General features: G+C 41.3%; 58 protein-coding genes (2 of these 58 cut by a window edge). 6 read left to right on the top strand and 52 right to left on the bottom strand.

The window, feature by feature from the left end:
- The 34 genes from fliM to flgB form a co-directional block, all read right to left on the bottom strand.
- Positions 1 to 776 carry the 5' portion of a flagellar motor switch protein FliM gene (gene fliM, locus IGJ45_RS00545; RefSeq protein ID WP_311828353.1) on the bottom strand. It extends 235 nt beyond the left edge of the window, so the window shows 776 of its 1,011 coding nt (coding positions 1-776); its start codon is at positions 774 to 776; its stop codon lies beyond the left edge, outside the window.
- Positions 777 to 794: 18 nt separating this feature from the next.
- Positions 795 to 1,187, bottom strand: coding sequence for a chemotaxis protein CheW (locus IGJ45_RS00540; RefSeq protein ID WP_081131826.1), 393 nt, complete (start codon positions 1,185 to 1,187; stop codon positions 795 to 797).
- Positions 1,188 to 1,207: 20 nt separating this feature from the next.
- Positions 1,208 to 1,570: a response regulator gene (locus tag IGJ45_RS00535; protein ID WP_060813667.1), complete on the bottom strand. Its 363-nt coding sequence runs from the start codon at positions 1,568 to 1,570 to the stop codon at positions 1,208 to 1,210.
- Positions 1,571 to 1,584: 14 nt separating this feature from the next.
- Positions 1,585 to 2,166: a chemotaxis protein CheC gene (locus IGJ45_RS00530; RefSeq protein WP_103300684.1), complete on the bottom strand. Its 582-nt coding sequence runs from the start codon at positions 2,164 to 2,166 to the stop codon at positions 1,585 to 1,587.
- Positions 2,163 to 4,181, bottom strand: a complete 2,019-nt coding sequence (locus IGJ45_RS00525) for a chemotaxis protein CheA (RefSeq protein WP_438768648.1) — start codon at positions 4,179 to 4,181, stop codon at positions 2,163 to 2,165. Before IGJ45_RS00525 ends, IGJ45_RS00530 begins: the two co-directional genes overlap by 4 nt.
- Positions 4,182 to 4,202: 21 nt before the next feature.
- On the bottom strand, positions 4,203 to 4,976 hold the full coding sequence (locus IGJ45_RS00520; protein ID WP_252712063.1) for a CheR family methyltransferase: 774 nt from the start codon (positions 4,974 to 4,976) through the stop codon (positions 4,203 to 4,205).
- Positions 4,977 to 4,980: 4 nt separating this feature from the next.
- Positions 4,981 to 5,985 (bottom strand): chemotaxis-specific protein-glutamate methyltransferase CheB, encoded by a 1,005-nt coding sequence (cheB, locus tag IGJ45_RS00515; protein ID WP_060813671.1) that lies wholly within the window; start codon positions 5,983 to 5,985, stop codon positions 4,981 to 4,983.
- 15 nt (positions 5,986 to 6,000) lie between these two features.
- Complete coding sequence (locus IGJ45_RS00510; RefSeq protein ID WP_081131831.1) at positions 6,001 to 6,534, bottom strand: chemotaxis protein CheD; 534 nt, start codon at positions 6,532 to 6,534, stop codon at positions 6,001 to 6,003.
- A complete protein-coding gene (locus IGJ45_RS00505) occupies positions 6,504 to 6,956 on the bottom strand; it encodes a chemotaxis protein CheW (protein WP_060813673.1) in 453 nt (150 codons plus the stop codon). The genes IGJ45_RS00510 and IGJ45_RS00505 overlap by 31 nt, the downstream gene beginning before the upstream one ends.
- Positions 6,957 to 6,974: 18 nt before the next feature.
- Positions 6,975 to 8,267 (bottom strand): methyl-accepting chemotaxis protein, encoded by a 1,293-nt coding sequence (locus tag IGJ45_RS00500; protein WP_081131832.1) that lies wholly within the window; start codon positions 8,265 to 8,267, stop codon positions 6,975 to 6,977.
- 153 nt (positions 8,268 to 8,420) lie between these two features.
- Positions 8,421 to 9,131: a cell division ATP-binding protein FtsE gene (locus IGJ45_RS00495; protein ID WP_081131833.1), complete on the bottom strand. Its 711-nt coding sequence runs from the start codon at positions 9,129 to 9,131 to the stop codon at positions 8,421 to 8,423.
- Positions 9,132 to 9,142: 11 nt separating this feature from the next.
- A complete protein-coding gene (locus IGJ45_RS00490) occupies positions 9,143 to 9,925 on the bottom strand; it encodes a flagellar hook-basal body protein (protein ID WP_081131834.1) in 783 nt (260 codons plus the stop codon).
- 10 nt (positions 9,926 to 9,935) lie between these two features.
- Entirely contained in the window at positions 9,936 to 10,637 is a 702-nt protein-coding gene (locus IGJ45_RS00485) for a flagellar hook-basal body protein (protein WP_113848983.1), read from the bottom strand.
- Positions 10,634 to 11,344: a sigma-70 family RNA polymerase sigma factor gene (locus IGJ45_RS00480; RefSeq protein ID WP_081131836.1), complete on the bottom strand. Its 711-nt coding sequence runs from the start codon at positions 11,342 to 11,344 to the stop codon at positions 10,634 to 10,636. The genes IGJ45_RS00485 and IGJ45_RS00480 overlap by 4 nt, the downstream gene beginning before the upstream one ends.
- A gap of 32 nt (positions 11,345 to 11,376) precedes the next feature.
- Positions 11,377 to 13,452, bottom strand: coding sequence for a flagellar biosynthesis protein FlhA (flhA, locus tag IGJ45_RS00475; protein WP_103300692.1), 2,076 nt, complete (start codon positions 13,450 to 13,452; stop codon positions 11,377 to 11,379).
- Positions 13,453 to 13,467: 15 nt separating this feature from the next.
- Positions 13,468 to 14,535, bottom strand: coding sequence for a flagellar biosynthesis protein FlhB (gene flhB, locus IGJ45_RS00470; RefSeq protein WP_060813680.1), 1,068 nt, complete (start codon positions 14,533 to 14,535; stop codon positions 13,468 to 13,470).
- Between the two features lie 13 nt (positions 14,536 to 14,548).
- On the bottom strand, positions 14,549 to 15,301 hold the full coding sequence (gene fliR / locus IGJ45_RS00465) for a flagellar biosynthetic protein FliR (protein WP_257602798.1): 753 nt from the start codon (positions 15,299 to 15,301) through the stop codon (positions 14,549 to 14,551).
- A gap of 11 nt (positions 15,302 to 15,312) precedes the next feature.
- Complete coding sequence (gene fliQ, locus IGJ45_RS00460; RefSeq protein ID WP_060813682.1) at positions 15,313 to 15,576, bottom strand: flagellar biosynthesis protein FliQ; 264 nt, start codon at positions 15,574 to 15,576, stop codon at positions 15,313 to 15,315.
- 25 nt (positions 15,577 to 15,601) lie between these two features.
- Complete coding sequence (gene fliP / locus IGJ45_RS00455) at positions 15,602 to 16,363, bottom strand: flagellar type III secretion system pore protein FliP (RefSeq protein ID WP_409531391.1); 762 nt, start codon at positions 16,361 to 16,363, stop codon at positions 15,602 to 15,604.
- The gene (locus IGJ45_RS00450) at positions 16,360 to 16,725 is read right to left on the bottom strand and encodes a flagellar biosynthetic protein FliO (RefSeq protein WP_156233856.1); all 366 of its coding nucleotides are present in this window, start codon (positions 16,723 to 16,725) and stop codon (positions 16,360 to 16,362) included. Before IGJ45_RS00450 ends, fliP begins: the two co-directional genes overlap by 4 nt.
- A gap of 14 nt (positions 16,726 to 16,739) precedes the next feature.
- On the bottom strand, positions 16,740 to 17,252 hold the full coding sequence (locus IGJ45_RS00445) for a flagellar basal body-associated FliL family protein (RefSeq protein WP_060813685.1): 513 nt from the start codon (positions 17,250 to 17,252) through the stop codon (positions 16,740 to 16,742).
- Between the two features lie 12 nt (positions 17,253 to 17,264).
- Positions 17,265 to 17,462, bottom strand: coding sequence for a flagellar FlbD family protein (locus IGJ45_RS00440; RefSeq protein ID WP_060813686.1), 198 nt, complete (start codon positions 17,460 to 17,462; stop codon positions 17,265 to 17,267).
- A 32-nt stretch (positions 17,463 to 17,494) separates the two neighbouring features.
- Entirely contained in the window at positions 17,495 to 18,391 is an 897-nt protein-coding gene (locus tag IGJ45_RS00435; RefSeq protein ID WP_060813687.1) for a flagellar hook-basal body complex protein, read from the bottom strand.
- A gap of 75 nt (positions 18,392 to 18,466) precedes the next feature.
- Positions 18,467 to 18,835, bottom strand: coding sequence for a flagellar protein (locus tag IGJ45_RS00430; RefSeq protein WP_071870112.1), 369 nt, complete (start codon positions 18,833 to 18,835; stop codon positions 18,467 to 18,469).
- Positions 18,832 to 19,311, bottom strand: coding sequence for a flagellar hook capping FlgD N-terminal domain-containing protein (locus IGJ45_RS00425; protein ID WP_060813688.1), 480 nt, complete (start codon positions 19,309 to 19,311; stop codon positions 18,832 to 18,834). Before IGJ45_RS00425 ends, IGJ45_RS00430 begins: the two co-directional genes overlap by 4 nt.
- Before the next feature lie 18 nt (positions 19,312 to 19,329).
- The gene (locus IGJ45_RS00420) at positions 19,330 to 20,655 is read right to left on the bottom strand and encodes a flagellar hook-length control protein FliK (RefSeq protein WP_409531392.1); all 1,326 of its coding nucleotides are present in this window, start codon (positions 20,653 to 20,655) and stop codon (positions 19,330 to 19,332) included.
- A 43-nt stretch (positions 20,656 to 20,698) separates the two neighbouring features.
- Positions 20,699 to 21,121 carry a flagellar export protein FliJ gene (gene fliJ, locus IGJ45_RS00415; RefSeq protein WP_060813690.1) on the bottom strand — a complete coding sequence of 141 codons (423 nt, stop codon included), beginning with the start codon at positions 21,119 to 21,121 and terminating at the stop codon, positions 20,699 to 20,701.
- Between the two features lie 18 nt (positions 21,122 to 21,139).
- On the bottom strand, positions 21,140 to 22,495 hold the full coding sequence (fliI, locus tag IGJ45_RS00410) for a flagellar protein export ATPase FliI (RefSeq protein ID WP_081131841.1): 1,356 nt from the start codon (positions 22,493 to 22,495) through the stop codon (positions 21,140 to 21,142).
- Positions 22,496 to 22,497: 2 nt separating this feature from the next.
- A complete protein-coding gene (locus tag IGJ45_RS00405; protein ID WP_171917813.1) occupies positions 22,498 to 23,289 on the bottom strand; it encodes a FliH/SctL family protein in 792 nt (263 codons plus the stop codon).
- On the bottom strand, positions 23,273 to 24,277 hold the full coding sequence (fliG, locus tag IGJ45_RS00400) for a flagellar motor switch protein FliG (RefSeq protein ID WP_060813693.1): 1,005 nt from the start codon (positions 24,275 to 24,277) through the stop codon (positions 23,273 to 23,275). The genes IGJ45_RS00405 and fliG overlap by 17 nt, the downstream gene beginning before the upstream one ends.
- A 14-nt stretch (positions 24,278 to 24,291) precedes the next feature.
- Positions 24,292 to 25,893 (bottom strand): flagellar basal-body MS-ring/collar protein FliF, encoded by a 1,602-nt coding sequence (gene fliF / locus IGJ45_RS00395; RefSeq protein WP_234981411.1) that lies wholly within the window; start codon positions 25,891 to 25,893, stop codon positions 24,292 to 24,294.
- Between the two features lie 24 nt (positions 25,894 to 25,917).
- Positions 25,918 to 26,241 carry a flagellar hook-basal body complex protein FliE gene (fliE, locus tag IGJ45_RS00390; RefSeq protein ID WP_060813694.1) on the bottom strand — a complete coding sequence of 108 codons (324 nt, stop codon included), beginning with the start codon at positions 26,239 to 26,241 and terminating at the stop codon, positions 25,918 to 25,920.
- A gap of 6 nt (positions 26,242 to 26,247) precedes the next feature.
- Positions 26,248 to 26,664 (bottom strand): flagellar basal body rod protein FlgC, encoded by a 417-nt coding sequence (gene flgC, locus IGJ45_RS00385; RefSeq protein WP_081131844.1) that lies wholly within the window; start codon positions 26,662 to 26,664, stop codon positions 26,248 to 26,250.
- Between the two features lie 18 nt (positions 26,665 to 26,682).
- Complete coding sequence (gene flgB / locus IGJ45_RS00380; protein ID WP_060813696.1) at positions 26,683 to 27,042, bottom strand: flagellar basal body rod protein FlgB; 360 nt, start codon at positions 27,040 to 27,042, stop codon at positions 26,683 to 26,685.
- Between the two features lie 608 nt (positions 27,043 to 27,650).
- Between flgB and motA the strand changes: the two genes are divergently transcribed.
- Positions 27,651 to 28,415, top strand: coding sequence for a flagellar motor stator protein MotA (gene motA / locus IGJ45_RS00375; RefSeq protein WP_060813697.1), 765 nt, complete (start codon positions 27,651 to 27,653; stop codon positions 28,413 to 28,415).
- 13 nt (positions 28,416 to 28,428) lie between these two features.
- Positions 28,429 to 29,199 (top strand): OmpA/MotB family protein, encoded by a 771-nt coding sequence (locus IGJ45_RS00370; protein ID WP_113848985.1) that lies wholly within the window; start codon positions 28,429 to 28,431, stop codon positions 29,197 to 29,199.
- A gap of 183 nt (positions 29,200 to 29,382) precedes the next feature.
- Here the strand turns inward: IGJ45_RS00370 and IGJ45_RS00365 are convergent, their stop codons facing one another.
- Both IGJ45_RS00365 and ppdK read right to left on the bottom strand, forming a co-directional pair.
- On the bottom strand, positions 29,383 to 31,425 hold the full coding sequence (locus IGJ45_RS00365) for a methyl-accepting chemotaxis protein (protein WP_409531393.1): 2,043 nt from the start codon (positions 31,423 to 31,425) through the stop codon (positions 29,383 to 29,385).
- A gap of 354 nt (positions 31,426 to 31,779) precedes the next feature.
- Positions 31,780 to 34,392, bottom strand: a complete 2,613-nt coding sequence (gene ppdK / locus IGJ45_RS00360; protein WP_409531394.1) for a pyruvate, phosphate dikinase — start codon at positions 34,390 to 34,392, stop codon at positions 31,780 to 31,782.
- Positions 34,393 to 34,572: 180 nt separating this feature from the next.
- Here ppdK and IGJ45_RS00355 point away from each other — a divergent pair, with 180 nt between their 5' ends.
- The 3 genes from IGJ45_RS00355 to IGJ45_RS00345 are packed head-to-tail and all read left to right on the top strand — an operon-like array spanning position 34,573 to position 37,897.
- Positions 34,573 to 35,208, top strand: a complete 636-nt coding sequence (locus IGJ45_RS00355) for a helix-turn-helix transcriptional regulator (RefSeq protein WP_409531395.1) — start codon at positions 34,573 to 34,575, stop codon at positions 35,206 to 35,208.
- 12 nt (positions 35,209 to 35,220) lie between these two features.
- Positions 35,221 to 36,039, top strand: coding sequence for a pyruvate, water dikinase regulatory protein (locus tag IGJ45_RS00350; RefSeq protein WP_003129026.1), 819 nt, complete (start codon positions 35,221 to 35,223; stop codon positions 36,037 to 36,039).
- Positions 36,023 to 37,897 (top strand): fructose-1,6-bisphosphatase, encoded by a 1,875-nt coding sequence (locus IGJ45_RS00345; RefSeq protein WP_103300703.1) that lies wholly within the window; start codon positions 36,023 to 36,025, stop codon positions 37,895 to 37,897. The genes IGJ45_RS00350 and IGJ45_RS00345 overlap by 17 nt, the downstream gene beginning before the upstream one ends.
- Positions 37,898 to 37,955: 58 nt before the next feature.
- Here IGJ45_RS00345 and IGJ45_RS00340 read toward each other — a convergent pair whose 3' ends face one another.
- The 12 genes from IGJ45_RS00340 to IGJ45_RS00285 form a co-directional block, all read right to left on the bottom strand.
- Positions 37,956 to 38,369 (bottom strand): phosphate-starvation-inducible PsiE family protein, encoded by a 414-nt coding sequence (locus IGJ45_RS00340; protein ID WP_081131849.1) that lies wholly within the window; start codon positions 38,367 to 38,369, stop codon positions 37,956 to 37,958.
- 172 nt (positions 38,370 to 38,541) lie between these two features.
- The gene (locus IGJ45_RS00335; RefSeq protein ID WP_005473007.1) at positions 38,542 to 39,159 is read right to left on the bottom strand and encodes a hypothetical protein; all 618 of its coding nucleotides are present in this window, start codon (positions 39,157 to 39,159) and stop codon (positions 38,542 to 38,544) included.
- Positions 39,160 to 39,386: 227 nt separating this feature from the next.
- Complete coding sequence (locus IGJ45_RS00330; RefSeq protein ID WP_003129022.1) at positions 39,387 to 39,887, bottom strand: general stress protein; 501 nt, start codon at positions 39,885 to 39,887, stop codon at positions 39,387 to 39,389.
- A 158-nt stretch (positions 39,888 to 40,045) separates the two neighbouring features.
- A complete protein-coding gene (locus IGJ45_RS00325) occupies positions 40,046 to 41,200 on the bottom strand; it encodes a glycoside hydrolase family 88/105 protein (protein WP_113848988.1) in 1,155 nt (384 codons plus the stop codon).
- A complete protein-coding gene (locus tag IGJ45_RS00320; RefSeq protein ID WP_113848989.1) occupies positions 41,188 to 41,601 on the bottom strand; it encodes an RDD family protein in 414 nt (137 codons plus the stop codon). Before IGJ45_RS00320 ends, IGJ45_RS00325 begins: the two co-directional genes overlap by 13 nt.
- 4 nt (positions 41,602 to 41,605) lie before the next feature.
- The gene (locus IGJ45_RS00315) at positions 41,606 to 42,463 is read right to left on the bottom strand and encodes a carbohydrate ABC transporter permease (protein WP_172461408.1); all 858 of its coding nucleotides are present in this window, start codon (positions 42,461 to 42,463) and stop codon (positions 41,606 to 41,608) included.
- Positions 42,464 to 42,475: 12 nt separating this feature from the next.
- A complete protein-coding gene (locus IGJ45_RS00310) occupies positions 42,476 to 43,366 on the bottom strand; it encodes a carbohydrate ABC transporter permease (RefSeq protein WP_005473010.1) in 891 nt (296 codons plus the stop codon).
- Positions 43,367 to 43,507: 141 nt separating this feature from the next.
- A complete protein-coding gene (locus IGJ45_RS00305) occupies positions 43,508 to 44,839 on the bottom strand; it encodes an ABC transporter substrate-binding protein (protein ID WP_113848990.1) in 1,332 nt (443 codons plus the stop codon).
- A 210-nt stretch (positions 44,840 to 45,049) separates the two neighbouring features.
- Positions 45,050 to 45,931, bottom strand: coding sequence for an AraC family transcriptional regulator (locus IGJ45_RS00300; protein ID WP_103300704.1), 882 nt, complete (start codon positions 45,929 to 45,931; stop codon positions 45,050 to 45,052).
- Between the two features lie 254 nt (positions 45,932 to 46,185).
- On the bottom strand, positions 46,186 to 48,258 hold the full coding sequence (locus IGJ45_RS00295; protein WP_113848991.1) for an SH3 domain-containing protein: 2,073 nt from the start codon (positions 48,256 to 48,258) through the stop codon (positions 46,186 to 46,188).
- 290 nt (positions 48,259 to 48,548) lie between these two features.
- Positions 48,549 to 49,757 (bottom strand): NAD(P)/FAD-dependent oxidoreductase, encoded by a 1,209-nt coding sequence (locus tag IGJ45_RS00290; protein WP_113848992.1) that lies wholly within the window; start codon positions 49,755 to 49,757, stop codon positions 48,549 to 48,551.
- A gap of 31 nt (positions 49,758 to 49,788) precedes the next feature.
- Positions 49,789 to 50,691 (bottom strand): prenyltransferase, encoded by a 903-nt coding sequence (locus IGJ45_RS00285; RefSeq protein WP_003129007.1) that lies wholly within the window; start codon positions 50,689 to 50,691, stop codon positions 49,789 to 49,791.
- Positions 50,692 to 50,785: 94 nt separating this feature from the next.
- Between IGJ45_RS00285 and IGJ45_RS00280 the strand changes: the two genes are divergently transcribed.
- Positions 50,786 to 51,766: a polyprenyl synthetase family protein gene (locus tag IGJ45_RS00280; RefSeq protein WP_003129005.1), complete on the top strand. Its 981-nt coding sequence runs from the start codon at positions 50,786 to 50,788 to the stop codon at positions 51,764 to 51,766.
- Between the two features lie 168 nt (positions 51,767 to 51,934).
- Here IGJ45_RS00280 and cydC read toward each other — a convergent pair whose 3' ends face one another.
- The 4 genes in view from cydC to IGJ45_RS00260 are tightly spaced (each overlapping or abutting the next) and all read right to left on the bottom strand, a layout consistent with a single transcriptional unit that may run on beyond the window.
- Complete coding sequence (gene cydC, locus IGJ45_RS00275; RefSeq protein WP_113848993.1) at positions 51,935 to 53,680, bottom strand: thiol reductant ABC exporter subunit CydC; 1,746 nt, start codon at positions 53,678 to 53,680, stop codon at positions 51,935 to 51,937.
- A complete protein-coding gene (cydD, locus tag IGJ45_RS00270; protein ID WP_123836329.1) occupies positions 53,673 to 55,394 on the bottom strand; it encodes a thiol reductant ABC exporter subunit CydD in 1,722 nt (573 codons plus the stop codon). Before cydD ends, cydC begins: the two co-directional genes overlap by 8 nt.
- Complete coding sequence (gene cydB, locus IGJ45_RS00265) at positions 55,394 to 56,410, bottom strand: cytochrome d ubiquinol oxidase subunit II (RefSeq protein ID WP_003129001.1); 1,017 nt, start codon at positions 56,408 to 56,410, stop codon at positions 55,394 to 55,396. Before cydB ends, cydD begins: the two co-directional genes overlap by 1 nt.
- Positions 56,407 to 57,671 carry the 3' portion of a cytochrome ubiquinol oxidase subunit I gene (locus IGJ45_RS00260; RefSeq protein WP_003129000.1) on the bottom strand. Its footprint extends 154 nt past the window's final position, so the window shows 1,265 of its 1,419 coding nt (coding positions 155-1,419); its start codon lies off the right edge, out of view — the gene reads right to left on this strand; its stop codon occupies positions 56,407 to 56,409. The genes cydB and IGJ45_RS00260 overlap by 4 nt, the downstream gene beginning before the upstream one ends.

Below are 57,671 nucleotides of genomic sequence, written 5' to 3'. Positions count from 1 at the left end.
TTTTGCAGCTCGCGGCTATCCTCAGAACTGGCTGGTTGATTGCTGTCGAACCAATTACGAAAACTTAGTTTATCAATGATTCCTTCAAAGAAGACATAAGGAATACATAAGTTGATAAAACTCTTGGTTTCGAAAATTTTCAATGTGAAGGTCACCAACACAACAGGTTCATTGGGTGACATATTTTGCAGCAACTGCGGATTAGTATCCAACCCATCCAAGACTGAATCTAACTTGACGATATCTTGCCAGACACTTTCATAGACCCGTACGAATAGTTTGACTACTTCTTCCAGAATGGCTGTTTCAATATCCGTGAAATTCGTCTTGTCTTCTAAATCAATCTCTGATTGTTTGCTTTGATACGCATCCAATCCTCCACATAATAGTTCCACCATCAACATGCACAGTTGAGGGTTCATCTCGATGAATTGAATCCCATTTAGCGGTTGAGAACGAAAGAGTCCTAACAACGTAAACTTAGGGATCGAATGGATAAATTCATCGTAACTTACTTGTTCGATAGCAGCCAACTGCAAAGTTACGTTGGTACGCAATTGGGTAGACAGCATACTGCTGCTCATTTTAGAAAAGTCTTCAAAGATCATGTGCAGGGTATTGACGTACTCTTTGGATAACTTTGTTGGTCTGCGAAAGTCGTAGGCTTTTACTTTTGTCTGCTTGTCTTCTTCATTCATTACCTCTTTATCGATCTCTCCTGTGCTCATCGCATTCAGTAAGAGATCTATTTCTTGCTGCGTCAATACCTGATCCACACTAATCCCCCATTTTTCTTAAAAAATCAACTGATCAATTTTGATCACACTTGCTACTTTATCTGACAATGATACGACACCAATGGCATGACTGCTGCCTTCTTGATCACTCAATTGCAGATCTGACTCTTGTAATTCCAGCACTTCGATGACTTCTTCGACTAAAACGCCCTTGCGATCATCGCCTTGCTTCATGATCAAAACATTCCGATCCTCTGCAGAACTTGATACTGCGATCAATTTCGAGAGCCGAATCACTGTCAAAACGGTCCCTCGCAAGTTGATCAAGCCTTCGACCCATTCAGGCGCTAATGGGACTTTAGTGATTTCTGGTGCATCGATAACTTCCTCAACCGATTCAGCAGAAATCAGATAATGTTGCTGCGCCATTTTAAAAAGAATCATTTGCATCTCAACACATCCTCTGAAGTCTAAGCAAAAGCTTTATCAATAGACGCGATCACTCGATCGGTATCAAATGGTTTCACGATGAAATCCATTGCTCCTGCTCGAATAGCATCCATAACCATACCTTGTTGACCCATGGCACTACACATGATCACTTTCGCTGATGGATCAGACGAACGAATCATTTTCAACGCTTCTAAGCCATCTACTTCTGGCATTGTAATATCCATTGTTACTAGATCGGGTGCAGTGGCTTGGTATTTCTCATAAGCTTCTTTCCCATTTTGTGCTTCTCCGACTACTTCATAGCCGTTTTTTTCAAGAATATCTTTTAATTTCATGCGCATAAACACCGCATCATCGACGATTAATACTTTTTTTGACATAATTGTTACTCCCTTCAAATACCTAATGTACCAAATATTTCTTCTAGAACACCCTCTTCTGGAATAAAGAACAGCGAGGCGTCTAGTGTTTCTTGTTCATAAGAAAACTCATTGCGAATGACCAAAACGTGATCATCAAACTGATTTAATGCTAGATAAAGGCTACTAATTGCAGCACCAAAGAAATCATAACGAGCCATCGGTAGCGACGCCGCTAATTCAGCAGACAATAGTTGGCTGATCGCATTTAGAAACGAATTAAAAATGATATTCGTCAGCTCACTAATGATCGACTGCTTCATTTCTTCAGTGGCATCTTCCATGACCAGATGGACCAGTCGATCGGCAGCAACATCTGAAAGTACAAAGAGAAACACGCCGCTGAATGTACCGCTGATTGAACTGATCACTGCATGGACCTCTTTGTCTTCTTCCATGATCTGTGTATAGAGAGTTTGATAATCCAAGACCGCTACTTCCGGTACACTCATTGAGATAGGTTGCGCGATCAGCTTAGAAATACTTGTGGCAGCATTTCCGCCTCCAATATTGATCAGTTCTTTTAATCCGTCTAATTGCAAGTCGGTGTATTTCATTGCCGCTCATCCTTTTTTTCTCCACAAATCGCATTGACATCTAAAATCAGTGCAATCGAGCCGTTTCCTAAAATCGTCGCCCCCTGATAGCGATCCAGCTGCTGGAGAAGCGGATCGATCTTTTTGATCACGATTTCTTGCTGACCAACTAACTCGTCTGCCAACAAGCCATAATATTGCTGTTCGCTGTTGACAATGATGGCGAATTTTTTTCCGACTGTGTTTCCCTCGATTCCTAAAAGCTGATCGGTCCGAATAATCGGAATCAAATCTTCCTGGAAACGATAAACTTCTTGAGAAACGGTCTGGATCACTTCTTCTTTAATGATCACTACACGTTCAACTAAATCAAGCGGAATCGCAAAGGTTTCGGTTCCTACACGCACCATTAGTGCTTGAATGATCGATAAGGTCAATGGTAGTTTGATCGTAAAGCGCGTCCCCTTATTGGGCCGACTCCATAATTCAATCGTGCCGCCTAAATTAGCGATCTTCGATTGTACCGCATCCATCCCTACACCTCGACCCGAGATATTCGTAACTTTTTCTGCTGTCGAAAATCCCGGATGGAAAATCAGTTGCTGGATCTCTTCATCAGATAAGCCTTCTGTGGCTAAGCCTTTTCTTTCCGCACTTGCTTTGATCACTTGTGGGTCTAATCCCTTGCCATCATCTTCTAGCGTGATGATGACTCGATTGCCTTCCTGGTATGCAGCTAACCGAATCGTTCCTTTACGGGATTTTCCTAATGCTTCCCGTTCTTCTGGACTTTCGATCCCATGATCGACAGAATTACGCAGGAGATGGACCAATGGCTCACTCAGTTCAGAAACAACCGTCTTATCCAACTCTGTTTCTTCTCCAATGATTACCAGATCCATTTCTTTTCCTAGTTCAGTCGATAAATCCCGCACCATTCGGGGAAAGCGGCTGAAAACGACATTGACCTGCTGCATACGAATCCGCAATACCAAGTCCTGCAATTCAGATGTCAGATGGGAGACTTGTTCCAGCGGATCTTTGATTGCTTCGATGTTTTCGCGATGGCTGACATCTTCCAGCTGGTTGCGATAGACGACTAATTCCGAAACTAGATCCAAAAAAGAATCGAGTCGCGATAGATCCACCCGGATCGATTGATTAGAAACAGACGCATGATGTGTCATTGTTTCTTTGGTTTTGGTTGTTGGTTCTTTCGTGGTGTCTGTTTTTAGAGTCTCATTTGTTTCTTGAGACGGATTTGCTTGAAAAGGCTCAACTCGAAACTCTTCGATCTCACTATTACTAGCAATATTCTTTTGGACTTCCGCCAACTCATTCTGAGTGAGATACACTAGCCTAAAATCAGAATCAAAATCACCTTCTTCCAATTGTTCCGCACTCGGTTCCGTATGCAGGATATCACCAGATTGTTCCAGTTTTTCCATGATCAAAAAGGCTCTAGGCCCCTTGAGCATGGAATCTTTTTCTAAGCGGACCGCAATGCTGAAGGCGTGGTAATCCCCGGCTACCGCTTGTTCGATCACAAAAAGATCCGAAGAATCTAATTGCTCAAATGCCAGCGATAACTGCGCAAGCGGTGTATCGGAGGTTGTTGTTTCCGAATGTTGTTGATCGGATTGATTTTGACTTTGCTGTTCTACTTGATCTAATTCCAGCAGCAAATCTGTGATTTGATTCGGCTGCAGTTCTTTTTCTTCCCGCAAGTCTTCCACCAATTCGGATAACCGATCCAAGCATTTAAAAATCAGCGAGATGGAATCACTCGTCACTGACAACGTTGCTGTTTTGAATAGCTCAAAAATATTTTCCATCTTGTGGGTCAACTGTGTCATCACATCGTACCCCATCGTCGCTGCCATCCCTTTCAGTGTATGAGCTGAGCGGAAAATATCATTTAAAAGTGCTGTGTCTTGCGGATTGCTTTCTAATGCCAATACATGGTCGTTCAGCTGTTGCAGATGGTCATCTGTCTCTTCGAAGAAAAGCGTACGGTATACGCTATTATCATCCAAATGAATCCCTCCTTTGCGAAATTATATTTTTTGATAAATAAAGGAATCGATTTTTTTCAACCCGAATTTTTCCGAAAAATTAATCGTTTCTGTTGCTCCAGTAAATAAAATCCCACCTGGTACTAAGGCATCACTAAACTTCTGATACACTTCGTCTCTGGCATCACTTTTGAAATAAATCGTTACATTGCGGCAGACGATCACGTGACAATTCTTTTCATAGGGATCTTTCAATAGATCATGTTTCTTGAAATGAACTTTCCGCTTGAGTTCTGGTTTGATCTGATAAGTGTTTCTCTCTTTGACCTCAAAATAATTCGCTAGTTCTTCAATAGGAACATTTCTTAGCTCGTGCTCGCGATACACCCCTTGTTTTGCCTTTGTCAAAATCTGCTGATCGATATCCGTTGCTAAAACAGTGGGCGTTGCCAAGCGATTTTTCTCTAACAGCATGGCGATCGTATAAGGCTCCGCACCTATCGAGCAAGCCGCACTCCAAATTTTCGGCAATGCAAACTGTGGCACGATCTTAGTCAGCAGCGTTTTTTCAAAGGCATCAAATAACTCTTTGTTACGATAAAATTCGGTAACATTGATCGTGATATGGGCTAGAAAAGCTTCTCTGGCAACCACATCTTTCTCCAAAAGCCGCTGGTATTCCTGCAAATTTTTAGCACCTGAATGTTCCATGATGGTCAAAATCCGTCTTTGCATTTGACTTTCTTTGTAGGCCGCTAGCTGTACCCCTAGCCGATCACTGACCCATTGATTAAAAACAACAAAATCTGTCTCCATGTTCTCACCCGACTATCTGTCCGATTTTTGTTTCAATCTTGCTTAGTGCTAGAACTTCATCGACTGCCTTTTGTTCGATGGCGTATCGCGGCATCCCGAAGACCACACAACTGTCTTTGTCCTGAGCGATGGTATAACCACCTTCTTGTTGGATCGCTTGCATTCCTTTGGCACCATCTTTACCCATTCCAGTCAATAAAACACCGACTAGACCCTTTTGATAAGCGCTGGCTGCTGAAGTGAATAAATAATCAACCGCCGGCCTAGTTCCGTGAAGCTTCTCCCGTTGATTCAGGTGAAAACGCCCTTGTCCCACTGTCATATGGTAATCTCCGGGGCAAAGATAGACTTGGTTTTCAATCGGCATGCCGTCGGTCACTTCTTTGACTGGTACTGTTGTTTCCGAGTTCAGACGTTGAGCGAAAGATGCCGTGAATCCAGCCGGCATGTGTTGAACGATCATAACTGGGCAATGCAGCCGTTTAGGCAAGCCGCGGATGATTCCCAACAAAGCTCTGGGGCCACCGGTGGAAGAGCCAATCACGACTGCTTCAACTGTCCGTGGCAAATGGTGTGACGTTAATTTTATTTGTTCAGCTATACTATGGTTTATTTCCTTAGAATGGTTTTGATCAAGCGAATCGATTTTTTTGTAGAAATCATCGATCCAGTCTTGTTGAATCTGAGATAGATTAACAGGCTTTTCAACGAAGTCTGCCGCCCCGAGCTCTAATGACTCAATCGTTGTTTCTTGATTTGTCATTGAACTGAGCATGATTACCGGAACGGTGTACTGTTCTTTGATCATCCGCAATGTCTCTAATCCATCCAATACAGGCATTTCTACATCCATCACTACAAGGTCGAAAGATTCTTTCGCAAGATGATCTAGTGCTTGCTTACCATTACGAGCAGCAGCAGCTACTTTGATGTGGGGCATCTGTTCCAACAGATCCGTCACCACTTTCCGCATAAAAGCAGAATCATCTACGATCAATACTCTTTTCATTTTTTTCAAACTCCTTTATAGATAGATGATTTCTTGATTTACGATCCGAACCATTGTTGTAAAATCGTCTAAGTCAACGATCATTGTTCTTCCAGCCGTACCACCAACGTGTTTGGCTACAATGGGAATTCCCAACTTGGCCAAAGATTGTTCAACTGCCTCAACATTGCGTTGTCCGATATTACTCGTATTCGTGATTGTTTGGAATTGAAACATATTGGCACCACCAACGATTTTGGCTTTGAATCGCGGAGCACGTACTTTACGCTGCAATTCTGCAACCATGTTTGGCAATGCCAGATCAGCAAATTTTCCCGGCTTGATCTCCCGCTTGTGGGAAAATGGTTGACTATCTGGCAGCATAATATGGCTCAGTCCGCCAATTTTGCTTTTTTCATCATAAATGATCGTGCCAACGCAGGATCCCAGTCCAACGGTCATTAATTTGTCCGGATACTGGGCAATTTTATACTCTGAGATGCCTACATGAATCTCCTGTTTTGTTTTCAATAGACGGGTCAACTCGTTTCTCCGAACGTGTCCTGCCATTCCTCCGGTTCATAGTCAAATAAAAAGGAGAGCGCCAATAATAGTACGACGGATTCATCGCTTTTCAAAAATTGCTCGATATAACTTTGTTTAAGTCCCGAACGATCAAGCTGAGCTTCATAATCCGTCTCTTCCAGCGTAGAGATCCCCACGATCTCATCGACATACAGCCCAAGATCTTGATCATTCCAATGACATAAGATGACATTGTTCCGTTCAGAAACCGTTGTGGGCTCTTTGAATAGTTTACGGCGAACATCAATAATCGGGATCATTTTTTCTTGAAATTCATAGACACCTAAAACGAAATCAGCCACTTCCGGTAACTGAATAAAGGATTGGGCTTCAATCACTCGTGTCACTTGCTGGACTCGGATTGCAAAGAGCTGGTCATGACTTCTAAATATTACATATTGCTCCATCAGCATCTTTTCCTCTCTCTAGAATTTAAAGCTATCTACTTGGAACTTCAGAATGCTCGCGATCGTTTCGATTTCTTGCGCATTCGATTCAAATTCTTCGATGACCAAATAGAAATCTTCCAAGTTGGCCGTCACTTCTTGGGTGCCGGCAGAGGTTTCTGAAACAGCAGAGGAAATATTGCTGACAGAGACTTGCACCATATCTTTTTTCTCCACGATGCCGGTAATATGTGACTCGACTGTTTGGATACTCATTACTAATTTTTCAACAATATCAGAGATTTCATTGGCTAAATCAATCACCTTATTGATATTGTCTGTTTGTTTTTTCCCGCCCTCATAAGAATTCATCGCTGCTGAAACAACTTTCTCAGATTTTTTGCGGATTGCTTCAATGATCGTCCGAATACTTTTAGTCGATTGACTGCTCTGTTCTGCCAAACTGCGAACTTCTTCTGCCACAATGGCAAATCCGCGGCCTGCTTCCCCTGCACGAGCTGCTTCGATCGAAGCATTTAATGCCAAAAGATTGGTTTGATCAGAAATATCATTAATCAACTGAACGATTTTGCCGATACTTTGAATGTCTTCATTCATATCATTCATACCATCCACCAAATCAGCTTGATTTTGACGTTCGACTTCCCAACTTTCTGAGACATACATCATCACTTCAGAATTTCGATAATTGCTATCTTGAGATTTTTGCACGTAGCCATTCATGAGGTCGATCTCTTTGTGGATTTCCTCGATGCTTGTTGCTAATTCGTCCATGTCAACAGAGGTCTGTTCTGCTTCAGAGGCTTGAGAACTGGCTGCGTTGGCGATAGCGTTCATCGTTTGGCGAACATTTTCGATAGATGTTTTGGCATTTTTGGACGTATTGGTCAAATTTCCAACCATTTCCGTCATGCGGGTGCTTTCTTCATGCATTCCCACGATTACTGCTTTAAATGTATTCAAGACACCTTTAAAACTATTTTTGACCTTTTCAAAGAGGGGATCATTTCCGTCATTCCCCATAGCATCAATGTGCGAGAGATCTCCTCCACTAACAATTTCCAATTCTGCTAGTAATGTATCCATTCCTGGATCCTTATGTTTCACCACAAAAGAGAGTACGACAACTCCAATAAATTCCAATAAGAGAACGATTATTGAAAAAATAAAGAACACATGACTCAACTGATCGTCTCCGTGAGGCCGTAAAACAAAGAAATAGCACCCCAATAAAACGACAAACGTAATAATTAAGGGAAGCAGCGTAGCGAGGCGGATTTTTTTGATAATAGCTTGTAACTTCTTCTTCATGACAGTATCCTTTCCTATGCGATATGATCGTCAATGATTTTTATCAAGATTCGCTCTTCACTTGATAATCGCAGTGTCACTCCTTCTTTATCCGATTATGAAAACAATCTTCTAGTTCCCTAATCGGATAATTAACTGGAAATTTAAGGCTTGTCACCAGACATATGTATCTTTCGGGTCTGCATAACGGGTATAGCCGCCGTTGCGATCGTCCCGTATCAATCGTCCTTCTTTAAGCTCAAAAACACGATTCCGAACAGTATTGACCATGGTGCTGTCATGGGTAGCAAGAAGCACGGTGGCCCCTAACTGGTTGATCTTTATGAATAATTTCATGATTTCTACTGCGGATTTAATATCTAAATTTGCTGTAGGTTCATCTGCGATCAAGACTGCCGGTTCAGTTACGATGGCACGGGCGATCGCGATCTTTTTGCATTGTCCTACCGACAATTCATGGGGATAGCAAGATTGATAAGCCGTCATTCCCACCATTTGCAATGCTTTATCGGTTTTTTCTTTGCGTATTTTCCGTGGCACGCCCAATACCTGTAATGCATATTCAATGTTTTTATAAGCCGTCATATGTGCCAACAGCAGGTCTTCCTGCTGGATAATGCCTACTTGTCGCCGAATCATATATAAGTGACGATCTTTCAGCCCTTCTAGCAGCACATTGCCAATTTGGATCGACCCTGCTGAAAGCTCTTCTTCTTTCAGCAGTAACTTGAACAGTGTCGATTTGCCAGAGCCGCTCGGTCCTACGACATAAATAAATTCGCCTTGCGAGATCTCAGCGGTAATATTTGCTAATGCTAGCGTGCCATTTTGGAATTGCTTGCTGACTTTGGTTAATCGGATCATTGGTCTCTCCTCTAATTAGTAAAACGATTGACAACAGCTAACATATCATCCGTTGTTTGCATTGCTTTTGTATTAAGGGCGTATGCTCTTTGTGTCGTCAGCAGTTCTGTCATTGAACCGGCCAAGTCTACATTCGATCCCTCCAAATAATGTTGATTGATCGTTCCAAAAGCGGTTGGGTCTGCTTGAGAACTTGTTAGCTGGGCATTTTGTGTTTGAAATAGCTGACTTCCCACAGGAACCAGATCATTCATATTGGTTGGGTTATAAAGTGTCAATTGCCCTAGTAGAACTGCCTGTCCATTTTGTTGGGTCATTAATCGGCCTGCAGAATCAATTTGGATGTTCTGGGCATTTGGCCATTGATTAGCGGGTACCATAGTAGTCATAGCGACAGGGTAGCCATCGCTGGTGACTAGTCCTTTTTCAGCATCTAACTGGAAATTACCAGCTCTTGTCAAAAGCAACTCATTGTTTCCATTGCGGACGCCAAAGAATCCCGTACCTTGGATCGCCACATCTAGCGGCTGACTGCTAGCTGTCAACACGCCTTGACCAAAGCTAGTTCCAGTTGTAGCTGAAGAACCAACGTTCCAGCCGTATTGTGCCGCATTACCACTGAAATAGACTTCCTCAGTTGATACTGCATTGTTGATCAGTTCTTTGAAATGAGTCGTTTGCGTTTGATAACCATTGGTATTGACATTGGCAATGTTGTTAGCAACATTGTCCAAATTCTTTTGTAAACTGTTCATTCCTGAACGACTGATCCCTAATAAACCGTTCATATTCATTCTGCTATCCTCAAATCTTTCCTAATTCGTTCACTGCTTTTTGGAGTGTTTCATTGGTGGAGTTCAATACTTTTTGGTTTGCTTCAAATTCTCTTGATGTCTGGATCATTGCCACCATCTCGTCTGCCACGACCACATTGGCTTGTTCCAGATACCCTTGCTGCACCGTCGGCCGTGCAGCGATCGTCCCCGCATTGTCGCTGGTATAGTAAGTTTCCCCATTGGCCATCAACTGGTCTGGTTCAAACAAACGGACTTGGAATTGCGGATTATCTGCTGCGGTCACTGGCTGATTGCCATTGCCTAAAACAACGTATCCTTCTTGGGTCACGTATTGATTCTGCTGATTAAGGGTAAAGTCCCCTTTTCGCGTGTATAATGTTTCACCTGCAGGTGTTCGGACAGTAAAGTAGCCATCAGAAAGCAGTGCGAAATCTGTTGCTTGATCCGTTTGTTTTATCGCCCCAGCTGCCTGTTCCAAACTGGTGCCGGCTAATTGATTCCCGAATGCCAGTCCACCAATATCATGACGAGTGTTTGCCTGAGCACCGCCTTGATAATTATGTAATGCTACTTCATCTAATGTCGATTGAAATAGTTTTTTTGCTTGATACCCAGTGGTTTTGACATTGGCGATGTTCCCACTAGTCGTTTCTTGCCGTTTCTGTAAGACATTGATGTTGCGGGAAAGAATATCTAATCCTCGAATCATGCTAGTTCCTCCTTGATCAATAATCGTAATTTAGCTACCATTTTGCCGTGGATCTGTGAAACCCTTGGAATTGAGATTTCTAAAATTTCTGCGATCTCTTTGAGTGTCAATTCTTCGGTGTAATACAAACTCAAAATCAACTGCTCTCTTTCCCCGAGCTTTTTGATACAGGTAGTCAATGCTTGCAGACGTTCTGTTTCTAATAACGCTTCTTCCACATCTACCGCTTCTTTATCGCTGATAGAATCTTTGATCGTCATACCTTCATCTTGAGCAGAAAACAATGTATCCTCTAATGACACACTAGCTAAATAATGTAGGCTTTCATAAATATCTGCCAACTGTCCGCGACTAATTCCCATCTGTTTAGAGATTTCTGTATCAGTCGCTTCTCGCTTCAAGGTTTGCTCTAACTCTTGTCGTGCTTGATAAAATTGGTTAACTGCCGCCATTTTATAACGTGAGATTTTTGCATGCTTGCGTACTTCGTCAATGATCGCTCCTTTGATACGAAGGACCGCATAACTTTCAAAAGGCACTTTTTTCGTCGGATCAAATTTGTTTAACGCATCCATCAATCCGATGACCCCAATGTTGAATAGATCTCCTTGTTCGTAATCTGTCGTTTTGATTGACATTCGCTGAACCACGCGTTCGACTAGAGGAAGGTATTTAATGATTTCTGCTTCTCTATCCACTTCGTACATCGGTTATTCTCCTTTCACTTCGCACTCTTTGCTCATATCTCAATACTGCCTACCGTCTCAATAGCGATTTCGTTAGGTATCTCATTCAATGACAAGATTGCCAAATCCGGAAAATTGAATGTGATCATTTTCTTGAACGGAAGACGAATCTTTGGTGAAGCTAGAATTACGAAGGAAACATTCTGAGCGATCGCTGCATGTTGGATCGTATTGATTGAATCCAAAATTTTCGTCACTGTCTCTGGCTTTAAGACTGGGTAAGAGCCGGTTGCTGTTTTCTGAATACTTTGAGCAATCATTTCTTCTAATTTTGGATGAATGACAGCGACCTTCAGCTCATGCTGCTCCCCAATATATTTCGCCACGATCGTTCGTTTCAGTGCTTGACGAACATATTCTGTCAAGACTTCTACATCTTTTGTTACAACGCCGTAATCGGCTAATGTTTCTAATATTGTTGCCAGATCATTGATTGGGATCTGTTCATCTAGAAGATTTTGTAATACTTTTTGTACTTCACCCAACCTTAGAATCTCAGGAATCAATTCATCAATGACTACGTTGTACTGTTCTTTGATTCCTTCCAACAATTTCTTCACTTCTTGTCGGCCTAGTAATTCTGGCGCATGGCTGTAAATGATTTCTTTGAGATGCGTGGCAATCACCGTTAATGGTTCAATAATCGTAAAGCCTTGCAATTCAGCCAATTCCTTATCTTTCTCATCGATCCACATCGCATCTAAATGAAAGGCTGGTTCTTTGGTTGCGATTCCTTCAAATGGGAAAGGTTCTTCATTAGGACTGATGACCATTACTTTATTCGGATAAATATCGCCCCGTCCCACTTCATTCCCTCGAATTTTGATCACATAATCATTTGACTCAAGGTAGAGATTGTCTCGGATACGTACCGGACTGACTAGGATCCCTAACTCTCGGGCGCTTTGTTTACGAATCGCGACGATACGATTCATCAGACTATTATCGATGGAACTGTCGACGATTGGGATTAGTCCATAGCCGATTTCAACTGCAATCGGTTCTACTTGGAAGGAAGCGACAGAATCGTCTTCTTCTTGGGCTTCTTTTTTACGTTCCAAAGCGAGTTTCTGTTCCAATTTCTTTTGTTCTGTCCGTTGCTTTTCTTCTTGCTGTGTAATCATGAAACTAGCGGCAAATAAACCGCCACCAATCAGGAGAAAAGGGATCGGTGGAAACCCTGGCACGATCGCCAAAACAAAAAGAATCATACCGACGATTCGGAAGAGTTGCGGATTTCTTGTGATATCGGCTGCAATGTCTAAACCAAAGGAACTGTCATTGTCTGAACGAGTGACCATCACACCAGATGCGATGGAGATCAGCAGGGAGGGGATCGAACTAACCAAACCGTCTCCGATAGCTAATTTACCAAACTGGGAGAAAGCTTCCATGACTGTCATTTGCCCTCCCATGGAAAAGATGATCGCGCCGCCGACCAAGTTGATGACCGTGATCATGATCCCGGCAATCGCATCTCCTTTAACGAACTTGCTGGCACCATCCATCGAGCCAAAAAAGTCCGCTTCCCGCTGCAAGTCTTTTCGACGTTTCCGGGCATCGGCTTCCGTGATTAATCCGGCATTCAGATCCGAATCAATGGCCATTTGCTTTCCTGGCATCGCATCTAGTGTGAAACGAGCAGTAACCTCTGACACTCGTCCCGCACCATTAGTCACGACAGCTAGTTGTACCACCATGATGATGACAAACAAAATGATTCCGACAATGTAATTACTTCCAGCTACGACATTCGCGAAGGCATCAATGACATGGCCCCCATTCCCTTGTGTCAGAATCAAGCGGGTAGAAGACAGGTTCAATCCTAGCCGGAACATCGTCGTAATCAAAAGAAGTGTTGGAAAGGTGGTAAATTCCAAAACTGTTTTGGTAAACAGGGTGATCAGCAGAATGTTGATAGCAATCGTTAGATTGACAATGATTAAAAAGTCCAAAATAGTTGCTGGTAAAGGAATAATGATCAATCCAATAATCCCGATCACTAAAAAAGAAACTAGGACATCCGCATAACCGATTTTTTTCTTAGATTTTGCTACTGCCTCATTCATGCTGTTGCCTCCGTTTTAAATCTTTCCGCGTTCGTTTTCTTCCAATTGATAAACCAGTGCAATGATCTCAGCGATCGCTTCGTACATCTCTACTGGTATCAAATCTCCCGGCTCTACTTGTCTATAAAGAGCTCGAGCAATTTCCCGATTTTCGATCATCGGAATGTTTTCTTTTGCTGCTTCTGCTTTCATTCGCTGTGCCAACTGATCAGCACCTTTTGCTAAAACCCTCGGCACTCCTTCATTCTCCGCATCGTAGCGAATCGCAATGGCAAAGTGCGTCGGGTTAGTGATAACGACAGTGGCTTCCTTGACGTGAGCGATGGCGTTGCGTGTCATCTCTCGGTATTTTGCTTTCCGCTGAGATTTGACTTGCGGATCACCTTCCATTTGCTTGTATTCATCTTTGATTTCTTGCTTGCTCATCTTCAAGTTCTTGCGATGACTGTAGCGTTGATACACATAGTCTCCTACCGCTAAAACAATCAAAAAAAGTGAGATTTGAAAAAATAGATCCTTTGCCCGTTCAATCAGAAAATAGACTGTTTTTTCTAAACCGACCTCACTGACACCCAGTAATGTTGGGACAGCCGCCAAAAATTTCTGGTAACAAAGATAAACAATAATGCCAAATTTTGCTAACGTTTTAGCGAGATTGGCAAGCGCTCGAGTGCTGAATTGTTGCTTTAATCCAGCCAGCGGATTCAGCTTCTTGAAATTTGGTTTGATTGCTTTAGCAGAAAATAAGATTCCCACTTGAGCATAGTTAGTAATTAAACCAACCGCATAAGCAATCACAAAGACAGGTGCGCAAAGCAAAAAAAATAGCAAAATACTTTGAAGTCCTAAACGAGGTAAATCCGCAACGCTGGCTTCAAACAAATACAGATGCTCCAACGCTCGAGTGAGATAAGGTAAAAAGCGCTGCGCAAAAAAGTGCCAAAGGGGCAACAACATAAAAGAAAAGACCATCAGAGAGACCGCAGCCGCTAACTCTTGCGTTTTAGGAACTTCTCCGCGTTTACGGGCATCCCGTAAACGCTTGGCCGTGGGTTGTTCTGTTTTGCCGTCTTTTTCTGACACGTTTTTCACCTCTCTATGATTTCAGTGATGTCATGAACTCTTGTAAATACTTGATTGTATCTGGAAGCTGCTTACTCAAAAAAGTAATGGCGTTTGGCAGTAGTAGCAAAAAGATCATAAAACTGATTGCTGTTTTTAAGGAAAGACTCATCATTAAGATATTGATTTGCGGAATCGACCGCGAAATCACCCCTAATACCAGATCTACCATCAGTAGTGCTATGAGCATCGGCGCAGCTAAATTGAGTGCCATTTCCATCATCTGGCCAAATAGTTTCACGACACCTTCGATGGTGGTACCACTAATTTGAACTGTTCCTAAGGGAACAATCGTAAAAGATAAAAGCAGCGCTGAAATCAAGCGATGATGCAAATTCAAGGTGAAAAAGGTTCCTACGGCTAACCAATAATACGTTTTTCCATATTGAGAGACGTTCATTTGGATCGTCGGGTCATAGGCCTGAGCCATCGAAAACCCCACTTGAAAGTCGATCATTTGACCAGCAATTTGCACGCCAGTAAAAACTAACTGACTCAAATAACCCATCGCCATTCCCAGTAAAATCTCTTTGAGAGCCAAAATCGCAAACATAAACGTTGTCGTCTCTGGCAATGGTTCGACCGCAGGTAAACAAAGGAAGGTGAAGGCAACGCCTAGAACCACTTTCGCAAGCGAAGGAAAATTTTGTTGTGAAAATATGGGACACAAGATAACAAATGCCATCATGCGGCAAAAAATCAGGATACTTGCTTGGATCAGTGCCATGCTTTGCCTCCTTACAATGCCGCGATCATCTTAAAGATGGTTTTAGTGAAATTAAGCAAAAGATTCAGCATAAAATTGCCGGCAAGAATCAATGTTAAGAAAATAGCAATCAGTTTGGGCACAAAACTTAACGTCTGCTCTTGAATCTGGGTAGTGGCTTGAAAAATACTGATCACTAACCCCACAAGCATCCCGATAAGTAACGCCGGTCCAGAAATCAACAAGATCCGAATGAATGCTTCTCGCAATATGTCGAGTACCGTTGCAACAGACATTGGTTTTCTGCTCCTTTCCTGTGAATTATTGGAAACTCTTGATCAGTGATTCCACCACTAAATACCAACCGTCAACTAAGACGAATAGTAGGATCTTAAATGGCAGTGAGATCATGATCGGGGACAACATCATCATCCCCATCGACATCAAAATACTCGAAACAACTAAATCAATGATCAAGAAAGGAATAAAGATCAAAAATCCAATACTGAAGGCCGTCCGCAATTCACTAATAATAAATGCCGGGACCATTACGGTTAGCGGCACTTCATCTGAAGTTTCATATTTTTCTTTTGCCCCAGAAGCTTCGGCGAAAAGCTGAATATCTTTTTCTCGTGTTTGGAGCATCATAAATTCTTTGATTCGACGTTCTGAGCGATCAAAAACTTCGGATTGCGTGATTTCTTGCCGGTCAAAAGGTTCAATGGCTTGCTGATAAATATCCGTATAGACGGGCTTCATGATAAAGAAAGTAAGAAACAAAGCAAGACCGATCAATACTTGGTTGGGCGGATTCTGCTGGGTTCCTAATGAACTTCGTACAAAAGAAAGTACCATGATGATGCGGGTGAACGAGGTCATCATGATCAGTAAAACAGGAATCAAAGATAGCAAAGTCACCAGCAAAAAAGTATTGATCGTATCGTTTGATCCACTGCCGTTAGAGAGCAAATCACTAATCGTGTTACTCATATCCCCAATGTCTAAGGCAAACGCAGTTTGAGGCATCCATAAGTTGCTTAAAAGGATCGCTGCTACTAGCGTCCATTTTCGTTTTGCGCTCATTTTTGCTTGCCTCGTTTCGTTTCTAATTGGCTCTTTGCTTTCTTTACCCATTCAGAGAAATCTGTCACTCGTAATGATTCTGACGTTTCCCCAGTTCTGGACATCAAGATAGCTGCTTCTTCGTCACTAAGTTCTTTTAAGATCTGGTTCTGCTGTTCCGAAAAACTCATCACATAATATTTGTCCAGAATCTGAATGATCCCAATGGAGGAGGATTTGCTGACGGCGACTTTTTGTAGAATCCGCAGCTGATTATTCTGTTGGTTCGTGTAGCGATTCAAATACTTCAAACTGACATTGATCAGATACAAAATGATTAACAAAAAAGCGATCATTTTAATCAATGAAAAAAATGTTTCCATCAACGTTCCTCTTTCTATTGGATCACTAAATCAGTGACATATACTTCATTGACGATTGCTGATCCATACTCATGATTAATTGCTTCCTTCAAATTTTTTTTCAAATTCGGAACACTTTCTGCCGAACTTAAAATGTCACTGGCTTTCTTTTGGCGCAATAAGTTAACGATGCTATCCCGAATAACAGCAACATTCTTCGTCACTTCTTCGCTTTTTTCTTCATTATCAACGAGAATCGAAAGGTTGACCTTCATGTATTGCTGTTCCTGCCCTTCTTCTTTCTCAAGATTTACAAGAAATTCCTCTAAAGCAACAATCGATTCATCAGAAGCAATGCCTTTTGCTTTCGTTTTCGGCGCAACGGTTTTGTCTTCTACTAGGAAGTGATTGGTTACCAATGTCCCGCCAATCGTCCCGCCGATCACGATAACCAACAGAATCGGGATCAGTAAAAACAAATTGATTCCTTTCTCTTTGCTTTTTTCTTTCCCTTGTTCTTTTTCTTCCTTTTCTTTCACTTTAGCCATCTTAACCCACCCTTAGTTATTTATTTGTTTCGAATTGATCAAGAGTTTATAGTCAATGACACGCTGTGCCGTTTCTGCCGCAGACTCAGTTACAACCAGTGTCTTGCCATCGATTAGTGTAATCAACGTATCGGGCATTTCTTCGACCCGATAGATCAGTTCCGGATTTAGATAAAACTCTCTGCCATTCAGTGCCGTCAATAAAATCATCCGGTACCTCCTATTTTTTATGAGGGATTCTGTTAACGTTTCAAGTTCAACAATTCTTGCAGCATTTCATCAGAAGTGGTGATACTTCTTGAGTTTGCTTGATACGCTCTGCTGGCAATGATCATTTCTGTAAATTCCGTCGATAGATCGACATTCGACATTTCTAATGCGCCTGCTTGTAGACGACCTGAGCCATTTTGACCTGCACCCGCAACAATTGGGGCACCCGAGTTGTTCGATTGCATGTAGTTATTTCCGCCGACTTTTTCCAATCCTTCAGGGTTATTGAAAGTTGCAATAGAGACTTTCCCCATGACGAATGATTTGTCGCCGTATTTTGCAACGACTAGTCCATTGGCATCGATGGCCATTGAATTATAAGTAAGTTCTTTGCCATCAACAGTGATTGTTGCAGGAATTTCTAACGGTCCAATCTCTGTTTCGCCGCTAAGTCCTGCACCCTCTTCATATTTGTCATCGTAAACGAGTGGCGGATTTGTGCTGCCAGTACGTCCTAATACTTGCATTCCATCACTGTTAGTCAGCGTGCCGTTACTGTCTCGTACGAAAGATCCATCACGTGTGTAATAAGTTTCGCCATTTTCGCCAGAACCTTTGACCATGAAATACCCTTGCCCACTGATGTAAAAGTCCATTGCTCGCCCAGTAGATTGAGGTGCTCCGACTGTATTGATCATGTCGATCGAACCAGCTTGCACGCCTAAACCGACTTGTGTACCGTTGACACCACCTGAACCATTTCCTGGTGCAGTTGCATTTGATGTGGTTTGGCTCATCATGTCTTGGAAAAGTACCCGACTTGATTTGAAACCAATCGTATTGACGTTGGCAATATTATTTGATACCACGTCCATTTTCGTTTGAAGATTTTTCATTCCACTAACACCTGAATATAATGATCGTAACATTTGTTTTCCTCCTTCAATTTGACGTATTTTCCTCTGTCATTCAGAAAATACTACAGCCCCTTTTCAGTCCAGCTGTTATTTAATAAATGTTGCACTATCGATATTGGTGACTGTGTTCAATTCGTTCATTCCCATTGCTGTAATGATCGTACGGCTGTGAACATCTGCAATCAGACCCATATCTTTGTATACTAATAATGATTCTTTACTACCTTTAGCTGCTAATTCACTCATTGCAGTTGAAAGCGAATCATAATCGGTTTCTTGAAGTGTTAATTCTCGATCCGTCAGCCGCTTTTGTGCATGATGGGAAACTTTGATACTTCTTTGCTTGTCTTGCAGCATCTCCGAAAAATCGGTATTTCTTGCTTGATAGGGTGCGGTTCTAGGCGTTTTTTCAGAGGTGGCAGCTTGTAATGGTAAATTGCGGCCTATTTGATTCATACTGACTCACCTTTCGATTCGCTCTCTGATTCACTTTCTGATCCATCCGAAGTTTTAGGATCGCCGCCGATCTCTTCAATTGCACTCATGTTGTACTCTTTCCCATTGACAACGATCGTGGCATACCCATTCGAAAAGCGAACTTTCTCAATGACTCCTGTAACTTTTTCTTTTCCATCTAATACTGTGACCTCTTTGTTGATCAGACCAAAAGCCTGTTGTTGCTGCTGAAGGATCACTGACGTCATTACCGTCTCACTTAATTCATTCAATTGTTCCAATGTAGTAAACTGGACCAATTGAGAAATGTAATCCGTTCCGCCGCCTGAAGAGTCACCGCTAAAAGAAGGATTACTCATAGTAGCTGCTAAAATCTTAAGGAAATCATCCATTGAAATATCGGAAGCTCGGTGGGTTTGAGCTAAAGAAGTTGCATTTGCGATCCCCGCAGCCGATTGTGTAATTTCATTAGGCATCTTTCTTCTCCTTTTGCATTAAGCCAAAATACTAATGGCATGATTTGTTTGCTCTGCTGTCTCTTCTTCTTTAGGTAAAGGAACTTGATTGTAGCTTTTTTTTCCCGATTGTCTTTGAGGCTGTGAGAAGCCTTGTTGTGCGGTTTGTCCATCAGTCGTCGAAGTAAAACTAGCAAGTGAATCAGTCAAAGCAGCACGTTCAACCGCTGTGGCAGGATTTTCTTTCAAGACGCCTTCTTTCCCAGAAATCAGTTGATTTTCTTGTTTTTGAAGGACTTGCTCCAGTTCTGTCTTGATCGATGACAATAAGTGCTTGGTCTGTTGCTGCTCTACCGTAAATTCCAGACGGCTCCCTTGCGCAGTAACTTCCAATGCAATTCGGACTTTGCCAAGTTTTTCCGGCACTAATTGGAGTGTGATTTTTTTCTCTGGAGTCTGTACTAACTGTTCAATTTTCTGCGTCAATGGTCCTACGACTGTTTTGACTGCAGCTGATGTCGGACGTTGATCGTTCTGCATCAACAACTTGGACAAGTCTAGTGTTGTTGTTTGCTGCAAACCGTTAGATCCATCGTTTGGCTTCATTGAGTCGTCGATTGTGGAACTCTCGGAAATAGCGACTCTTTCAAGTGCTTGCTGTGGAATGAAAGACTGTGCACTCCCCTTTGAAGGTTCATCAACCAGAAGTGTCTTTTCACTGGTTGTATTTCCTTTTGCATCTACTGGGGCATCTGTTTGTGAGATACTCTCTGTTCCAGAATCCAAGTGGATTTTTTCTCCGTCCGCAGTCAGTTCTCCTACTGGCAGAATCGCTGCTATAGGTGTGTCTGGCTTGCTCAGAATTGATTCTGAAGCAGTGTCTTCTAACGGATTTCCTCCTGTTGACTGAAATACTTGATCGGTCGCTACTGAAGTGACAGATTGCTCACTGACCGAATCCACCACTAACGGGTCTTCCTTTGGCAGTTGCAATGGGTAGCCTCCCAAAATACTTCCCTTCGATTCAGCCATTTGCGATCCGAAAAAACCTAGCCACCCCAAAGCTCCTTCATTTACGATTTCTGCCTGTTTCGTCATTTCTGAATTTGCTTCTGGTATACGTGTGTCGGTTGCATTTTCAGAATCGGCGACTGATTCATCTTCTTTGTCGTCCACTAGCTGATTTCCCTGTTCTACACAAGAAAGATCCCCTTGCGGCACTCCATCTTCATTCGCTGAGTTATCCTCAAGATTTTGGGAAAACTGTTGCAGGAATTGAATGAAATTGCCTGGATCTTTGACAGCAGCAGGTTGTTGTTTGTCAGCAACTTTCATAAGTGCTGGCGTGATAGCCACTTGTTTCATTTTTCACCTCCTCTCACTGATTTTGTGAATCCGCAGCTGCTGCTCAGCGCATTGCTAGACTACGGCTGCCCATTTCATCTAATTGTTTTTGTTCTTCTTGAAGCAATTCATAATTGTATTCTTCGAGTTTCTTTTCTCTTAGCTTTTCAACGACTTTTCGTTCTTGCTGTGCTTGAACGACAGCTGTCAAAGCAACTTCAACTTCCTGATTCAGCTGACGCACTTGCTGATACATCTCATGAATGCCAGACTCTAAAGCAGTAAGATAGCGATGCTGAACTTGCATACGACCAAGAGTCATTTCATTGACGTCCATCAATGCGGTTTTTTCATTGATCATTTGAGTAAGAACTTGTTCTTTTTGGATCACTGCTTTTTGTTTCTCTGCGTAGGCTCGTTTTGCTTCTTGTTCTACACTCACACGGTGATCCAATACCTTTTCCAATGAAAAATGAAAAGCTTTCATTTTCAGTTACCTTCTTTCTTATTGCAGGGCATTTCGCTGTCGTTCAAGAGCTGCATCCTCATTGAACAAAGCAGCCAATGCAGCCCGTGTTTCTTCAAATGAATTTCGTTCATCTACTCTTTGTTGTAAAAAACTATTGATTGGATGATGCAATGCGATAGCATGATCGGTGATGGCATTTGCACCTGATTTGTATGCACCAATATCGATCAAATCTTTCGCTTCAGCGTAAGCAGCCATATTTTCTTTTAATTCACCAGCGTCATTGTAGTGTTCAGGCGTAACTAATGTCTTCATTAAACGGCTCAAGCTGTTTTGAACATCGATCGCCGGATAATGATTTTGAGCGGCAATTTTTCTAGATAAGATAATGTGACCATCGAGAATCCCCCTGACGGCATCCGCGATAGGTTCATTCATGTCATCCCCTTCAACCAGAACCGTATAAAAAGCAGTGATGGATCCTTGATCGGACATCCCGCTGCGTTCCAACAGTTTTGGCAGCGCCGTAAATACCGAAGGCGTATACCCTTTAGTCGTCGGCGGCTCACCCGTGGATAGACCAATTTCTCGTTGCGCCATCGCAAAGCGAGTCACGGAGTCCATCATCAACACAACTTTCTTCCCTTGATCTCGGTAATACTCGGCAATAGCGGTTGCCACATGAGCCCCTTTCAAACGTACTAAAGGCGGCATATCGGAAGTTGCACAAACAACGACTGATTTGCGGTAGCCTTCTGGACCCAGATCGTTTTCAATAAATTCTTTTACTTCTCGGCCACGTTCGCCTACAAGTCCAATCACGATAATATCGGCTTCGCAATAGCGAGCCAACATCCCAAGCAACGTACTTTTCCCTACACCACTTCCGGCAAAAATACCGATCCGCTGTCCTTGGCCAACGGTCAACAAACCATCGATCACTCGTACACCTGTACTCATGATTTCAGAGATTTTTTTCCGCTGAAATGGATCAGGAGATTCTTGACTGACAGGGTACTCGTCAGCATCACTTAAATCGATCGCCATATCCATTGGACGTCCTAATCCATCTAATGTATGCCCTAGGAGCGAGTCACTGATTTTGACCGTCAGTGTTGTGCCGGTAGGCTTCACTAAACAGCCAGGTCCAATACCTTCTAATTGATCTAACGGCATCAATAGAACAGTCTTTTTAACAAAACCGACAACCTCGGCTAACGCAACGTGAGAACTGTTGCGGATCTTCACTTCACAGATTTCTCCTACAAAAACGGCTAATCCTTCCACTTTGATCAATAGACCAACCACTTCGCTGACCTTCCCATAAATGGAGTAAAATCTACGTTTTTTTGCTTTTTGGACAATTGGTCCAACAGGTAATTCAAGCACCATTGCTATTCACTACTTTCTAAAAGATGCTGCAGATAAAGTTGAATTTCTTTTTCCAACTCGAAGACAACGATCGAATCATCTGATTCAATCACAAAATCGTGAGCTGAAAGCTGATCATCCGGTAACAGCAAATAGCGAAAATTACTGATCGCCTGCTTTCGGCTTTCCAAGATATCTTTAAGGACATGCAGATGCTGTTCATGAATGCGGATCGTCAAGAACTGGTCCGGTTGTTCAAACTGCAGTAAAATAGGCTCCAAAAAAGCAAGCAAAGCAGCATTGCTTTGCTCGAAACGCTGGTTGATCAGTGCTTCGGCGATCTGTACACCGAAGGAAATCATCTCAGCTTTTTTCTCTGACCGAAAAGCATTAATCTCTTCTGCTGCCTGCTGTACATTCTGCTCGGCTTGTGCAATAAGCTTGGCAGCTGTCTCTTTACTTACAGACATGCCTTCTTGATACCCTTGCTCATAGCCTTCCTTTTGTCCAGTTGCAAATCCGTTAGCATAGCCTTCTTCTTGCGCAGATTGTTTAATTTGTTGGGCTTCTGCTTGAGCCGCTTCTAGTGTTTGTTGTTTCAACCTTTCAATTTCTTTACGCTGACGCTCCATCTCAAGTTTCCACGCACGTTCCCGTTGCGCTGCTTGCCGCTTTTGACGCCCCGCTTCTGTCGAATCAGTAGTAGAAAGCAACGGAGAAGGCGTTTTAATTACAGCTTCAGTTAAAATTGATTTTTCGGTATCAAGGTTTTTGACCGTTTCATGTTTCAACAAGCTACTATTTGACCACTGCATCCTGGTTGCCCCTTCCAAGATAGATCTCACCATTTTCGTCTAAACGGCGAATCACAGCGACCACATTTTGCTGTGCTTCCTCAATAGCAGACAATCGAGTTGGTCCCATAAATTGAATCTCTTCTTGTAAATTCTCCACTGCACGAGATGAAAGATTTGAGAAAACGAAAGCTTTGATATCTTCTGGAGCACCTTTGAGTGCAAGGACAAGCACTTCATTTGGTACATCCCGCAGCACTTTTTGAACATCCAATCGGTCAAGTGTAACGATATCGTCAAATGTGAACAGACTTGATTTGACTTCATTTGAAAGCTCAGGCTGCCGCTTTTCCAGATCGGTCAAAATATTCTTCTCGGTGCTTCGACTCACTGAATTCAAGATCTCTACCAATGTGTGCACGCCGCCCACGTTTTCACTGTCATTCTCTACATAGTTAGAGAACTTGTTCTCGATCACTTTTTCGATTCGCTCAATGATCAATGGCGAGGTGCTGGAGATCGTACCGATCCGTTCTGCAATTTCTACTTGGAGATGATCTGGAAACTGCGATAACACATTAGCTGCTTTATCGGGCTGCATGTAACATAGAATCAAAGCGACCGTCTGAGGGTGCTCACCAATCAAGAGATTCGTCAACTGTTGCACATCCGCTTTACGTGCAATATTAAATGGGCGTTCTCGCAATTGGATCTGCGTCAACACATCAATCACTTCTTTTGCTTTGTGGGAACCTAATGCTTGATTCAATAAATTCTTTGCATAATCGATCCCACCATCAAGAACATATTTTCTAGCAGTGAATGTCGTTGAAAATTCTTCTAATACTTGATCGCGTTCTTCCGGACTGACAAAATCGATATTGGCGATTTCATAACTCACTTTTTGAATATAATTTTCCGGTAGAAGTTTCATGATCTTCGCAGAGGTTTCCGATCCCAATGAGATCAAGAGTATTGCTGCTTTTTTGACACCATCGAGTGTTTCCATCGTTTCTTTCCCCTCTATTTTTCCTTCATCCAAGCTTTGATCAATTCAGCAGCCACTTCCGGATTTGAATCGGCATGTTGTTTTGCTGAATGATTTAAAGAATTTTCCTCGACCGGCTCTTGTTCAGGCTCATTTGATTCTTCAACTGAAGTATCAACGTTGTGCCCTAGACCGCCAAAGACAACTTCTTCGGATTCTTCCATAACTGGTGCTGGTTCTGAATCAGCTGGCTGTGCAACCGGCAATTCTTGTGTTACATCTACTGAAATTTGATCTTCGCGACGCTTTCGAACCAATCCAATCACGAATAGCACTAACAAAATCACGACCAATGCGATACCACCGAAAATGATATATTTCAGATAGCCTTTTGCCGCTGCTAATTGTTCCGTACCTTCCGTTTCTTCCACCTCTGCTGTTGCTTGGGCAAAGTCAAAGCCTTGGATAGCAATATCATCGCCGCGATCAGCATCATATCCTACAGCACTGGCAATCAGCAACTGCAGTTCCGCCTGATCATTTTGCGAAAGGTCTGCATTAACGACCACTGAACTTGTCATTCGTTGAATCATACCCGGTGCTGTAATTCTTTTGGTCGTTTCTGTGTTCAATTCATTTTCGACTGAGCGGCTGTATGAACTGCCTGCATCCCCATCATCTCCGGTCACATTAGAAACATTGTCATCGACTGTACCCGTTTGGGCTTCTTGGATCGCTTCGCCAGATCCAGCTGCTTGAACTGTTTCTTTTCTTATTTCCGGATCATCGTAAGTCACCTTGGTACTTTCAATCGAATCAAAGTTCAGATCTAAATTGATGGAGACTTGAAATTTATCTTCACCGTAGATTGGTGCCAACAATTTCGAGACTTTTTCTTCCAGAATTTTTTCATACTCATTTTTGATTGCAATGTACTTACTGTTCAAACTACTGAGCTGACTATTTTCATCTTTTTCGATCGTCAATGTATTTCCTGAGCTATCGACGACTTTGACATTCTCTGGCTCAAGCTTCTCAACGGCACCCGAAGTCAGCGTCACAATTCCTTGTACCGCTTCCTCAGAAATCTGTTGATTTTTTAGTGTTAGAATGATCGAAGCAGTAGGTTTGCTTTCTTCACTCGAAAAAACACTGTCTTCTGGCATCACTAGGAGAACTTTCGCTGTTTTGACAGAATCTAATGTCTCGATTGCCCGTTGCAACTCTCCGGTAACGGCACGCTGATACATGATTTTCCGATCTTCATCGGTAGTCATCATGCTAGCATCATCAAAAAGCTCAAATCCCGTTGCTGTGTTCGGTAATTTATTTTCGACTGCTAATTCAATCCGGTATTCATCGATTTGTTCTTTGGCAATCAAAATGGTCGTTCCATTATCTGTCAACTTGTAGTCGATTTTCTGATCTGTCAAATCATTGGTGATCGCTCCTGCATCAGCTTCGCTTAAATCTGTAAACAAAACACCGTATTCGACTCTTGTATTTAAGTAATACATTGTTGCCGCGACACCAATAACGCTGATAACGGAAAGAATTGCTATCAATTTTTTCAGTGAACTTTGAGCCTGCCATCGTTCTTTGATCAGGTCCGGCCATTCTTTCAATTTTTCCATCATTTCGCTTTATTCCCTCGCCAACTGCTAAAACTGCATATTTTTAACATCGTTATATGCCTCTAAGCATTTATTGCGCACGGTCACGGCTGTTTGGAGCGCTAACTGTGCTTCTGTCATTCGAATCATTATATTTCCTAGATCACTCTCATCTCCTGTGATCATTTTGATCGTGTCTTGATCCATTGTTGCAGTTTTTTGATTAAGATTTTCAAGCGCATCAGACAAATAATTACCGAATGCAGCACCTGATGAAGAATCAACTTCAGTTGCAGAAGTTCCTGAAGCACCAAGTGCCCGTAAGGAATTCTGATATTCGGTTAATCCTTGTGTTGATAATAATTCATTCATTTTTTTCTACCCCTTTGATATTTCTAGTGCTTTTTTGAGAATTGTTTTATTCATTTCGGAGGCAGAAACATTCGCTTCATATGTACGCACTGCTTGGATCATTGCCACCATTTCATCTGCGATGTCCACATTTGATTGTTCAAGATAGCCGTCTTCATCCGCAGCAGGGTTAGTCGGATCATAAGTCAATTTCAATGTTTCGTCCGTTTGGATTCCCGTCACTTTAACACCATAATTCTTTGTCTTTCCATCTTGAACCGTCTTAAGATTTTCAGAAAAAAGAATGCTTTTCTTTTGGTATGCTTCGCTATTTTCTGTTTGGTTGGTATTGACATTCGCAATATTGGTCGATATCGTATCCAGTTTTAATCGTTCCAACGCTAAACCACTTGCATTGATCGTCAGTCCATCAAAAACACCCACTACATTTGCCTACTTTCTTTAATTACTCAATACATAATTCATCATTTGCAAACGCCCATTGATTTGTGCAGTCAATGCACTGTAATATAATCCGTTTGCTGCTTGATCCAGCATTTCTACTTCTAAATCTACATTGTTGCCATTGTCCTTAAGACTTGTGTTCGCATTTTGAGTTACTCGGGGCTGTACTTGTGAAAGAATGTCTTCTTGTGAAGATTGATTCCCAGCAGCCTGTAACGCTTGTTTCAATTCGCTTTCAAATTCTACTCGCTTCGCTTTATAACCATCCGTGTTCACATTGGCTATGTTTGAAGAAATCAGCTCTGCTCTTTTAGCAGAAACAGCAAGCGTCGTTTTTAACAACTCATAACTATCCAATCTTTTCAGTACTCCTTTCAGTCTGTATCAGATGATCATCCGATAAGAATTTCAATCTTTTGTCAAAATAATCATTTTTTTTTGATATAATTAAAAAAACATCGCGCGGTATAATTATAGAGTAATTAAAATTATTTTACAATTTGATTTTTTAAATTTTACTGTTATTATCTTTTGATTATGGAGATAGTGTGTTATTTGATAGTCATTTTATAATAGCTGTTATCCTTTCTTTTAAATCATTTATTCACAAAGGAAACTGGAAGAAGCAGCAAACAAAATGATTAATGATATTTCTGAAAACATGATTAAAAAATCATCAACAAAATAAACTATTCTTTAAAATAAAGGATATTAAATAATTTAAATAACCTAAATGCTGTTTAAATAAAGCGGTTTATTAAAATAGTCAAGCCACTTTTAAATTAACTTTATTTTTGCGCATTTTTACACAAATAATCACCTAAAAAAAGGAAAAAACGAAAATAAGTTTCATAAATACGTTATATTAAAAATATTTTTTCCACATCTTAATTTCTCATTTTTTTTATCCGATAATAAAATAAGGTACATATTTAGGTAATAGAAGTTATAGGAGGAAGCAACAAATGGATTTTTTCTTGCTGATCGGTATAGTATTAGGCGTTATTTCCGTCGTTGTCGGAATGATCGTAAAAGGGGCAAACGTAGCGGTTTTGATCAACCCAGCAGCAGCTATTATTATTTTCGTTGGAGTGATCGCAGCTGTTGTCAATTCGTTTCCGAGTAGTGACATCAAACGAATACCTAAAATTTTCGGTATTCTACTTAAAAACGAAGAGTACGATGTAAAAAAAACGATCAATAGTATCGTAGATATGGCCAACCAAGCACGGCGCGATGGATTACTGTCTTTAGAAAATGCCATTCAAAACTTGGAAGAACCATTCTTAAAAAAAGGATTGGAAATGGTAGTAGATGGAATTCCTGAAGATCAGATCAAAGAAATCATGGAAAATGAGATCTACGGTATCGAAGAGCGGCATCACGTTGGCGCTAATATTTTTAAAACAGCCGGAACAAGTGCACCGACACTAGGAGTTCTAGGGGCTGTTATTGGTCTGATTGGTGCTCTCGGCAACTTAGAAGATGTCGAAGCATTGGGGCATATGATTTCAGCTGCCTTTGTGGCAACACTGTACGGAATCTTTTTTGGCTATGTCTTGTTTATTCCTTTCAGTTCTCGACTGAATTTGAAATCGGAACAAGAAGTACAAGTGATGTCGATTATTGTTGAAGGTGTATTGGCGATCCAAGCAGGACAATCTCCTAAGAGTATTGAAAAGAAACTCTATAGTTTGATTGAACCAAACAAACGAGAAGAAAGATCCTAGAGGTTAACTCAACATGAAAAGAAAAAAGAAAAAGGAAGAACACGTTGATGAAGCATGGCTTCTGCCCTACTCTGATATGCTGACACTGCTTTTGGCCCTTTTTATCGTTATGTTTGCCATGGCGAAGGTCGATGATGAGAAGTTTCAGGAGATTCGTAGTGAATTTGGATCAATTCTTTCCAATCATCATAGTGGCTCCCCAGTCATTGGTTCTGTCATCGATATGGGCGCCTCTGGTAAAACAGGCAACAGCGCTGCAACCAATGCTTCTGAAGCACAGGCACAAGAAGAAGCAACTCGCATGCAACTAGAAAACCAACAACTGGAAAAGATCAGTGAACAATTACAAAAAGACTTAGCCGAATCTGCTTTAGACGGACAAAGCGAGGTCAGTTTAGAAGCGGACGGTCTTCACATCACATTAGACAGCAGTATCCTATTTGCTTCTGGTAGTGCTGGGATCACTTCCCAAACCAGCCAGTCTCTGGATACCCTTGCTTCTGCTTTAAAAAAGTTGAAAGCACATAAAATTATTATTGCTGGTCATACTGACAACGTACCGGAGAAAGGCACAGGTCTTTATGAATCTAACTGGGACTTGAGTGCGGCTCGTGCAATCACAGTGATGAACTATTTAATCGACAAGAAGATTATCTCCGAACAAAATGCTGCTATCCAAGCCTATGCTGATACGCAACCTAAAGCAAGCAATGACACCGCAGCCGGACGTTCTGAAAATCGACGGGTAGAAATGATCATCCAGCGCTCGCAAATAGATGAATAAGCCATGTTCAAACCAAAATAAATTGATAAGTGATTTACTACAAAAAAACGAAGACTGACTATCCTGGATCAATAAAAAACAGGAAAACAGTCTTCGTTTTTTGTCTTTCTATAAAAGCGATCCCTCGCAAAAAACACCACACAGTTCTTCTGCTGACGAAGACTGTCGCGGTGTTTTTTTCATTTATTTCAATTCAAATTGATCGGTCAATTTTTTCAATACTTTTGAGATATCTCTAAGATCAGAAACATGGTTGGTAAATTCATCCATTGTCGCTAGAACTTCTTCTGAATTAGCGGAAACTTCTTGTGTACCAGCCGCATTTTCCTCTGTCGAAGCAGAGATGTTTTCAAGATCAACTAAAACATTTCCTTGGATCTGTTCGATCCGCTTACTTGCTTCTTCTACATCACGAATGCCATCAATCATGAACATACTGCGTTTATAGACTTCTTTTGAAGAAGCAATGACCCGTTGAATCAAATTCGTTTGCCGTTCGCCGCCTTTTAGCGAATCAGATGTTTGTTCTACCATTTGAGCAGATTGTGTACGAATTTCTTCAATGATTGATTCGATTTCTTTCGTGGAAGCTTTGCTTTGTTCAGCCAGCTTACGAATCTCTGCTGCTACTACCGCAAAGCCTTTGCCGGATTCCCCCGCACTTGCGGCTTCGATTGAAGCATTTAGGGCCAGTAAATTGGTTTGATAAGAAATGTCATTGATCACACGAATAATGGTATTGATATTCTGAATATTGTCATTCATATTCGTCATATTCGTCATCAATTTTTCCATCTGTTCCAGCTCATTTTGCCAGCTTGAACCAACTTCATCCATCAGATTTAAACTCTCTTGATTGATGTCTGTCGCTTCTTGCGACTTGCTGCTCATCTCATTGATGGTATTGCTTAGCTCTTTGATTACATGGGAAAGATTTTGTAATTGCGCCACACTATGTTCTGTTTCCTGTGCTTGTGAGCCAGTCACTTCTGCAATTCCTGTAATTGTTTCTGAAACTTCTTCTGCTGCCACGCCGATTTGTTTGGCCAACTCTAATAAGGAATCAGACATTGAAGCGACATTGCCACTTTCTTTTTGAACATTTTTGATTAGTTTCCCAGTTTCTATAACCATTTGATTATAATTAGCTGCCATCTGATGGATCTCTGTGCCATCCTTATCTGGATAAACGATTCGTTCAGCGAACTGACCAAATCGCCATTTTTGGTTTGGATCTTTTTGATGTCGTTTTAACAACTCCAATTGACCAGCACCCATTTTAGAAAATTTCTCATTGAAAACGTTCATGATCGTGCTCACGATCCTCGTTGTATAAATAGACACGGCAACGATCAAAAGAATCATAAATCCGGCAACGACCACAGAAATCCAAATAATAGAATGTAGCTCTTTGTCTAGATCATTTGCTTCTACTTCTGAAAATGCCCAAACCGTTGACTCAGCAGGTTTATCGTATATCACATCATTGATTCCATTGGAATCTGCCGGCTTTACTCTCCCAATTGGTTGTTCTGCAGCGGCAATTCGTTTGAATACTGTTTTCTCTTGAATGTTTGTTCCTATCAGTGATTTTTCCTTGGATGTAATCACTACACCAGACTCTGAAACCAATGAAACATTCCCGGTACGACCAACGTCGATAGACGACAAGATTTTTTGGATCGATTCATAAGAAACGTCGACACACAAGACACCGATCTGTTTTTTTGAATTTGTGATCATCACAGAAGCTGTCGTCACAAATTCATTCGTTACTGTATCTAGATAAGGATCTGTCCAATAAACTTCTCCCCCTGCTTCGATTGCTCCTTTATACCATGGTCGAGTGGTTGGATCATAGTCATCGGGTAATGGATTGAATGAGACAAATTCTTTCTCCTCAGTTCCGAAAGCAACTGCTCGAAAACTATCTGTACCAGCAATCGCTGTTGAGAGACTGTCACGGATTCTCCCCATACTGTATTCTGTTTTCATTGGAGGAAGTTCTGCCATTGACTTCAATTTATCTTCTGTTGATTTTCGCAGCATATCTTCTTCCGCTATAATCAATCGTACAGCACTTTCTTTGTTGATGTCATTTCGTTCAATCAATGATTTTTTTGTTGTTAAATACGAACTCACAACTAAAAATAAAATTGGAATAACTGCAACTAAAATCATAACCAAACCAACATAAAGCCCAATACTCTTTTTCTTTTTTCTCAAACTTGAGACACTCCTTCATTTTTCAAATTCTCTCTAACTTCTGCAACGAAGAAACTTCTTCAAACAGACTTACTCTTTCGTAATCGGTCATTGTATTCCTTTTATTAAGAGTTCCTTGTTCTTTTAATCATCAAAATTTTTTTCGTATCTAAAAAATACACAACAATTAAAAAGTCATTAGAGTAAACAAAAAAGCCTCAACAATCAGCGCGACCACTAGCAGCAACGTTGAACGTTGGGGAAGGATCTCGCTGATTATTTAGGCTTATTGATTACTTTTGGAAAGTGTGAAACAGCTAAAACTTAAGGAGTGCTCTTTTTAATATCCGGAAAAAGCCGCTTTTTGTTCCATAGTTAAGAAAGAGGATCCGGAGCAGACTGGGCAATTGCTAACCAAGCCGCTGGAATTCGATATGGAGAACAAGAAACGTAATCAATACCGATTTCCCGCAAAAATGCAATGGATTGAGGATCTCCACCTACTTCGCCGCAAACACCGATCGCTTTTTCCTTTGTTAGCTGGCGAATGGATGTTACCGCTTGTTCCATTAGTTGTCCTACACCCGCTTTATCAAGGTGTTGATACGGATCCTCAGACAAGATACCTTGATCTAAATAGCGCTGAATAAATCCAGCAGCATCGTCCCGTGAAAAACCAAAAGTCATTTGTGTCAGGTCATTGGTCCCAAAACTGAAGAAATCAGCTAGCGGAGCTAATTCTTTCGTTAATAAACATGCTCTTGGTGTTTCTAACATCATCCCAATTTTGAAAGGTACTTCTTTCTGATAGTGAGCAAAAATTTGTCGGATGTACATTTCAAGACGTTCTTTCAAAACGCGCATTTCTTCCGGCATACTGATCAAAGGCAGCATAATCTCAGGATACACAACACTGCCTGTATCAGAAACTTGCAGTGCTGCTTCGATAATTGCAGCTGTCTGCATCTCATAAATCTCAGGATAAGTAATTCCTAGACGGCTTCCTCGATGCCCCATCATCGGATTTACTTCTTGTAGATCATGGACTCGTTGCTTGATTTTTTCTAGAGAATAGCCACTGCGCTCGGCCATTTCTTCGTATTCTTGTGGTCGTGGTAAAAACTCGTGCAACGGCGGATCCAACAAGCGAATGACACATTTCTGTTCTTTTGTCTGCAGTAATAACTCATTAAAATCATTTAACTGAAACGTTTTTAGCTGAGACAAAGCTACCTGTCTTTCTTCAGTCGTTTCAGCTAAAATCACTTGCCGCATCGGCCAGATCCGAGATTCACCAAAAAACATATGCTCCGTTCGCGCTAGTCCAATACCTGCTGCTCCAAAAGAAGCTGCTGTCTTGATTTCTTCGATGGTTTCCGCATTTGCTCGTACTACTAGGTCTGCTCTTTCTTTAGACCAGTCTAAAATCGTCTGCAGCAAACCAAAATCCTGCGAGGCAACCAGTGATAGCGCACCTTGATACAGATTGCCTGTCGTCCCATCCACTGATAGATAGTCTCCTTCTTGAATGATTGCTTCACCACATCGAGCCTGTTTCAAAAATGAATCGACTGCTAACTGATCACAACCTGCCACACAACAAACTCCTAGTCCTCGGGCAACGACTGCCGCATGAGAAGTCATGCCGCCTCTAGAAGTCACGATTGCTTCACTAACAACCATCCCATCAATGTCTTCCGGTGAGGTTTCTTGTCGCAACAAAATAACTTTTTCTCCTGCTTGGTGGGCATTGACCGCTGCTTCTGCAGAAAAATAAACTCGACCTACCGCTGCACCGGGACTGGCAGGTAACCCTTGACTAAGAGGAGATGCTTTAGCAAGTGACTCCGGGGAAAAGATGGGATGCAGCAACTGATCAAGCATGTCTGGTGTCAATCGATGCAGTGCCGCTTTCTTCGTGATCTTTCCTTCAGAAACTAGATCTATAGCAATCTGTACAGCAGCTTTGGCTGTCCGTTTGCCATTACGAGTCTGTAAAACAAATAATCGCCCTTCTTCAATGGTAAATTCGATATCTTGCATGTCTTTGTAATGATTCTCTAATAACTCGGCAATCGCCGAAAACTGCGCGTGGATTTCTGGTTGTGTTTTGGCTAAATCACTAATCGGTCTTGGCGTACGAACCCCCGCGACAACATCTTCTCCTTGTGCACAAGCGAGAAATTCACCAAATAATCCTCTGTGTCCTGTCGTCGGATCGCGAGTAAAAGCAACGCCAGTTCCACTTGCAGCACCACTATTGCCAAAAACCATTTCCTGAACAGTCACGGCTGTTCCTAGATCATGAGCAATTTTGTGGATTTTACGGTAAGTGATAGCCCGGGGATTATTCCACGAACGAAACACAGCTTGAACGGCTGATAATAATTGTTCCAGCGGATCTTGAGGGAATCGTTCTTGCGTATGTTCCATATAAATACTTTTGAAAACCTCGCAAATCTCTTGCCAGTCTGGAGCGACCATTGATTGGTCAGAAGGATATCCCTTTTTATGTTTATAGGTCGTTAAATAGGATTCAAAATGACTCTTATCGATCCCTTTAACAACATCCCCATACATTTGGATAAGGCGACGGTAGCAATCATAGGCAAATGTAGGATTCCTTGTATTAGCTGCCAGCGCCTGTACCGTTTGATCAGTTAACCCCAAGTTGAGAATCGTATCCATCATCCCCGGCATGGAATACTTTGCCCCACTGCGAACAGAAACCAGTAATGGCTGCTGGTTTCCGCCAAAAGACTTGTGGGTTCGTTCTTCCAATGTAGCTACTGCTCGAATAATTTCTTCTACCAACGGCTGTGTAAGTTGCTGGTTTTCTAAAAATTGTCGGCAAACATCTGTTGTAACAATAAATCCCGCAGGAACAGGCAACCCGATACTGGTCATTTCAGCTAAATTTGCTCCTTTCCCTCCTAATAGCTCTTTTTGATCTTTCGTACCTTCTGAGAACCAAACGATATTCTTCATTTTTTTCCGCCTTCCTAATGTGATATACTATTAAACTTAAAACGAAGTATATAGCGTACATCATTGATTCGTCAAGAAGAAATTTTTAAGAAAAATTCGCGCCAAAATCCTTTATTGCATTTTCCACGCGGAAAATATATAATAAATAGCATATCACATTTATTTAAAGAAGGTGACACATTGGAATTGACAAAGCGACAACTTAAAATCATTGAAATCGTAAAAGACAATCAACCTATCAGTGGTGAAACCATCGCAAAAAAACTAGGATTCAGCCGTGCTACTTTGCGCAATGATCTCTCTATCCTGACAATGACTGGATTACTCGATGCCCGGCCCAAGGTCGGTTATTTTTATACCGGACAGACCGTAGAACCGCTGTTGTTTGATAAGCTATACCATGCAAAAGTAGCAGAGATTATGATCCCACCGTTAATGATTGAGCAATCCGTTTCGGTATATGATGCTGTGACAACCCTATTCATGTATGATGTCGGGTCTCTTTATGTGAAAAATGCAGAAGAGGAACTAATTGGTGTTCTATCCCGCAAAGACCTTCTGCGCTTCGCTATCAGCAATTCAGCAGCAGAAAAAACACCGGTGGCAATGATCATGACGCGAATGCCGAATATCGTCACGATTACTGCCGACCAAACTATTTTGACTGCAGGTACCTTATTAGCTAGGCATGAAATAGATACACTCCCTGTTGTTGATGCTGAGAATCTAAAAAAAGTCATTGGTAAAATAACCAAGTCTAAAATTATGAACTACTATATCCAAGCAGGCAATGCGATCGAAAACAATCAATTCTAAGGAGCGAAAAAAATGAAGAATGTTCGACTATATTTGATTTCAGATTCCGTTGGTGAAACAGCACAAAAATTGATTAGTGCAGTTTCCGCACAATTTCCTACGATCGATCTATCCGATATTCAACTGTATCCTTTTACAAATGATGAAGAGAGCTTATTGGAAATCTTACAAGATGCTTTACTGGATAAATCGATTGTTGTGACGACGCTTGTTAACAAAGATTTAGTGAAATTTGTCGAAGCCTTTGCTAAACGCACCGGTCTTCAACATGTCGATTTCATGACGCCATTGATCTCAGTAATCGAAGCAACCGTCGGGCTACAAGCAGTTCAGGAACCTGGCGCAATCCATCGTTTAAATCAAGAATACTTCAGTCGTGTTGCTGCAATGGAGTTTGCAGTGAAGTATGATGACGGCAAGGATCCTCGTGGTTTTCTCGATGCTGACATCGTATTGCTCGGTGTTTCCCGTACTTCCAAGACACCGTTAAGTCTATATATGGCTAATCGTGGTTACAAAGTGGCTAATCTGCCTTTAATACCTGAGGTCGCTTTACCCAAAGAGATCAATCAAATCGATCCCAAAAAAATGATCGGGCTCACTACAAATTCTGACTCACTCGTCGAAATACGCCGTTCTCGACTGGCTTCATTAGGGTTGAAAGAAACTACTAACTATACAGAACCAAGCCGGATCGATGATGAACTAGCCTATGCGAATCAATTATTCCAACAGCTAGGAATCAATGTAATCGATGTCAGCAAACGGTCGATCGAAGAAAGTTCGATGTTGATCGAAGAATTTTACAAAAATAATGCCTATGCACACTGAAGATCAATTAAATGATTTCATTGAGATTATCAATTTAGAGGCGATCCAGCAGTTACCTAAAGCAACCGAACACTTTGTCAGTGATCTGCACGGTGAATATGAAGCTTTTGATCATATCTTGCGCAATGGTTCAGGCAGCATTCGGGAAAAAGTCGAAACATTGTTTCAATACTCACTGACAGCTGCTGAGAAGACCGAGCTATGTTTTTTGATTTACTATCCAAAAGAAGTATTGCAAGAAAAAGACTATCCGCATGAGGATTGGATCCAATTAATGACTCAACTGGTCAAAGTAGCTCGTTTTACTTCCAGCAAATATACGCGGTCCAAAGTTCGAAAAGCTTTACCAAAACAATTTGCTTATATTTTAGAAGAATTGCTGTATCAATATGACTCGGACTTCAACAAAGAAGCCTATTATAAAGCGATTTTTGATAAGATCATCGACTTATCCTTAGCGCCTCTATTTTGTGAACAGCTAGCATTTTTGATTCAGCGTTTTGTCGTTGATCACCTACATGTTATTGGGGATATTTATGACCGGGGACCCGCACCTGATAAAATCATCGACCGGCTCATGGCGCTTCCTTCTTTGGATATCCAATTAGGGAACCATGATATTTTGTGGATCGGGAGTTACTGCGGTTCTTTCCCTTGTTTGGCAAGTACCATACGGATCGCTGCACGGTATGGAAATTTAGCATTGTTGAAAGAAGGCTATGGCATCGACCTCTCTAAAGCCATAGCATTTAGTCGTAAACATTATCAAGAAAATAAGGGGTTTTATCCTAAGAAAACTGTTGATGATCTTTCCGAAGAGGAAATTCACGACGCAATGCTCCTCCAGCAAGCCTTTGCAATCATTCAATTCAAGGTAGAGGCCGCTGTGATCAAACGACGCCCCGAATTTCAATTAGCGGATCGTTTGCTATTGGGTAAAATCACAAAGGATTTGCAGATTCAGCTAGAGGATCACTTTGAGCCTCTGATCCATGCTTGCTTTCAATTGGTTGATCCCGAAGCACCCTATCTTTTGACTGATGAAGAGCAAAAAGTACTGGAGGATCTTCTCAAACAATTTCAATCCTCCGAAAGGTTAGCAACCCATGTACGTTTTCTAGTAGAAAAAGGCACGATCTATCAAATTTATAATGGCAATCTACTGTACCACGGTTGCATCCCCTGTCATCCTGATGGTCGCTTCCTTTCAGTGTCCTTTGGAAAAACCTCTTATCAGGGCAAAGCATTGATGGATTTCTTTCAAGAATGTGTAAAACAGAGTTTCGCAACACCAGAAAGGACCGACGATCTGGCGACCGATGTCCTTTGGTATCTCTGGTGCGGAGAAGGGTCTTCTCTTTTCGGTAAAAAATCCATGAAAACCTTCGAGCGCTATTTCATCAGTAATAAACACACACATATTGAAGAAAAAAACGCCTACTATACCCTAAGAGAAAAAGAAGCATTTTGCCGTCGCTTATTCGCTGCGTTTGGATTAGACTCGACGGGACACATCATTAACGGCCACACACCAGTAAAAGTGAAAAAAGGAGAGACGCCAATCAAAGCCAATGGGCACCTACTGGTAATTGACGGTGGCTTATCCCGCTCCTATCAGGAAGTTACCGGTATCGCCGGTTACACGCTGCTATCTAATTCTTTTGGGATGACACTTGCTGCTCACCAACCATTTACAGATCGTCAGACAGCAATCAAGGAGCGGAAGGATCTAATGACGCAAAAGAAAATCGTTCTTCGTCAAACAGAACGAATCACTGTGCGTCAAACGGATATTGGGAAACAACTTCAAGCAGAGAGTGCTAGTTTATTCGCAAAAAATAATCCTATCAATAACTGAGTCATTCAGTTTACTGATAGGATTATTTTTATTTCTAAGCAACTTTCTGATTTGTTTTTCAGATGTCTTTGGAGCTATGAAAAGATTTCAACTTCTCTAGTGCTTGTAAAACAAAAATCAGTACTAAAATTGCCAGCGCCAGAAACAACGTCTCTAGTCCTTTTCCTTGTGCCAACAACAACTCCCGCAAAATCGCTGTGATACTGATCAGAATCAGATAACGAACAGGAATATGATGTCCTTCTTTTACATAACGCAGTAACATCAAAATGATTTCAAGTAAAATAAATAGCGTAGCAATCTCTTCGATCAAAAAGGATAGATCACTGACTTTTGTCAAAGGAATGACATAAGTAATGATTTTATAAATTGCTTCTGCCATCACAACCAATACCAATACAACTAAAATTGCTAACATAATATCAACAATAGCACTGATCAGCTTTTCAAAGCTTCTGAAATATTTGCCCATAGCGCGCCCCCTTTTCAACTCATTATAAGCGAATTTAATGAAATCACTTTGTGATATGCTTGAAAAAGGTGCACTTTTATTGCACAAAATAATCAGTCGCTACTTCAGCAAATAGATGAATAGTCGTAAGGGATTCGCTGGTTTAAAACTCTGACGATCTTTGCCGAAGCGCTTATCTAAAAAAGGCATCAAATGGTTCTTCTAAAAGAAGTTTTAATGGTTCTGATCCATCCGCAGCATTGGCCGGATCATTACTATCAATCGGTGTATCACCAGCTTCTGTGCTCTCTTCACTTTCGTCAGAAGTAGTTGTGTCTGTACTGCTTGAACTGCTAGATGAAGAGGTTGAACTACTCGTACTTGAGCTGCTGCTAGAGGAGCTCGTCGTTTCGGATGTACTAGTCGTAGTATCAGAATTTGCTGATCCATTATTGGAAGTACTAGATGCTGTATCTGTCTCCTTCACTACTGCTTCACTACTGTCAGCTATACTTTCTGATTCTGTAGACGGAATGGCCGATGAATCTTCATTTGATTTTGTTCCACTGGTCTGTGCAGTTGTTTCGGAGTAGGAACTGACCCGTGCTTCATAAAAAGTTTCACTGGTTGTTTCCGTTTCAGACGTACTTGTTTCGGCAACCTGCACTGGTGCTTCAGAAGATGGCTCCGAAGAATTGCGCTGGAACGGGGCCGCAACAAAAGCATTTACGTCTTGATCAATTGCCATACTCAACATAATCGTGACAAAACAACTAACGAGTGCTGACTGCAAATTAAATTTCAACTTCATTGCTATCCCTCACCTTCTCTTTATATGAAGTACCGTGCATTTTTTTGAAGAAATGGTTTTCTCCATCTATTATACAAAAAAAAGAAACGAGCAACAAATTAAGAATTCGTTGCAGCAATTGTCCCGTATTTTACAAGCTTAACATCTGAAATACAAAGAAATAACAGCCATTGCAGGGCTGCTATTTCTTTGATTATAAGCCGACCATTTACTGGATGGGATCTTTTTTATAAATTACGCAAGTGATTTGGGTCATTAATTGGTGTTTCGATATCACTATCTCCCATTCGAGGGGTCGGATGAACCGATTCATCAGGCATTGCTGTCTCACCTGTAACAGGCTGATCAATGATCGCTGTATCTGTTTCTTCGATTCGATCGGTTGCGTGATAATCGTAGACTCCTACCACTAAACGATCCTGCTCAAGGTCGTCACGATAGGCAAATAAAGGATCACTCTCATCATCAATCGTCCGATGGTCATAGTCGCCAAATGAGAAAGCATCTTTGATTTTTTCCCACATTGAACGATCATCATCTGATCCTCCAGTCGCTTCTACTTCTGCACTACTTAACGTATCTAAGCCAAACTGCTCGATGATCGTTGCATTCGCAAACAAAACAATGTCGTCTTTGTTGTACCCTTCGTTTCGCAATTGATCAATTGCTGTCAATGCTTCAGCCCGAGTGTCGTAACTGCCAATAATCGTCAGGTTTCTTTTATCCATTTGAAAGCCTCCTTATTTTGTGTACGCATGAAATCGGTCTATCTTTCAGCACTTGCCTTTTCATTGAAGGAAGTTGCCTACCATTTCATTGTATCTTACTCTGCGAAGGAGACCAAATGGTTTGTTTGCGCTTACGAAAATGATAAGAATCACTGGCTTTATTGGTTCTGCAGTTGCAACCATTCACTGTAAGCATAAACGAACGGACCGATGCCTTTAGCATCATCGTTGACAACTGGTTCTGAAATATAATACTCATAGGAGCCATCTCTGATTTTGTAGTTGCCTTTTCCCGGCATCCCCCCTAAGCCAGCAACTAAACAGATATCTTTCAACGTAAATTCTCCGTTTTTAATAACCAATTTGTGCTTTACAAGAGCGCGTAGGATCGTCTCGCCGATTATTTTATATTGTGAAGGAAGAATAGCTAATCGACTGGCTTTTAGCATCACATAACTCAAAGCAGCAGATCCACTCGTCTCTAAATAATTGTCTTCACCGTCTGGTCTATCTGTTACTTGAAAAAAGAGACTCGTTTTTGGATCTTGATAAACCATTACTGCACCTACAAGTTCTGTTAAATAGCGCTGCAACTGCTGCTTTTCTTGGACATAGCCTTCATGGGACAGTAAAACTTCAAGTGTGTCAACTAATGCCATAGCATACCATCCAAGAGAACGAGTCCAAAAGTTTGCGCTACAACCTGTCTTTGGATGCGCCCAAAATGCAGTTCTCGTACAGTCGTATCCGTGATACAGCAATCCTGTTCGCGGATCTTTCATTGACTCCATGACATTTTTGAATTGCCCAATCACGTCACTAACATCTGCGGAGTTGCCAAACGTTAGTTGGTATTGGATCGCAAATGGTTGAACCATGTATAAACCGTCTAGCCAAACTTGTTGCGGGTAGACCAGCTTATGCCACATGCTTCCTTCCTTAGTGCGCGGTTGCAACAAAACTTGCCGATACAGATTATCTAGAGCCTTGCGGTATTTGCTTTTCTTAGTGATTGCATATAACTGAAACAATAGTTTTCCTTCATTGATTGCGTCACAGTTATATTCTTTTTCATCGTACCCCAATGGATTCCCTGCCTCATCAATGTAGTGATCAATAAAGGTTTCAACAAACGCAAGATAATTCTCGTCTTGTGTTGCATTAAACATGTATTGGATCGCCAGAATCATGCAGCCATCGATATAACTCCAACGGATTGGATGATTGGCTAATCGAGCCTCTTGATTCCAAATAGGTGCTTCTGGCGAAGAATGTGCGATTACTTGATCCAAAAATTGTCTTATTTCTTCCAACTATTTTCTCCTTTACCAATTCTTAACTTTGTATGTGTAGATGCCTCATGTCCTCCTTCTTTGCCAAACAGTAGCGGCAGGCAAATGAAGAAACAGCTGGCTAGTTTGCATAAAATCTCTCGTTGAAAAATGACTGCCACTGGAACATTTTTGCGATATTTATCTGTTGAAACGATCTGCAGCTGAAAGAATGCTTTTCCGATCGTCTGCTGATTTTGCATGAATGGATATTGCAGTGCAAAATACATAACACACATCAAACAAATCGCAGTCAAAACAGCGACAAAGTCATTATTGATGATCCGACCGATTAGCGGAAGTCCTCCTACAAAGATAAGAAATATGGTTAAAATCCCTAAGACAAAATCAACGATTTGTGCGAGAATTCTTCTGATCAACATATGACTACTCTTTACTTCCTGTAGAAGCAACGCCATCAACAAAGTACCGTGATCCCATAAAGAAAATTGCGATCATAGGTAACAGCCCCAAACAAGAAGCAGCGAATACTCTCCCATAGGAGACCATTGCTTCACCGTCTAATAATTGTTTCAATGCTACTGATAGAACCGTTTTATCTGAACTATTCAAATAAATCAATGGTCCTTGGAAATCATTCATGCCCCACATAAAGCTTAGCAAGGCAACGGTAATCAGAATTGGTTTGATTACGGGAATGATGATTTTGAACAAAATCTGAAATTCATTACACCCGTCCATCACTGCCGCTTCATCTAACTCTCTAGGAATTGTTCGCATAAATTGAATGATCATAAATACAAAAAACGAAGAACTAGCAAAAATATCCGCTACATAAAGGCTGGCAAAACTATCCAAAAGTCCCACCTCACGGTACAACAGATACAGCGGAATGCGAAAAGCCAGTTCTGGCATCAATAATGTAACGATCACGGCACCAAAGACAAATTTTTTCCCTTTAAACGATTTTCGGGCAATCACATAGGCGGTAATCACGCAAGATAAAACTGTAAAAATCGTTTTTGGAATCAAAAATTTCAGTGTATTCCCAAAGAAAAACCAGATAGAATGGTCTCGCGTCAACTGCCAAGCATCGGAAAAATTCGTTGTAACCACACGGTCACTTGGCGGGAAAATACTCAAGCTACCAAAAATGTCCCGGTTCTCTTTAAACGCAGAACCAATCATCCAAAACAACGGATAAATCAAGATAATCCCCACACCAATCAATAATCCATAACGAATGATTTCATTCATCCGTCTTCGAGATTTACTCATTTCCATTATTCAGCCCCCTTAATCATTATAAAATACCCACCGATCAGATGACTTGAAAATAATAACCGTAAATATACCGATGATCACCAACAAAATCCATGTTAGTGCACTCGCATAGCCATAATTCCCATTTTGAAAGGCTTGATCATAAATATAAAGATTCAAGAAATAAGTCGTCTTATTTGGTCCACCTTTAGTGATTAAATACGCGGAGTTAAACTCTTGAAACGCTTTGACTAATACATTTACGGCGTTGAACAAAATTACGGGGGTAATAATCGGTACAGTGATATTGAACAGTTGTCTTATTTTTGAAGCCCCATCCATTTCTGCCGCTTCATAAACTGTTTTAGAAACACCTTGCAATGCCGATAAGAAAATCAACATGGTCGAACCGAATTGCCAAGTTTTTAAAATAATCAGGGTAAAAATCGCGAACTTTGGATCTTTTGTCCAGTTAATGGCGACATCGTTTCCGAGTGTAAAAACACTCAACACCATATTCACAGGTCCGTTGACATCAAAAAGCATGGTCCATAAAATTGAAACAGCTACATTTCCTCCTAAAATAGAAGGAATATAATAAGCGGTACGAAAGAAATTGACTCCCTTAAGCTTAAAATTCAAGATGGCTGCTACTGCAAAAGAGACAATGATAACTGCTGGGGTACCAATCAACACATATTTGATTGTTGCAAAGAAACTCGCAGTAAACGTATCGTCTTTTGTAAAAATCTCTAGATAATTTTGTAATCCGACAAACTCCGGATCACCTAAAATCGGATATTCTAACAAACTGTAGTAAAAAGAAATAATGATTGGGTAAACTTTAAAGACTAGGAAGCCAATGATCCATGGCATGAGCATGCAGTAGATCACCCAATTTGTTCTTTTCATTTTTTTCAACATCGCATTTGACTCCTTTACCTTCTAAATGAACGTCCAGATACTAATGGGTTACTTCCAGACATTCTCACTCATGTCCAATTTTATTTCGGAAAAAGAAGGGTACGGGACGTAGCTAAGTCTCGCATTCCTTCTTGTTACTTCCTATTCTTGGTAATACTTATCAAGTGCTGCTTGCTGTTTCTCAATGAATTGCTTCGCAGCTTCCTCCGACGTGAACTTTCCTGTCCGAAATGCCTCGTAAACCGTATATCTTTCTCCCCGCACATTTTCGTCTTCAAAGTATGGATCTAACACCGTTTGTTCATAGTCATCCAATTTGGCGTACCCTTCAGCCACAGCACCTTCGACTAGTTGATTCGCTACTTGCAGATCGTAACAAACTGTGTTGCTTGAAATACCCAAAGAATCTCCGGCAGCCTTCACCGCTTGCTCATTGGTAAACAAGAACTCAATAAAAGTGGCTGCTGCTTCAGGATGTTTCGAATTTTTTGAAATTGCGTAGCCAAAATTTGGTTTCACATAGATACTTGGTTTAGAGTCAGCATCGACTTGCAAGAAATCTCCTACAACTAACTCATCTAACCCGTCGCCGCCTTTGTATGAGTTTGTCCATTTCGCCAGTGAGTTTGCCCACTCATAAACAGAGCCTGCATTGCCTTCTACCCATTGAGGGTTTGATTCCGTATCGATTGGGCTTGTTTGCTCAAAAGTCGGCAGTGCACCAGCATCTTCCAATTCTTTATATCTTTCAAGCACTTCTTTCACTTCAGCCACACTATAGTTGACTGTCCCATCGGTCTGCATGATCTTCCCTGTATAGTTGTAAAGCATCTGAGCAATAAATAGATCTAATGAGAACTCTCCCACATTGAGATATGCGTACTGATTGTCTTCACCAGTTGGCGTATTCCCTTTCGCAATGACTTCTCCCGCTGCCAAAAGATCATCATAGGTCTTTGGCAGTTCCAACCCATTGGCTTCATAAAGTGCTTGGTTCATCAAAGGAACCCGACCGGTCATTCCGTGGGGAACCGCGGCTTGTTCACCACCCACTTGCATCGCTTCTAAATAAGAACTTTCCCAATTGTCTAGCGTCAAATAGTCACTGACCTCATTCAAGTCCATAAAGATATTCTTGCCCTTCCCGAATGAAAAGAGCCAATTGTAATTCACTTGCATCACGTCTGCTTCAGTTTTACCGGATAGCTGAGTCAATGTCTTTTCTTGCCATCCATCCCACGCACCATACTCTGTGTTAACCGTGATATGCGGATATTCCTCTTCAAAAAGAGCCACTACATCTTGCATCGCATCATGACGATTATCCGCTCCCCACCAAGCAAACTTAATCGTCACTGCTTCTGCATCTTTTGTTGAACCACTGCTGCCAGAACCAGTAGTGTCAGGCTGAGATCCACACGCTGCTAGAACTAAAGTGCTAAAAAGACTGGCAACCAATATCTTCTTTTTCATCTGATTATTTCCTCCTCCATAAAATGCACACGTTTACAATTTTTCATTTATGTATCCGCTTACTGATTTTATCGGACAAAAAATGTCTCAGCAATAGACAAGCAAAACTTGCACAAAAAAGTGACGTAATATCCGCGAACTTGTACAATATTGACTTTTTTAACAGGAAAATAATCCCCCTTTCATGCCTGTGCAAAGATGAGTGACTATTTAGAAATTATTTTTTTCTCGCAGACTTTCTTTGTATGCAATTTGTTTCTTGCGGTATTGCAAAGGGGATGTCTCTGTATATTTTTTGAACACACGGTTGTAGTAGGTAATGTTGCTGTATCCACTTTTTCTCGCTATTTCAGCAATATCCCAATCTGTATCTTCCAGTAATCGCTGAGACTGACGGATTCGTTGAATGTTGGTATATTCAGTGATGGTGTAGCCTGTTGCACGCTTGAAGATACGGCATAAATAGGATTTGTCGAGATAAAAAGACGAAGCGATTTGTTCCAATGAATGGATCGATGCATAGTTCCGACGAATAAAGGCTGCAATTTGATTAACTAGCTCGCTTTGTTTTCCCAAACTTTCTGCCGGTTCATCAGAAAGCCCCCTGAAGTTCTTGATCCGCTGAATAAAAATAAAAAGTTCGATTAATTTTGTTTCGACCATTACCTGGTAATTGTATTCTTTGTGGATCACTTCATCTGCGATTTTCGCTAAGAGCGTTTGTACGTAAGAGCGATCCGCTGGCGGAATCTGAATGATACCATGATGTTTTAAAAAAAAGGTCTCCAGATCTATTCCCATGGATTGAGCGATTCTTGGAAATTTGCTGGCTTCATAGAGAACGAGTACACGATCATGATAAATATACTTTCCTGAGAATGTATTGTGGACACAGTCGGGGTGAATCATAACCAATGTACCAGGTTGGACTTTATAGGTTTTTTCTCCAATCAAAAAATAGCGGTTCCCTTCTATAAAATATTGGATTTCGCATTCAGAATGCCAATGCTTCACCATATTGTAGATACTATCTCGTCGTGAGCGATCAATCGTCAATCCGTTCATCATCCCACTATAAACAATCGTCTTCATACTCTCCACTCCTTTCTTTGTTTTCTATTTTACCTAAAAAATAGGAAACTCCATAGGGGGGACGGAACCAAAATCTGCTTGGATTCTTTGACAGAGGTAAACAGAATGATTCTAAAAGACCATTTAAAAATAAATCTCTCTTCAGCGATTTTTATTACGAACAAACCAGCAAAAAAGCATTACCCGATATCACGAATGTGTATCGGGTAATGCTGATTGATTTTCTTTTGAGTTGCATGAAATCAGGTGTCTCACTATTTCACGATCAATTTTTGACCAACATAAATGATATTATTGGACAAGCGATTCCATGAAGTGATTTGGTCAATACTACTACCATACTTTTGCGCAAGAGACCACAGACTGTCCCCAGATTTAACGGTATGATATTTAGTCGAAGAACTATTACTTGAAGAAGCATTTGTCGCGGTCTTCGTAAGATAGGCACCACTGACCCAGCCTTTGCCAGAAACATAGTACCATTTGTTATTCCCATTAACACTAGTACCATTTTTGACGGCTGTTGCTGTCACGGTACTGCCTTGGCTCAATGAACCAACGATGCTGCCACTTGTCGATGCTGTAGAACGAATATTCAATGTCGCGGTCGTTTTCATCTTTTGATTGATCGAATCACCTGTATTCGATGTATTCGACGATGAGCTAGAGTCACTCGTTAAATACGCGCCGCTGACCCAGCCTTTGCCAGAAACATAGTACCATTTCGTATTGCCATTGACACTAGTACCATTTTTGACGGCTGTTACTGTTACGGTGCTGCCTTGGCTCAATGAGCCAACGATGCTGCCACTTGTCGATGCTGTAGAACGAATATTCAATGTCGCAGTCGTCTTCATCTTTTGGTTGATTCCAGTATTGGCAGTATTATCATTTGTATTGCCTGATGTTGAACCAGAATTTACTTCTGTTAAATACGCGCCGCTGACCCAGCCTTTGCCAGAAACATAGTACCATTTCGTATTACCATTGACGCTCGTTCCTGTTTTGACTGCCGTTGCTGTCACAGTGCTGCCTTGACTCAATGAGCCAACGATGCTGCCACTCGTCGATGCTGTAGAACGAATATTCAATGTCGCAGTCGTCTTCATCTTTTGGTTGATTCCAGTATTGACAGTATTATCATTTGCATTGCCTGATGTTGAACCAGAATTTACTTCTGTTAAATACGCACCACTGACCCAGCCTTTGCCAGAAACTTTATACCAATTTGTATTGCCATTGACGCTCGTTCCTGTTTTGACCGCAACTGCCGTAAAGGTTGTATTCGCAGTAAGTGAGCCGGTAACTGCTGCTGTAGTAGACGCATCTGAACGGATATTCATAGATGCAGTCGTTTTCATTTGCTTTTGAATCGCGTTTTCTCCTACAGGGGTCTCAACATTATTCATGTCACCGTTCCCAGCGGAACTGCCGCTATCGTATTGAGTTAAGTTATACGTTGCAATAAGATTGTTCAATTTGCTGGCATAGGAAGTATCAGTCGCATAGCGTCCTTGCAGCCATGCCGTTGCTTCTGTATATGATCTCGTATTGCTCTTCCAAGCACCGCTGTAATAATAGCTACCGGCAGCAAAACTGGTATTTCGTAAGACATACGCATTATCTTGGAAAGATTCTCTTAAAGATGGATATTTGCGGAACTTCGCTATAATTTGATAATAATTGCCCGAACCATTATCTTCCAATGTTGCCATTTCGACATACTGCCCATTATAACTTCCTTTGATTCCAAACATATTGTTCGCTTGGGTCGTCAAAGTCGAAGTACCCCAGCCGGATTCTAGGATAGCTTGTGCAATCATCACTGATGCATAGAGATCATTAGCGGCAGCTACTTCTGTTGCATAACCACTTGCTTTCGCAATAAATCCACTCGTATCAGCACGTGCTGAGAAGATCGAGGTTCTTGCTAACGCAGGTGCAGCAACAATTGGCGTCTCAACGACCGCTGTATCTTCCGTGATAGTTTCCTGTGGCGTTGCCGCTTCCTCAGGTGTTGTAACAGGCTGCTCTTCAATAGGAACAGTTGGTTCTGTTGTTTCCTCTGTCGAAATCGTCTCGTCAGCACTGCTTTGAATGCTGTCTCCAGTTGAATCAGTGGAGCTATTTCCTCCAGATACTTGATTTTCTGTGATCTCTGCTTGGTTTTTTGCATCATCTGAAGTCGCTGTTTCTGCAGCTAAAACCAAATTTGGTGCAATCGTTGAACCGGCTACCACAGTTGTAGCCATCGTCAACCCTTTTTTTGCTAATAATGAACGCTTCAATCGTTTTTCTAAACGGCGTCTTTCTTTACGAATCGTCATTTCATGCCTCCCAACAAACATAGTCTCTTTATTTTAACATTTTTTTAATAAAGGTACAAAAGGGGGTTTTTTCTTACCCTGTTTTCTCTTCAAAACCTGATCATTTATCTAGAGATTCAATAAAGGCCTTACGCCCTATGGTGTTAAAAACTGAAATAGTAGTAAATAGACAGAAACACCCAACATGAATCGGGCATCTCTGTCTATTTTACTTATAATTAAACTATCTCCATCGGTACATGTTCTCTTCTTGCTTCTGTTAATGTTAAGTCGAAAAAATAGCGCACGACTCAATGATAAAAATCAAAGCGGCCTTTTGCTAACACTTCTTTGACCCCACCAGTTAGGAACAGGGAGCGGTCCATGATGGCTTTTTTGACAAATGATGCTGGATAACCTTTTACAGGCATTTTACCCACCAAACCAAAGGCATGCGTGTTCCCAATAGAGGCTACAGATCCTAAAGATTCAAAATGAAAGTCTTCCGTTTTTTCACCTTTAATCAAGTGTAGACAGTTTTTGGCAGCTTGATACCCCATTTTCAAAGCAATCTGTGCTGTCGTTGGATAAGGGCGATTTGTTGCAGGATCCATCACAGCTGAAACATCCCCTACTACAAAAACATTACTGTGCTCTGGATCACTTAAATCTTGGTTGACCATCACACGTCCACGGCGAGCCGTATAATTTGAATCTGCCATGACATGGCTTCCACTGACACCTGTTGTCCAAATGATCGTTTTAGCAGACAATTCTTCTGTAGCACCCGTTTCAGCATCCGTTTGATAAACAACTACTCCAGGCTTGATTTCTTTGATTGGTTTTCCTGTTAGAAATTCAACACCCCATTTTACCAAGTTATTGATTCCATAGGCAGACAGATTTTCATCAAACATCGGTAATAATCGCGTAACTGCTTCTACACAAAAGAGTTTGATTTCTTCTGATTGGACACCTGCGATCTCAGCAAATTCCTTCCGATTTTCCACTAAAGAACCTAAGAGTTCTACTCCAGTGAATCCCGCCCCACATACGACGATTTTCAATAAATCTGGATCTTGTGTTTTTTTGTATTCTTTCATTTGTTTCAATAAATGATGATAAATAGTTTCTGCTGAATCAACATCTACCATTTCCAATGCGTTTTCATTAACACCTGGGATCCCAAATGACTCAGATTCAAATCCTAATGCTACGATCAAATAATCATAGGAAAGAGATGTTTGATCCGTAAACATGATCCGTTGACTTTGACGGTCAATCGTTGCAACTTCATTTTGTAGGAAAGTTGTTTTTTGTGGTCGTACCACATCAGCGATATCGTAACTAATTCGCTCTCTTGGCTGCGTTCCAGCAGCCACTTCATGCAAATCTGTCGCTTCATAATGGTAGTCATTCTTATCTACTAATGTAATATGAAAATCACCTTTTGCTCCTTGTAATACATGCAATGCTCGCAACCCTGCGTAGCCTGCTCCTAAAATGACAACTTCCTTCATTTCCTATTACTTCCTTTCTTCCTTCAAAAAATTATAAAATCAAACCGATCGCAAAACTAATGACCTGCGCACATGCTCCGACCGCAAGGATCTTTACAGCGCAGACAAAGGTTTCGCGTTTGATTTGTTTATGCATAAATAGTTTTGTCTGTTTCCAGACAAATGGTAAGACGAGAAACGTCAACAACATCGTCCATGGTGCTAAATGCAGAACCACTGCTGTCAAGATCGCTACAAATGCAATAATGTTCAAAAGAACAAATAGCCGTAACCCTTGACTCTTTCCTAAATAATGCACCAATGTATAACGATTGTTGTTTTCATCTTCCTCCAAATCACAAATGTTGTTGGCCAGCATCAAGTTAGCGATCCACAGTGTATTGGGTAGTGCGATTAGAAATATTCCACCCAAGGTCGCGCTATTCCATTGAAAGGTTTCATAAGTATTCAAATATACACAAATCAACGAAATCATGAAGCCCATCGTAAATCCTGAAAAAAACTCACCTAGCGGTAAACTCGATAAAGGCCGCGGACCTGATGAGTAAAAGATACCAATCAAGTAACAATAAAGTCCCATCCAAAACAAGGGCCAACCGACGAAATAGGCCAATACGATACCCATCACCGCCGAAACGACGATCATACCGATCATTAAGCGAAAAACGAATGGAAGCGAGAGCTGCTCGCGTCCGATAATATTTGTTTTTTCTTTGTAATCATGAACTTCTGTTGCGTGATGGTAATCGTTATAATTATCTAAAATATCTACTGCCATGTTGAAGATCAGCATGGCAATAAAGTATAACACCACATAACCTAAATGAATTGAGCCGTAGTTATACCAGCTGTAACAAATTCCGATAAAAAATGGGAGGACACTGGCTGTTTTCGCTTTAAATTCCACAAGCTCCAGAAATACTGGGAGTGTCAAATACTCATCTCCTTTTGATAAATGCACTTAACTAGTCAATAGACTCCCTTTAAGTTAGAATAAGGGCTGAATGACTGGTAGAAAGGGTTTTAATATGTTGAATTTTTGGATCGATTATCCTTCGATCGAGCAAAGACTAAAAACTGTCTGTTCGATCATTGAAGAACGCGTAACTGTTCGTAACAAAGAAATACAAGATGTATTAGTTGATTTTACTTATTCTGGAGGAAAAATGCTGCGTCCAGCATTATTTTTCTTATTCGCTGATCTAGGCGAACCCATTGATGAAAGAAATGATCAATTAACCAAAATTGCTGCTTCATTAGAAATCTTACATATGGCAACCTTGATTCACGATGACATCATTGATGATTCGCCGTTGCGTCGCGGACGCATCACTGTCCAAGCAAAATATGGCAAAGATATCGCTGTTTACACAGGTGACCTGCTCTTCACCCAATTCTTTGAGTTATTGATCGAGAGCATGAATGGCTCTCATTTTTTGGCTACAAATGCCCAAGCAATGAAACGCCTTTTGCTGGGAGAATTAGATCAAATGCACACACGCTACAATATAGATGAATCAATTGCTGATTACTTACAAAGCATCAATGGTAAAACTGCCGAATTATTCTGGCTGGCCTGCATCGAAGGTGCTCATTTTGGCGGTCTCGACTTAGAAAACCAAGAACGGGCTGGTGAGATCGGACGAAACATCGGCATCGCTTTTCAAGTTTTTGATGATATTTTGGACTATACAGCAGATTCTGGAACGTTGAAAAAACCCGTACTTGAAGACTTGGCACAAGGTGTCTATACATTACCTCTGCTCTTTGCTAAAGAACAAAATCCTGCCGCATTTGAGAGCTATCTGTCCAAAAAAAGCGAGTTGACCACCGAGGAGGCCACAGAGGTTGCTGAGTTAGTGCGCCGTTATCATGGCGTCGAAAAAGCCACCGATTTTGCTGTTTCTTATACCGAAAAAGCACTAGCCGACATCGAACTGCTGCCGAACACCCCTAGCAAAGAAAAAATTCGCGAGCTAACGCAACTGCTTTTGCAACGAAATTATTGATCATTCTTTATTCTATCCTCCGCAACTGAAAGCTATTCTGAAAATAAACGAACCAATCGGGTAAACAGTGAAGTGTTTTGAGGAGCGAATGCTCCTCAAAAACTAAGCCGACATTCATGTCGATCACTAGCCGATTTTTTTGTTGTCTTGGCAAAGGTCCCAGTTTGATTACAGTCGCCCTTGATCAATAGCTAATAACTGTTGAAAGTGTTGGTTTTCGACAGCTAACTCAGCAGGCGTACCGCTCATCGTTAATTCTCCATCCTCAATAAAAATGACCTGATCCATCAGTGAGATTCCTTGCAGGTGGTGGGTGATCCAAATAATCGTCTTGTCTTCCAACTCATTGAAAAAAGTTTCCAAAACAGCTTGCTCAGTGATTGGATCTAGCCCAACAGTTGGCTCGTCTAATAAAATAATCGGTGTTTTCTTCAAAAGAATTCGCGCTAATGCCAACCGATGGCGTTCACCGCCGGAAAAACGTAACCCTGCTTCATCAACCATGGTTCGCAAACCTTCTGGCAGAGCTGTCACCATCTCTGATAAGCCTACTCGTTTCAGTACGTCCCAAACTTCTTCTTCTGACGCTTCTTCATTACCAATCCGCAAATTATTTAAAATCGTTGTATGGAACAAATAAGGACTCTGGTTGATGACTCCAATCCATTCGCTAATATCTTCACCAAAACTTGCTACCGGCTCACCATTTAAGGTAATACTACCTTGGGTCGGCAATAAATCTCCCCTGAGCAAAGAAGCAAAGGTACTTTTCCCAGAACCGCTACGTCCCAATATTGCCAGTTTTTGATGCGCAGGAATCGTTAAGCTAAGATTCTTTAGTACCTCTTTTTCAGATGGATAATGGAAACTAACCTGATTCACTTCTAAATTGAACGGTGCACTTATAGCTGATGCTGTCCGTTTTTGTTCCTCTTTTTCTGGTAATGCATTAAAACGATCAATCGAATCTTTGTATATATTGGTTTCTTGTGCCGCTGAAGGCAATGGTGCGAAAGCATCTACCAAAGGAAAGACACAAAGGACAAATGCTGCGATCCAATTAGCTAAGCCACCGTGCTCGCCAGGAAATCGCTGACTTGTCCAGACAATCAACGCAACCGTAATCACCCCGAAGATCACTTGTAAAAGGAAATCTCTTTTTTGATCAAAACGATTGATTTTCTCATCAACGCTTCGTAGATTTGCCGCCAATTGCTTATGTTCATCGACGTATTCTGCTCCTCGCTGTGAAAATACCCAGTCAGAAACTCCTAGCACATTATCAGTCAATGTTGTATATAATTGATTCTTCATTTGTTTTTGCTTTTCTTGACGAGCGCCATTGATCACAACGGACCAGAGCGGCAGCACAAACACATTTATTCCCAACAACAGCAACATTACCAATGCAAATCCTAACGAAAAGTACCCTAATCCGATAATCAGAAAAGTATACAATAACCAAGCAATCACCGTAGGGAAAATCGTTCGCAGATATAAGTTTTGGATATGGTTGATATCTTCTGCTAATAATCCTAAAATATCGCCAGTTCGATGGGTCTGCTTAAAGAAAACGGCATCTTTTTCGACAACATTGTATAGTTTTAGGCGTAGGTTCGATGTCATTCGCAACACCCAATTATGACTTGTCAGTCGTTCAACATAACGAAAAACTGGTCGGCCGATCCCGAATGCTCGGGTCAGAACGATTGGAATGTATACTAACAAAATATTCTCTGGAATTGAGGCAGAGCGGCTAATCAGATAGCCAGAATTAAACATTAACGCGCCTCCGCAAAAGAATGTCATAAATCCTAAAAACAGCGCTGCTGCAAGAACCTTTTTGTACTTTGAAAGAAAGGGTTTGACCCAGGTATCTGTTTTTAGCGAACGCCAGAGACCGATTTTATTCAAGTTGTTCCCTCCTCATCCCATTGACTAACGCAACGAAAGCGCCATTCTTTGCTTGCAGTTCTGCCAATGTCCCTCGCTCAACAATTCTGCCTTGATCCATTACTAGGATTTGATCCATCTCTTCCATCCAGTGCAAGCGATGTGTCGCAAAGAAGACTAGATGGTTCTCCATCAACGGAAGCATCCGTTCTTTCAATTCTACTTCTGTTTCAATATCTAAATGGGCAGTTGGCTCATCAAATAATAAAATTTTTCGATGCTGGTCTAAGAAAGCACGAGCCAACGCAATTCGTTGCGCCTGTCCACCGCTTAGATGGCGTTCTCCTTCACCTAGCATTGTATCGATTCCTTGCGGCAATTCTTGAACTAATTTCGTTAAGCCTGCAACTTCGATTGCTTGCCACACTTGTTCTTCAGTAACATTTGGCTGATAGAAAGCCACATTTTCTCGCAAAGTCATCCGATAGATATAGGGGTTTTGGGGAATATAAACTAATTGCTGCTGCCAATCCGACTGTCTTAATGCAGTCATTTTTTGGCCATCAAAAGTAATTTCGCCTTCTTTCGGAATCAAAAAGCCGCTTAAGTTATTGATCAGCGTTGATTTTCCAGAGCCACTCATCCCAATGATCCCAATTTTTTGAAATCCTTGGACCTCCAATGCAATATCTTTCAAAACAGACTTTTCTCCATAATCAAAAGATAACGAATGAATCGATAGTTCCGAATCAGCTTGCCATTGAGGTAAACTTACTGGATCAATGGCTGCTTCTGGCTCAGATAAAATCGTAGATACAGCGGTCATTGCATTTTTCCCATCTAAAGTCGCATGGTAATCACTTGAAAAATCGCGAATTGGTAAAAAATACTCCGGAGATAAAATCAAAATCGTTAGTGCTGGAAATAACAAGATTTCTTCATTGATCAAACGCAGCCCCAGTAAAACCGCAACCACAGCGATGGACAATGTTGTGAAAAAATCCAATGCAAAAGTGGAAAGAATTCCGACTCTCAACGATCCCATCGTTGCTTTACGAAAACGTTCGCTAGAAGCGAAGATACTTTTTCCATATTTTTTGCTGATCCCAAAAAGTTTCAAGGTGTCGATTCCACGTAATGAATCAATAAAGTGGTTGGACAATAATTGAAATGTGCGGTATTGTTTTTCAGCTTTACTTTGGGCGGCATAGCCTAGGATGATCATAAAAATAATGATCAGTGGAAAAACCAGCAATAAAACCAGACCTGAGATCCAATCCAAGTAAAATACTAAAGCCAAAATCACCCAAGGAATGATCGACATATTCATAATTTTTGCCAATATTAGTTGTAAATAGTTTTCTACCTGACTAATGCCTTCCAATACCATCGTTGTAATGTTTCCGGTACCTTGTTGCTGAACGATTTGTGGTCCTACACGAAAAATCTTTTCTAGCAGTTGATTACGTAATTCAGTAGCTTGCTGGTAACTATAGCTGTCTAATTTCTTTGTCCGAAAATAAACAATGGCCTGGCGACCTAAAAACGAACAAAAGAACAGTAGAATCCAGCCCCACTGCTCTTCTAACGATTGTCCTTCCCATAATCCAGTGATCCCACTAGCAAGACCATAGGCTTGTCCAATGATGAAGAGAGCTTGCAGGAAAGAAAGTCCTGCAAGCAATCCCATTAACCGTTTCATTCCGGGAAGCTCTATGATTTGTTTGTCGATCATTAATAACCCTCCGTCAGCTCAGTATGACTAATTCGTTTACGGAAAATATAGTAGGTCCATGCTGTATAAGCCAAAACAAACGGCAAGATTGTCAGTGATAAATAACTCATGATCTTCAATGTGTAGTGACTAGAGGAAGCTTCTGCAATCAACAAATCATAACTAGGGTCGATTGAGCTAATCAATACTCGTGGGAACAAACCAGAGAACAACAATCCGACTAGCGCCACCATGGTCAAACCACTAGCAATAAATGCCACCATTTCTTTCCCTTTAAATACAGAGATATTCGCTATCAGCGTCAAAGCCACAATCACAATCAGCAAAAGAAGCGTCGAAGCAAAATGTTTTTCAAAGAAATCTGTTTTGAAATAAAGTAGCGCGGCAAACGCCACCAAACCAAAATATAGCACACCATAAAAGGCACTCGCATAATTTCGGGCACGGTCACGGATCGGACCAGTAGTTTTTAGTGCAATATAATTCAATCCATGTAAGTAGCAAAGCAAAGTTAAGGCAATCCCGCCAACTACAGAGAAGAGATTGACGTAGTCACCGAAGTGCGCAGACATATTTCCCTCTGCATCAATTGGCATGCCTTGGACCATACTTGTAAACAAGAGTCCGAACATAAAAGGCACCAATGTACTGCCAATGGTTAATGTCCAATTCCACATATTTTTACGGTCTTCAGGCATTTTTGCCCGAAACTCAAAGGAAACACCGCGTATAATCAATCCGACTAGTATCAATAACAAAATCAAATAATAACCACTGAACAAAGAGGCATACCAGTAAGGGAAAGAAGCAAACATCGCGCCACCTGCGGTAATCAACCAAACTTCATTCCCGTCCCACACTGGTCCGATCGTATGCACGATCTGATCTTTTTCCTGTTCATTATGGGTCAATGTCTGGACAGACATCCCCACACCAAAGTCAAATCCTTCTAAAAAGAAGAAGCCGGCAAACAAAATGCCAATCAATACATACCACATTAGTTGCAATCCGGTCATCCTTCAAACGCCTCCTTATCAAATGGATCTTCTTCTGCTTCGTGCAGCGTTCCTTCCATCTGGTTGTTTTCAGGCCCATGTCCTAACTCTCGCCGAATCAAATAAACCATTGTTAATGCCAAACCAGAGAAAAGAACAAAGTAAACAATATTTGAGATAACAAGCGAAGTTGCCGATACATTTGGCGAAACACTATCTTCAATCGTAAATAGACCATAGACTGTCCATGGGTAGCGACCCAATTCCGTAATCAGCCACCCTGCTGTATTTGCAATGAATGGGGTAAATAATGTTATAGCCACTACCCAAAGCATCCAACGTTTCTCAAATAGCGAAGGCTTCTTCTTACGCGTAAAGAATAACCCCAATGAAGAAACCAACAACATCAATGCACCGAAACCTGCCATGATCCGGAAGCTCCAAAACAATGTGTTGACCGGAGGAAAATAGTTCCGATCTCCGTAACGTTCGATCAAATCTTGATTCACTGTGTTCATTCCGTCAATCGAACCAGATGGTTCGTTAAATGCAAGGATACTCAACATATAAGGAATCTCAACACCAAAAACCCGTTTGTGTTCTCGTTCATTTGCCCATGCAACTACAGTCCATGCCGCAGGATCTCCGGTATCTTCATACGTACCTTCCATTGCTGCAAATTTCATTGGTTGTTCTTCAACCAAATACTTCATTTGTTCGTCACCTGCGATCAACACCGTAATTGAACCAAACAAAGCTACTGCAAAACCGATCCGCATTGATTTTTTGAAAAAATCACGGTCAACTTTCTTGTCTTTTTTCAACAATTGGAAAGCTGACATTCCTGCAATCAGAATTCCTCCCATGGCAATTGCTGCAGTAATAACATGAAGGAACTCATACCAGACTTGTGGGTTAGCTAACAGGGCTCCGAAGTCAGTCATCTCAGCACGACCATTGTTCAATGTGTATCCAACTGGATGTTGCATAAAACTATTGGCAGCTAAAATCCAGAAAGCAGAGAGCATCGAGCCAATAGTAACTAACCAAAAGAACGTCATATGCAGTTTAGGGCTGACTTTATCCCATGTGAAAATCCACAATCCTAAGAAAGTTGATTCCAAAAAGAAGGCTAGCAATGCTTCTAACGCCAAAGGAGCACCAAAAATATCCCCAACAAAACGAGAATAATCAGACCAGTTCATTCCAAATTGAAATTCTTGAATGATCCCAGTTACCACTCCTACCACAAAACTTAATAGAAAAATATTTCCCCAGAACT

It is taken from the genome of Enterococcus sp. DIV0574, from assembly GCF_051711125.1.
GTDB lineage: Bacteria > Bacillota > Bacilli > Lactobacillales > Enterococcaceae > Enterococcus_D > Enterococcus_D gallinarum.
The sequence above is the reverse complement of the archived record's forward strand: the minus strand, read 5'-3'. Positions and strand labels throughout refer to the sequence as shown.

Coding starts and splice junctions, on each gene's coding strand:
- IGJ45_RS00320 (WP_113848989.1), bottom strand. CDS start 41,601: ATGTTGATCAGAAGAATTCTCGCACAAATCGTTGATTTTGTCTTAGGG.
- IGJ45_RS00430 (WP_071870112.1), bottom strand. CDS start 18,835: ATGAATCAAATAGGCCGCAATTTACCATTACAAGCTGCCACCTCTGAA.
- IGJ45_RS00330 (WP_003129022.1), bottom strand. CDS start 39,887: ATGGATAAAAGAAACCTGACGATTATTGGCAGTTACGACACTCGGGCT.
- IGJ45_RS00435 (WP_060813687.1), bottom strand. CDS start 18,391: ATGTTACGATCATTATATTCAGGTGTTAGTGGAATGAAAAATCTTCAA.
- IGJ45_RS00505 (WP_060813673.1), bottom strand. CDS start 6,956: ATGGAGCAATATGTAATATTTAGAAGTCATGACCAGCTCTTTGCAATC.
- fliJ (WP_060813690.1), bottom strand. CDS start 21,121: ATGAAAGCTTTTCATTTTTCATTGGAAAAGGTATTGGATCACCGTGTG.
- fliR (WP_257602798.1), bottom strand. CDS start 15,301: ATGGCACTGATCCAAGCAAGTATCCTGATTTTTTGCCGCATGATGGCA.
- cydD (WP_123836329.1), bottom strand. CDS start 55,394: ATGATCGACAAACAAATCATAGAGCTTCCCGGAATGAAACGGTTAATG.
- IGJ45_RS00495 (WP_081131833.1), bottom strand. CDS start 9,131: ATGATCCGATTAACCAAAGTCAGCAAGCAATTCCAAAATGGCACGCTA.
- IGJ45_RS00535 (WP_060813667.1), bottom strand. CDS start 1,570: ATGTCAAAAAAAGTATTAATCGTCGATGATGCGGTGTTTATGCGCATG.
- IGJ45_RS00450 (WP_156233856.1), bottom strand. CDS start 16,725: ATGGAAACATTTTTTTCATTGATTAAAATGATCGCTTTTTTGTTAATC.
- cydB (WP_003129001.1), bottom strand. CDS start 56,410: ATGACCGGATTGCAACTAATGTGGTATGTATTGATTGGCATTTTGTTT.
- IGJ45_RS00440 (WP_060813686.1), bottom strand. CDS start 17,462: ATGATTTTATTGACGGCACTGAATGGCAGAGAGTTTTATCTAAATCCG.
- IGJ45_RS00290 (WP_113848992.1), bottom strand. CDS start 49,757: ATGAAGGAAGTTGTCATTTTAGGAGCAGGCTACGCAGGGTTGCGAGCA.
- IGJ45_RS00315 (WP_172461408.1), bottom strand. CDS start 42,463: ATGGAAATGAGTAAATCTCGAAGACGGATGAATGAAATCATTCGTTAT.
- IGJ45_RS00350 (WP_003129026.1), top strand. CDS start 35,221: ATGAAGAATGTTCGACTATATTTGATTTCAGATTCCGTTGGTGAAACA.
- IGJ45_RS00310 (WP_005473010.1), bottom strand. CDS start 43,366: ATGTTGAAAAAAATGAAAAGAACAAATTGGGTGATCTACTGCATGCTC.
- IGJ45_RS00345 (WP_103300703.1), top strand. CDS start 36,023: ATGCCTATGCACACTGAAGATCAATTAAATGATTTCATTGAGATTATC.
- IGJ45_RS00485 (WP_113848983.1), bottom strand. CDS start 10,637: ATGATTCGAGGATTAGATATTCTTTCCCGCAACATCAATGTCTTACAG.
- IGJ45_RS00405 (WP_171917813.1), bottom strand. CDS start 23,289: ATGCAGTGGTCAAATAGTAGCTTGTTGAAACATGAAACGGTCAAAAAC.
- IGJ45_RS00490 (WP_081131834.1), bottom strand. CDS start 9,925: ATGAATATGAACGGTTTATTAGGGATCAGTCGTTCAGGAATGAACAGT.
- IGJ45_RS00510 (WP_081131831.1), bottom strand. CDS start 6,534: ATGGCAGGACACGTTCGGAGAAACGAGTTGACCCGTCTATTGAAAACA.
- fliF (WP_234981411.1), bottom strand. CDS start 25,893: ATGATGGAAAAATTGAAAGAATGGCCGGACCTGATCAAAGAACGATGG.
- IGJ45_RS00340 (WP_081131849.1), bottom strand. CDS start 38,369: ATGGGCAAATATTTCAGAAGCTTTGAAAAGCTGATCAGTGCTATTGTT.
- IGJ45_RS00295 (WP_113848991.1), bottom strand. CDS start 48,258: ATGACGATTCGTAAAGAAAGACGCCGTTTAGAAAAACGATTGAAGCGT.
- IGJ45_RS00420 (WP_409531392.1), bottom strand. CDS start 20,655: ATGAAACAAGTGGCTATCACGCCAGCACTTATGAAAGTTGCTGACAAA.
- IGJ45_RS00530 (WP_103300684.1), bottom strand. CDS start 2,166: ATGAAATACACCGACTTGCAATTAGACGGATTAAAAGAACTGATCAAT.
- IGJ45_RS00280 (WP_003129005.1), top strand. CDS start 50,786: ATGTTGAATTTTTGGATCGATTATCCTTCGATCGAGCAAAGACTAAAA.
- IGJ45_RS00300 (WP_103300704.1), bottom strand. CDS start 45,931: ATGAAGACGATTGTTTATAGTGGGATGATGAACGGATTGACGATTGAT.
- IGJ45_RS00480 (WP_081131836.1), bottom strand. CDS start 11,344: ATGTACGAAGTGGATAGAGAAGCAGAAATCATTAAATACCTTCCTCTA.
- flhA (WP_103300692.1), bottom strand. CDS start 13,452: ATGAATGAGGCAGTAGCAAAATCTAAGAAAAAAATCGGTTATGCGGAT.
- IGJ45_RS00305 (WP_113848990.1), bottom strand. CDS start 44,839: ATGAAAAAGAAGATATTGGTTGCCAGTCTTTTTAGCACTTTAGTTCTA.
- IGJ45_RS00370 (WP_113848985.1), top strand. CDS start 28,429: ATGAAAAGAAAAAAGAAAAAGGAAGAACACGTTGATGAAGCATGGCTT.
- IGJ45_RS00520 (WP_252712063.1), bottom strand. CDS start 4,976: ATGGAGACAGATTTTGTTGTTTTTAATCAATGGGTCAGTGATCGGCTA.
- ppdK (WP_409531394.1), bottom strand. CDS start 34,392: ATGAAGAATATCGTTTGGTTCTCAGAAGGTACGAAAGATCAAAAAGAG.
- fliP (WP_409531391.1), bottom strand. CDS start 16,363: ATGAGCGCAAAACGAAAATGGACGCTAGTAGCAGCGATCCTTTTAAGC.
- IGJ45_RS00445 (WP_060813685.1), bottom strand. CDS start 17,252: ATGGCTAAAGTGAAAGAAAAGGAAGAAAAAGAACAAGGGAAAGAAAAA.
- IGJ45_RS00425 (WP_060813688.1), bottom strand. CDS start 19,311: ATGCCTAATGAAATTACACAATCGGCTGCGGGGATCGCAAATGCAACT.
- fliI (WP_081131841.1), bottom strand. CDS start 22,495: ATGGTGCTTGAATTACCTGTTGGACCAATTGTCCAAAAAGCAAAAAAA.
- IGJ45_RS00335 (WP_005473007.1), bottom strand. CDS start 39,159: ATGAAGTTGAAATTTAATTTGCAGTCAGCACTCGTTAGTTGTTTTGTC.
- cheB (WP_060813671.1), bottom strand. CDS start 5,985: ATGAAAAGAGTATTGATCGTAGATGATTCTGCTTTTATGCGGAAAGTG.
- IGJ45_RS00540 (WP_081131826.1), bottom strand. CDS start 1,187: ATGCAAATGATTCTTTTTAAAATGGCGCAGCAACATTATCTGATTTCT.
- motA (WP_060813697.1), top strand. CDS start 27,651: ATGGATTTTTTCTTGCTGATCGGTATAGTATTAGGCGTTATTTCCGTC.
- fliE (WP_060813694.1), bottom strand. CDS start 26,241: ATGAATGAATTATTATCAACACAAGGATTAACCGAATATCAGAATTCC.
- fliQ (WP_060813682.1), bottom strand. CDS start 15,576: ATGTCTGTTGCAACGGTACTCGACATATTGCGAGAAGCATTCATTCGG.
- fliG (WP_060813693.1), bottom strand. CDS start 24,277: ATGGAAACACTCGATGGTGTCAAAAAAGCAGCAATACTCTTGATCTCA.
- IGJ45_RS00500 (WP_081131832.1), bottom strand. CDS start 8,267: ATGAAGAAGAAGTTACAAGCTATTATCAAAAAAATCCGCCTCGCTACG.